The organism is Micromonospora sp. NPDC049301, assembly GCF_040678715.1.
GTDB lineage: Bacteria > Actinomycetota > Actinomycetes > Mycobacteriales > Micromonosporaceae > Micromonospora.
This window is the reverse complement of the sequence record NZ_JBFAQO010000001.1, coordinates 380,981-437,600: the sequence shown is the minus strand read 5'-3', so window position 1 is coordinate 437,600 and position 56,620 is coordinate 380,981. Positions and strand designations below refer to the sequence as shown.

The window sequence follows — 56,620 nt, the reverse complement described above, 5'->3', positions numbered from 1 at the left end:
TCCCCGGCCCACGGCAGCGGGACCCGGCAGCCGTCCCGGCCGGGGTCGATCCGGCCGGAGCGTTCCCACATCGGGTCCTGACGCAGCGCGTACGGGATGTCCTCGACCTCGTAGAGGCCCAGCTCCTCGCCCTGGTAGACGTAGGCGGCGCCGGGCAGCGACAGCGACAGCAGCGCGGCGGCACGGGCCCGGCGGGTGCCCAGTTCCAGGTCGGTGGGGATCCCCTCGCGCTTCGCGGCGAAGCTGAACGTGGTGTCCGCCCGGCCGTAGCGGGTGACGTGCCGGGTGACGTCGTGGTTCGAGAGCACCCAGGTGGCCGGCGCGTTGACCGGCGCGTGCGCGCTCAGCGTCCCGTCGATGCTCTCCCGCAGCGCCGAGGCGTCCCAGGCGCAGCCGAGGAAGTCGAAGTTGAACGCGGCGTGCAGCTCGTCCGGGCGCAGGTAGTTGGCGAACCGCTGCCGATCCGGCAGCCACACCTCACCGATCAGCGCCCGATCGGGGTACGCGTCGGCCACCCGCCGCCAGCCCCGGTAGATGTCGTGCACGCCGTCGAGGTCGTGGAACGGGTGTGGCTGGTCCGGGTCGACCTCGGGCAGCGTCCCGTCCTTGACCAGCAGCCCGGCCGAGTCGATCCGGATGCCGTCCACCCCCCGGTCGAACCAGAACCGCAGGATGTCCTCGAACTCCTCCCGCACCCGGGGGTGGTCCCAGTTGAAGTCCGGCTGTTCGGGGGCGAACAGGTGCAGGTACCAGTCGCCCGGGGTGCCGTCCGGGTTGGTGGTCCGGGTCCAGGTCGGCCCCCCGAACTCGCCGACCCAGTCGGTGGGTCGCTCGTCGCCGTTCGGGCCGCGGCCGGGACGGAACCAGAACAGGTCCCGTTCGGGCGCGCCGGGCCCGCCGGCGAGCGCGGCCTGGAACCACGGGTGCGCGTCGGAGCAGTGGTTGGGCACCACGTCGACGATGGTCCGGATGCCGAGCGTGTGTGCCTCCGAGATCAGCGCCTCCGCCTCGGCGAGCGTGCCGAAGACCGGGTCAATGTCGCGGTAGTCCGACACGTCGTAGCCGGCGTCGGCCATCGGGGAGGGATACCAGGGGCTGAACCAGATCGCGTCGACGCCGAGCGCGGACAGGTGATTCAGCCGGGACCGGATGCCCGCGATGTCGCCGATGCCGTCGCCGTTGCCGTCGGCGAAGCTCCGGGGATACACCTGGTAGATCACCGCTCCCCGCCACCACGGACTTCTGTCAGCTGTGGACACGAGCACCTGCTTTCTGCGTCAGTACGTCGGCGGGTTCGCCGGACCTGGTCATGTGTCGGGCGAACTGTCGTTGTTCGCCGCGCGGACGGATGCGGTGGTGGTCAGCCCTTGATGCTGCCCGTGGTCAGACCGGACATGATGTTCCGTTGGAAGATCAGGAAGATGATGACGGTCGGGATCGCGGCGATGACCGACGCGGCGATCACCACGTTCATCGGCGTGCCACCGGCGAAGGTGTAGATGCCGACGCTTACCGTCCGGGTCTCGGGCGAGGGCATGACCAGCTTCGGCCAGAGGAAGTCCTTCCAGACCGCCGTCACGGCGAAGATCGCGACTACGCCGAGGATGGGGCGCGACAGCGGCAGGATGATCGACCAGAGCGTACGCAGCGACGTCGCCCCGTCCATGAGGGCGGCCGCCATCAACTCCTCCGGGATCGAGTCGAAGAACCGCTTCAGCAGGAAGATGTTGAACGCGTTCGCGACCAGGGGCAACCAGATCGCGAACGGCGAGTCGAGCAGGTTGATGTGCAGGATCGGCAGGTCGAGCACGGTCACGTACTGCGGCACGATGAGGACCATCGCCGGGATCATCAGCGTCGCCAGCATCAGGCCGAGGATCGCGTTGCCGAAGATCGGTCGAAGCTTGGACAACGAGTACGCCGCCGCACTGTCGAAGACCAGTTGGAACAGCACCGCGCCGATGGCGTAGTAGAACGTGTTGAACAGCAGCTTGGCGAGGGCCAGGTTGTTCCACGCGTCGACGTAGTTCTGCGGCTGCGGATCCTTCGGGAACAGCGTGGGTGGGGTCTGCGCGATCTCCTGGCCGGACTTGAGCGCGCCGGTGACCATCCAGTAGAGCGGTCCGAGAAAGACGAGCGTGAACCCCGCCACGACGATGACCAGCAGCGTCCAGTAGATGACCCGACCGCGCCCCCGGCTGATCTGGGTCTGGGAGATGAGGGTCCGGGTTCCGGAGTCCTGTGCCATTCCTCGCCGTCCTAGTCCTGTTTCGCAGTCAGCCGCACGTACACGGCGGAGAAGCCGGCCAGCACCACGAGCATGATCACGCCCAGTGCGGCGGCGCCGTTGAGGTCGTTCTGGAAGAACCCGTGCTGGTAGATGAGGTACGCCACCGAGGTCGCGGAGTCCTCCGCGCCCGCACCGTTGGCGAGGATCAGTGGCTCGATGAAGAGCTGCATCGTGGCGACGATCTGCAACATCGCCAGGAGCGCGAGGATCAGCCGGGTCTGCGGGATCGTCACGTGCAGGATCCGCCGCCAGATCCCGGCGCCGTCGAGCTCGGCCGCCTCGTACAGCTCGCCGGGGATGTTCTGCAACGACGCCAGGTAGATGAGCACCGCGCCGCCCATGTTCATCCAGGTCGACGCGACCACCATCGCCGGCATCGTCATCTCCGGCGACTGCATCCACTGCGAGGTGGGCAGGTGCAGGGCCTTGAGGATCGCGTTGAAGAGCCCCGCCTCGCTGGGGTCGTACGCGTAGAACTTGAACAGGAACAGCGCGGAGGCCGGCGGCAGCATCACCGGCAGGTACACCAGGATCCGCAGGTAACCCTTGCCGTGGCGGAATTCGTTGAGCAGGATCGCCACGAAGAACGGCACCACGTACCCGAGGGCGAGCGCGAGCACCGTGAAGTAGAACGTGTTCTGCCAGGCCGTCCAGAAGCTCGGGTCGGCGATGATGCGGGAGTAGTTGTCCCAACCCACCCAGGTGGTCTCGCCGCGCCGGGTGCGCTGGAAGCTCATGACGATCCCGCGGATCATCGGGTACCAGGAGAAGACGACGAAGCAGAGCACCGCCCCGATCAGGAACGCGTGACCGGTGAGGTTGTCCCGTACCTTGCGGCCGAGGCTCGTGCGCTGCGGCCTCGCCGAGTACGGCGACGGCGGGCGGCCCGGTTTCCTGGGGGTCTCCGGGACGGTGGTGAGCGCCAAGGCAACTCCTGGGTGAGTCGGTGACGTCGACGATGCGGTGCGAATAGCGTGGGGGCCGGGTCGGCGTCCCGGCCCCCACACGATCTGTCAGCTCTCGGCGGCGAGGAGCTGGTTGACCTTCTCCTCAGCGGTCTTGAGCAGTGCGTCGATGTTCGAGTTCGGGTTCGTCAGCACACCGGACATCGCGGCGTCGAGCACCGCGTAGACCGCCTGCGCGTTGCGCGGCTCACCCTTGATCGGCACCGGGGTCGCCTCGAAGATCGCGAAGTTCGCGGTGTCGACGTTCGCGTTGGCCTTACGCAGTTCGAGTTCCTGCTTCTGCGCCTCGCTGCCGTTGGCGAAGAGCAGCGGCTGGGGCAGACCCACCGGGTAGTTCTGCGGCTTGGCCCGGACGTAGTCGAACTGGCCCTTGCCCGGCGTCAGCTTCTGGTACGCGATCCACTTGAGACCGGCCTTGACCTGCTCGGGGGTGAGGTCCTTCTTGAAGAAGTAACCCTCGCCACCACCGAGCGTGCCCTTCGCCAGGCCGTCCTGGCCGGGCAGCGGGGCCATCGCCCAGTCCTGGAACTTGCCCTGGAACTGGCTGACGATCGCCTGCGTGGCGTCCGGGGCGCCGATGAACATGCCGACCTTGCCCGCACCCGCGTTGGTCAGCAGGTCACCCCACTGGAGCAGCTGCCGGGCCCCCATGCTGTTGTCGCCGTACCGCATGTCCTTGAGGTTCTGCAGGACCTGCTTGCCCATCGGGTTGTTGAAGTCGGCCTTCTTGCCGTCGGCGCTCAGCACCTGGCCGCCCTGCGAGTAGAGCAGGGAGGTGAAGTGCCAGCCGCCGGTGTTGCCGGCGCTGTACTCCGAGTAGCCGGCGATGCCGTTGCCGAGCGCGGAGATCTTCTTGGCGGCGGCCCGGACCTCGCCCCAGGTCTTGGGCGGGTTGTTCACGTCGAGCCCGGCCTGCTGGAACAGGACCTTGTTGTAGACCAGGCCCATCGAGTAGTTCTTCACCGGGACGGCGTAGAGCTTGCCGCCGTCGGTGAAGACCTCCTTGAGCGCCGGGTCGACGCTGTCCCAGGTCGGGATCGTGCCCTTGTTGACGTGCTGGGAGATGTCCATCGCCTGGCCGGAGTCGAGCACCTGCTGGAGATCGGTCATGTACCCGTAGAACACGTCGGTCACGGTGCCGCCGGCGAGGCGGGCGGTGAAGTCCGGCGGGTTGTTGCACTGCTCGCCGACGCTCACGCTCTTGATGACGATGTCCGGGTTCTGCCGCTGGAACTCGGCGACATCGTCGTTCCAGTTCTTCAACAGCTCTTTCTGGGCGCCGACCGGCTGGCAGTCGACCGTGATCGTGACCTTGCCGCCTGCGTTCGTGTCCTTGTCATCGCTCTTCGTGGAGCATGCCGTGAGGCTGAACCCCAGGCCGGCCACGAGCGCTAACGCCGCAGCCTTTCGGTATTGCGGTACGGACATCTGTCCATCCCTTCGGGAACGGTGTCTGCATGACGTTCGCTAGCTGCGGTGATGCGACCTGACCGGCAGTAACTGCGCCGGAGCCAGATGTGAGTGGAGTCACTGTAACGAGGTCGACTCATTTCGGCAAGGTATCGATCCTGTTGTGAAAGGACACGACTTTCTAACGGCAAACCACGACAGGATCTTGAAATGGGGGCGGGATGTTGGCTTTCGTCCCTTGTGACCCATCGGCGGCCCCGGCCGGCGCTGCTCGATTCCGGCAACGACGAGAACGGCCGTCGACCGCTGATCGCGGTCGACGGCCGAGCGTCGTTTCAGGGGATTGGAGCGGCGGGGCGCAGGTTCTCCGTCGCCGGAGGGTCGGTCAGCGGCCCGGGGCCGGGGCGGTCGAACCGCGAACCACCAGCTCGGGCTCGAACAGCAACTCGTCGTGCAGCACGCCGGCACCCTCGATCTGGGTGACCAGCAGGTCCACCGCGGCCTGCCCCATCGTCTCGATCGGCTGGCGCACCGTGGTCAACGGCGGGTCGGTGCAGGTCATGAACGCGGAGTCGTCGAAGCCCACCACCGACACGTCCGTCGGCACCACACGACCCAGCCGGCGGGCGGCCCGGATGGTGCCCAGGGCCAGCACGTCGCTGGCGCAGATGATCCCGGTGACGCCACGCTCGACCAGCTTCGTGGCGGCGACCCGCGCCCCCTCCATGGAGAAGCTGGAGCGCTCGACACAGTCCGTGTCGTCGGCCCAGCCCGCGGCCCGGATCATCGCGTCCAGCTTGCGCCGGGACGGCACGTGCCCCTCCGGGCCGAGCACCATCCCGATCCGGTCGTGCCCCAGCGAACGCAGGTGCCCGTACGCCTGCTCCACCGCGACCGCGTCGTCGGTGGAGACCCGGGGGAAGCCCAACTCGTCCACACCCGCGTTGACCAGCACCACGGGAAGGCCCCGGTCGGTCAGCCGGCGATAGTGGTCGTGCCGGGCGTCGGCGAGCGCGTACGAGCCACCGGCGAAGATCACCCCGGAGACCTGATGATCGAGGAGCATCTCCACGTAGTCCATCTCGGAGACGCCGCCGATCGTGCGGGCGCAGAGCGCTGGCGTGTAGCCACGCTGGGCGAGCGACCCGGTGACCACCTCGGCGAGCGCCGGGAAGATCGGGTTCTGCAGCTCGGGCAGCACCAGCCCGACCAGCCGGGCCCGCTCGCCGCGCAGCTTGGTCGGTCGCTCGTAGCCGAGCACGTCCAACGCGGTCAGCACGGCCGTCCGGGTCGCCTCGGAGACCCCGTCCCGGCCGTTGAGCACCCGGCTGACGGTGGCCTCGCTGACGCCCGCCTTCTTGGCAACTTCAGTCAACCGCTTGGTCACGGCCGCAATCGTACGTCACTGAAATGAAAGAAATGAACAGCCAGATGCCCGGCGTTTGCTTCCTCCCTGCCGTGCTCTGCTCCCCGACGTCGGTGGTCGGGGACCGTCAGGACAGGTTGCGCAACGCGTCCTCGATGGCCCGGTGGAAGGTCGGATAGGCGTAGATCATGTGCCGGAGCTGACTCAGCGGCACGGCCGCGTGCACCGCCACCACCAGCGCGGAGAGCACCTCGCCACCCGCCGGGCCGACCGAGGTCGCCCCGATCAGCACCCCCTGGTCGGCGTCCGCGATCAGCTTGATGAAACCGTCGTCGCCGACCCGGTGGATCCAGCCCCGGGTCGAGCTGCCCAGCTTGGTGAAGCCGACCTGCACGTTGATGCCGCGCTCCCGGGCCTGGTGCTCGGTCAGCCCGACCGCGCCGACCTCCGGGTCGGTGAAGGTCACCCGGGGCAGCGCCCGGTAGTCGGCGCGCGGCACGCTGCCCGCCGATCCGCTCGACCCGCTGGCACCCAACGAGCTGGCCGCGCCCATCGCACCGCCGACCACGCTGGCGGTGCCGCTGGCGTCCGGCCCCGCGTTCGCCTGCCGGGCCAGGGCCAGCATGTCGGCGATCACGATCGCCGCCTGGTACATGGCGATGTGGGTGAAGGCCCCCTCGCCGGTCACGTCACCGACCGCCCAGATGCCGTCGGTGACGTGCAGCCGGTCGTCCACCGGCAGGTACCGCTGGGCGGCGTCCATGCCGACCGTGTCGAGTCCCAGCTCGTCCAGATGTGCCCGGCGGCCCGTCACGACCAGCAACTGATCGGCGGTGAACTGCGCCCCGCCGACGCCGTGCAGGGTGAACCGGCTCCCGTCGTGCTCGACCCGCTCGGCGCGTACCCCGGTGTGGATCTCCACGCCGTCGGCGCGTAGCGCCGCGGCGGCCACCTCGGACGCCTCCGGCTCCTCGATGGCCAGCACCCGGTCCAGTGCCTCCATCACCGTGACCCGCACCCCGAACCGTGCGAAGACCTGCGCCAGCTCCAACCCGATCGCGCCACCGCCGAGCACCAGCAACGACTCCGGTAGCTGCTCGACCTCGATCGCCTGGTGGTTGGTCCAGTACGGAGTGTCGGCCAGCCCCTCGATCGGCGGCACCGATGGCCGGGTGCCGGTGCCCAGCACGATCCCGTGCCGGGCCTGGAAGACCTGGTCGCCGACCCGGACCCGACCCGGGCCGTCGAGTCGGCCACTCCCTCGGACGAACCGGCCGCCCCGATCCGTGAACCGCCGCACCGCGACCGTGTCGTCCCAGGTGTCGGTGGCCTCCTCGCGGATCCGCTTCGCCACCGGCGCCCAGTCCGGCTGGACCGTCGCCGTCCCGGCCAGCCCGTCGACGCGGCGCGCCTCGGCGAGCGCGTTGGCCGCTCTGATCATCATCTTGCTCGGGATGCACCCCCAGTACGGGCATTCCCCGCCGACCAGGTCCCGTTCGATGCCGACGACGCTCAGGCCGGCCTCGGCGAGACGCCCGGCCACCTCCTCGCCGCCGACCCCGAGCCCGACCACGACCACATCCACCAGCTCCGGCTCCGCCACCCCGACAGCATCCCCCAGCAGCCCCACCCGGAACACGGAGGTGCGGGAAAAGTCGACGCGCTCACCCGGCCCGGCCGCCTACGGTGACCGGATGCACGCGCGCTTCGCCCCGGTCCGGGACTGCTTCCACGACCTGCTCGCCACCGGTCGGGAGACCGGCGCCAGCCTCACCGTCTGGTACGACGGCCATCCGATGATCGACCTGGTCGGCGGCTCCCGCACCGTCGCCGGCGCTGGGACCGGCCCGGCCGGCGGCGACGGGTGGCGGCCCGACACCCTGGTCAACGTCTACTCGGTCGGCAAGCCGGTGGCCGCGCTCTGCCTGCTGATGCTGGTCGACCGTGGGCGGGTCGACCTCGACGCGCCGGTCGCCCGGTACTGGCCGGAGTTCCGCACCCCGGCCACGGTGCGCCAGGTGTTGTCGCACACCGCCGGGCTGCCGGCATTCCCGGTGCCCCGACCGGCCACCGCGATCGCCGACTGGGCGCTGCTCACCGGCGACCTGGCCGCCGCCGACCCCGAGTGGGTGCCGGGCTCGGTCGCCGGGGAGCACGCCTGGACGTACGGGCACCTGGTGGGCGAACTGGTCCGCCGGGTGGACGGCCGGTCGGTGGGCCGGTTTTTGGCTGAGGAGATCGCCGGCCGGTGGCGGCTCGACCTCGGCTTCGGACTGGCGGCGACGGACCAGCGGCGCTGCGCGGACCTGCGCTACGGCGACCCGGAGTGGCCGACCCGGATGCTCGGCGAACCCGGCTCACTACGTGCCCGCTCGATGGACAACCCGCCCGGCGGGCGGGACCTGGCGATGGTCAACAGCTCGCTCTGGCGGGGCGCCGAGGTGCCCGCGGTCAACCTGCACGCGACCGCGTCCGGCCTGGCCCGGCTCTACGCCGGTCTGCTCGCCGGCGGCGCCCTGGACGGCGTCCGGCTGTTCAGCCCGGAGCTGGTGGCGGAGGCGACCCGGGTCCAGTACGACGGGCCGGATCTGGTGCTGGACCGTCCGACCCGGTGGACACTGGGCATGCAGTGGGAGCCGGACGGCAGCTGGGGCATGGGCGGCATCGGCGGCAGCAGCGCGTGGGCGGACCCGGAGCGCGGCTACACCTTCGCGTACGCCACCGGGCAGCTGGCCGAGCACGACCGGGTGGACGAGCTGGTCGAGGCGCTGCACTCCTGCCTCTGACCAGCCGGCACCCCGGCCAGCTCCGGGGTCGCGCGGTGCCCGCGCTCACCGGGGTTGGACCGTCGGCCCGGGGACGGTGACCGGGGTGCCGGCCGAGGTGAGCAGGGCGCGGGCGGCCACCGCCATCCGGCGTCGCTGCGGCACCAGGGCCCGCCGGGCGAAGACGTCGTAGCCCTGCGCGGCCACCTCGTCGAGGATGCCGCCGTAGAGCGCGTACGCGGTGCGCATGCAGGCCTGCGAGGCCGGCGCGAGCATGGTGATGCCGGGCGCGGCGGCGGCGTAGTGCGCCTGGGCCCGGGTCACCTCGTACTCGATCAGCTCGCGGATCCGGGGTGTGCCGCGCCCCCGGACGCGGGCCTGGGCCAGCTCGTCGTGGGTGACGCCGAACTTCGCCAGGTCCTCGTCCGGGAGGTAGGTGCGACCCCGGTCGAGGTCCTCGGCGACGTCCCGGATGAAGTTCGTGAGCTGGAAGGCGAAGCCGAGCTGCCGGGCCGGCTCCCGGGCCGCGGTCGGGTCGGAGCTGCCCAGGATCGGCAGCATCATGGTGCCGATGACCGCCGCCGAGCCCTCCATGTAGTCGAGCAGGTGGTCGTAGGTCGGGTACGCGGTGACCGTCAGGTCCATCGCCATGCTCTTCAGGAACGACGCGAAGTCGTCCCGGTCGAGGTCGAAGACGGCGATCGTGTGCAGCACGGCCGGCAGCAGCGGGTCGTCGACCGGCGCGCCGTGCAGGCCGGCAAGGAAGCGGCTGGCCCAGTCGTCCAGCCGGGCGGCCCGCTCGGCCGGCGGCAGGTCCTCGGTGCGGTCCACGATCTCGTCGGCGTAGCGGGTGAATCCGTAGAGGGCGTGCACGTGCCGCCGTTTCCAGGCGGGGAGCAGCCTGGTGGCGAGATAGTAGGTGCGACCGTGACGTCTGTGCACCTCACGACACCGGTCATAGGCAGCGGTGAGATCGGTGTCCACCGGCCCTCCTCGTTTATCGACGCACCAATCGACGCAACTCGTAAACCCTAGGGTACGCTGGGCCGCATGGCCAACGACGCAGTTGTCGGCAGCGCGATCCGCGTGGCACCGGCACGTCCGGGCGAGGGGGACGATCCCGTCCGCGCCGTACTGGCCGCGTACACCCGTGACCTGTTGACCGCGGTGGACGACACCCTGACCACCTTCCTCACGACCGAGGTCGACTCGCTCTCCGGGATCGACCCGGCGATGGGCGGCTTCGCGGCCTCCGCGCGAGAGGCCGTCCTGGTCGGTGGCAAGCGGATCCGGCCCACGTTCGCGTACTGGGGCTGGCGCGGGGCCGTGGGCGGCACCGAGCCGCTGCCACCGGTGCTGCCCGCGTTGGCCGCCCTCGAACTGCTGCACACCTTCGCGCTCGTGCACGACGACGTGATGGACTCCTCCGCCACCCGCCGCGGCCGGCCCACCGCGCACGTCGCCCTCGCCGCGCAGCACGTCGCCGCCGGCCACCGGGGCGATCCCGGCCGGTTCGGCGAGGCGGTCGCCGTGCTCATCGGCGACCTCTGCATGGTCTGGGCCGACCGGCTGCTGGCACAGGCCACCGTGGCGCCGGCCCGACTGCTCGAGGTCCGCCGCTGCTACGACCAGATGCGGGTGGAGACGATCGCCGGGCAGTATCTGGACGTGCTCGGCGAGAACGACGCGGCCAACTGGTCGGTCGACCGGGCACTGCGGGTGGCCCGCTACAAGACGGCGAGCTACACCGTCCAGCGACCGTTGCTCTTCGGCGCCTGCCTGGCCGGGGTCCCCGCCGACGCCCCGCTGGCCACCGCGTACACGCGCTACGGCCTGGCCGTCGGCGAGGCGTTCCAGCTCCGCGACGACCTGCTCGGCACCTACGGCGACCCGGCCGCCACCGGCAAGCCGGCCGGTGACGACCTGCGCACCGGCAAACCGACCACACTGCTCATGCTGGCCCGGCAGCTGGCCACGCCGGCCCAGCTCAAGGCGCTGGACCGGGCCGGCGAGCTGCCTGCCGGCCGGCTCGCCGAGCTGGTCGCCGACACCGGGGCGGTGGCCCGGGTGGAGCGGATGATCGCCGAGCGGCTGGGCGACGCGCTGGCCGCGCTCGACGCCGCGCCCGTGGACCGGACGGCGCGGACCGCGCTGACCGGGCTGGCCGCCGCCGCCACCAACCGGCGGGCCTGATGAACGACTTCTCCGAGGAGGTGGTCACGTGCGGACGGTGACGGGACGGACGGACCGGGTGGTGGTCGTCGGCGCCGGGCTGGGCGGGCTGGCCTGCGCGCTGCACCTGGCCGGCAGCGGCCGGCAGGTGACCGTGCTGGAACGCGAGCCGGTGCCCGGCGGGCGGGCCGGCCGGCTCGCCGTGGACGGCTACGAGTTCGACACCGGCCCGACCGTGCTCACCATGCCCGAGTTGATCGCCGAGGCACTCGGGGCGGTCGGCGAGGAGCTGCGTGACTGGCTCGACCTGACCCCGCTCGACCCGGCCTACCGGGCGTACTACCCGGACGGCTCGACCCTCGACGTGCTGACCGACACCACCCGGATGGCGGCCGAGATCTCCCGGGTCTGCGGGCCGCGGGAGGCCGACGGCTACCTGCGCTTCGTCGACTACGCGCGGGAGCTGTGGCGCCTGGAGCGGGCCGACTTCATCGAGCGCAACCTGGACGCGCCGACCGACCTGATCACCGGCAACCTGCTCAAGCTGCTCGCCGGCGGGGCCTTCCGCCGCCTCCAGACGAAGATCAACCAGTTCTTCCGGGACCCGCGCACCCAGCGGATCTTCTCGTTCCAGGCGATGTACGCCGGGCTCGCCCCGCACGACGCGCTGGCCATCTACGCGGTCATCGCGTACCTCGACTCGGTGGCGGGGGTCTACTTCCCGCGCGGCGGCGTCCACGCCGTCTCCCGCGCGATGGCCGGCGCCGCCGAGAAACACGGCGTCCAGATCCGGTACGACACCACGGTGACCCGGGTGGAGACCGCGAACGGCCGGGCCACCGGCGTGCTCACCGCCGACGGCGAGCTGGTGCCCGCGGACGTGGTGGTGCTCAACCCCGATCTGCCGGTCGCCTACCGGGACCTGCTCCCCGCCGCCCACCGGCGCCGGCTCAGCTACTCGCCGTCCTGCGTCGTCCTGCACGTCGGCTCCCGTCAGGAATATGCGAAGATCGCCCACCACAACATCCACTTCGGACGCGCGTGGAAGGGCACCTTCGATGAGGTCATCCGCCGGGGCGAACTGATGACCGACCCGTCGCTGCTGGTCACCAACCCGAGCCGGACCGACCCGTCGGTGGCCCCACCGGACCGGCACACCTACTACGTGCTCGCGCCGGTGCCCAACCTCGACCGCGCCCCGTTCGAGTGGCGCGGCGACCTGACCCGGCGCTACGGCGACCAGTTGATCGGCACGCTGGAGGAGCGCGGCTACGTCGGCTTCGGCGCCGGGGTGGAGGTGCTGCGGGCGATCACCCCCGCCGAGTGGGCGGAGCAGGGGATGGCCGCCGGCACCCCGTTCGCCGCCGCGCACAGCTTCTTCCAGACCGGCCCGTTCCGCCCGTCGAACCTGCACCGCGACCTGTCGAACGTGGTCTTCGTCGGCTCCGGCACCCAGCCCGGCGTCGGCGTGCCGATGGTGCTGATCTCCGGCAAGCTGGCCGCCGGCCGGATCACCGGGGAGGGCCGATGAGTAGCCGCGAGGAGCACCTCGTCGAACTGGTCGACGACGCCGGGCAGCCCCGGGGCGAGACCACCGTCGCGGCCGCACACCAGCCGCCCGGGCATCTGCACCGGGCCTTCTCGGTGCTCCTGGTCGACCCCGACGGTCAGGTGCTGCTCCAGCGGCGGGCAGCGGTCAAGACCCGGTTCCCGCTGCGCTGGGCCAACTCCTGCTGCGGCCACCCCCGACCCGGCGAAGCGCTCGCCGAGGCGGCCAACCGGCGGCTGCGCGAGGAACTGGGCACCGGCCCGGTCGAGCTGACCGAGGTCGGCGTCTACGTCTACTACGCCGAGGACCCGGCCACCGGGCGGGTCGAGTTCGAGTACGACCACGTGCTGCGGGGCGAGTTCCGCCCCGCAGCACCGCTGCAACCCGACCCGGACGAGGTGGCCGAGCTGCGCTGGGCCGACCCCGCCGCCCTGGAGGCCGAGCTCGACCGGGACCCGCGGTCGTACGCACCCTGGCTGGGTGGGGTGGTGAACCGGCTGCTGCGCCCCTCGGCGTCGACGCCCGGCGCACCCGACCCGGCCGTCACCCCGCCCGGATCGTCGGCGGATGACGCGGCGGAGCGGTCAGGTGGCCGATGAGGCGCTGAGCGCGGGCGCGGTCGCGCGTCGGCTGGGGGTCGCGGTCACCACGCTGCGCACCTGGCACCAGCGCTACGGGCTCGGGCCCAGCGAGCACGTCCCCGGACACCACCGTCGGTACACGCCCGCCGATCTGGCCCGTCTCGAAATCATGCGACGGCTCACCGCCGAGGGAGTGAGCCCCGCCGAGGCGGCCCGGTGGGCCCGCCAGGCACCCGATCCCCTGCCCGCCGACGCCGTCGCCCGGAGCCGGATCCGCCCGCCGGGTCGGGACGGCGGCGGAACCATCCCGGTGGGCCGCGCCGGCCCGGCAGCCAGAGGGCTGGCCCGGGCCGCCATGCGGCTGGACGCGGCGGCGATCAGCGAGACGATCGCGCGGGCCCTCGCCGCCGGCGGAGTGGTCGCCACCTGGGATCACCTGCTGCGCCCGGTGCTCGCCGGCATCGGTGACCGGCACGCCGCCACCGGCGGCCTGATCGAGGTGGAACACCTCGTCTCCCGCTGCGTGTCGGAGGCGTTCGCGGCGAGCAGCCGGGCGGCGGCGCCCACCGGGCCGGCCCGGATCCTGCTGTCCTGCGCTGACGAGGAGCAGCACAGCCTGCCGTTGGAGGCGTTGAGCGCCGCGCTCGCCGAAGCCGGGCTCACCTACCGGATGCTCGGCGCCCGGGTGCCGGTGGCCGCCCTCGTCGAGGCGGTGACCCGGACCGGGCCGGCCGCCGTGGTGCTCTGGTCGCACACCCGGGCCACCGCCGACCCGGCCCAGCTCAGCGCGCTGCTGGCCGCCCCCCGCCGCCCGCTGCTGGTCCTCGCCGCCGGCCCCGGCTGGCGGGCCGACACCCTGCCCGCCGGCGTGGTGCGGCCCGCCGACCTGGCCGAGGCGGTCTCGCTCGCCGTCGCGGTCCGTGACTCACTGGACCAGTCGAAGGGGGCCTGACCGGGCTTTCCGACCCCCGGCGGCTTCCACTAGCGTCGAGGCGTCCGCCTGCCCCGACCCCCCGGGAGCGAACAGATGCAAGCCCGCGCCGTCCTGGCGTCCGCCCTCGCCGTGGTGCTGGCCCTGGCCGGCTGTGCCCAGCCCGAGGGCACCCTCACACCCGCCGCCGCGCCCCAGCCGGTGGAGTCGACCACACCGCCGACCCCGAAACCGAGCCCGTCGCCGCGCCTCACCCGCACCAAACCGCCGAAGCCCACCCTCCGGCCGCTGCCGGCCAAGCTCCCCGCCGGCCTGCGGCGCAGCACCGGCGTACGCCCGGTGGCCCTGACCTTCGACGACGGGCCCAGCCCGGCATGGACGCCCAAGGTGCTCGACCAGCTGCGGGCGGCCCGGGTGACCGCCACCTTTTGCGTGGTCGGCCAGGAGGCGCAGCGCCACCCGGAACTGGTCCGGCGGATCGTCCGCGAGGGACACCAGCTCTGCAACCACAGTTGGCGGCACGACCTCGACCTGGGCCGGCGGCCGGTCGCCGAGATCCGGGCCGACCTGGCGCGGACCAACAAGGCCATCCAAACTGCCGTACCGGGCGCACCGGTGCCCTTCTACCGACAGCCGGGCGGTCGGTGGACGCCGGAGGTGCTGGCGGTGGCCAAGGATCTCGGCATGCGCCCGCTGCACTGGAACGTCGACCCGCAGGACTGGGACAAGCCGACCGCGGCCACGATCGCCAAGCGGATCCACTCCGCCGCCCGTCCCGGTGCCGTGGTGCTGCTGCACGACGGCGGCGGCAATCGGGCCGCGACGCTCTCCGCCTGCCCGCACGTGATCGCCGACCTGAAGCGCCGCTTCGGCATCACCCGACTCCGCTAGACCCGCCCTGACCTGCGGTTATGCGCCGGGATGCGGCTCCGGCCATACCGGTTTTGTCGACCGACCGGGGATCACGTATGCTTTCCAAGCCTCCGGCGGGGCCGGATGGGAGCAAGTCCGCTTGAAGTTGCGAATGTGCAATGATGGCGGGGCCGCCCTCATCGTCTAGCGGCCCAGGACGCCGCCCTTTCAAGGCGGTAGCACGGGTTCGAATCCCGTTGGGGGCACGACCGGCGCAAGCCGGAGCAACACAAGCTAGGTCCTGTGGAGCAGTTGGAGTGCTCGCCGCCCTGTCAAGGCGGAGGTCGCGGGTTCAAGTCCCGTCAGGACCGCAGCGCCGACGCCGCGCCCAGCGCGGCGTTCTGCGTATCGGAGCATGTGGCCCTGCCAGCGGTTCGTCCGGTTGGCGGGTAACATGAGCCGAGCAGCACGGCCAGGTAGCTCAGTTGGTACGAGCGTCCGACTGAAAATCGGAAGGTCGGCGGTTCGACCCCGCCCCTGGCCACATAGCCTTTCGCCGGGCTACAGAGGTCCCCATCAGCGGAAACGCCGGTGGGGATCTTGCTTTGTGCGCCCTTGCCGGCTGGATCGCCGGTGCCCGTGGTTGACCGCTCTTGGCCCTTGATCGCCGCCGCTAGTTGCACGTTCGCTGCACGCCGCTCTCCGGCAACCGGTCACATCGACCCTGGACGCAACCCGCCATCCCGAGTGCGTCTCGTGCCCCCTCATGACCGCTCAGCCCTTCGGCTACTGGCCCGTGGATGGCCCATCGGACTCAGCTTGGCGCTCGGCTTGCCAGATGGCGTGTCCCTTCAGTAGGTATCCGGTCCAGTAGATCGCGAACAGGATCAGGAAGCACGTGAAGAACACTCCCGAGACGATGCTCGCGAAGACGAGTGCTTTCCCGCCGTCGGCCCGTGCATGTACGGCGAATCCAAGGAAGCCCAAGAGAAAGAAGATGACCATGTAGATGGACAGTCTCCGACTGTCGGCTGGGTGAGGCACGCGAGGCAGCCGGGGGGCGCGAGGGTTGTTGCTGGTCACGCCGTGAGTATTAGGGACGCGCTGGGTGAAAGCTAGCGGATCTCCTCGTCGGGCAGTCGTAGACCTTCCAGCCTCCCTGGGGTGCCCGGCGAGGTGATCCGCGTCCGGCTGATCTCTGAGGAGGGTCGGGGTTCGGGGCGGAGCCCTGAGGTCTTCAGGGTCTTGTGTCTCCGTCAGCGTGGCCGGCCGGCCCGGCCGATGCCGGCCGGAGGTCGCCAGCAGGCCGGGGCCGGGCCGGCGCCGCCCGCTTGCGGGCCGCCTTGATTGGACGGGGGTGGTCGCGGCGATGCAGGTGGCGGCAGCGACTAGCGATAGGTGCCCTCTCGCTCGTGGGGAGGGTGGCTGGCGGCAAGAGACGGCGCCGCCGCCCGACGCCTAACCGGCCAAGGACTCCCCTACGCCGAGGCATCGATGGACAAGGGTCACCATGAATCGTGAGTAGTGCCAGCTCGTCGGGGCCGTACCGGCGTCCCCGAGGTAGGCCGCCTCCGATCATGACAAGGCACCACTGGTTTCCGTTCCTGGGAATGTCACCCTGTTGTGCGGGAAGGCACAGCCATGGACAGCGGGAGGATCAGCGACCACGGTTTCCTCGCCGACGGACGCAGCGCGGTACTGGTCGACCGAGCGGGCTCGGTGAACTGGTGGTGCCCGGCGCGGTTCGATTCACCGGCAGTTTTCGGCCGGCTGCTCGACGACGACGCGGGACACTGGTCGATCCAGCCAGACGAGGACTTCACGACCGAACGGGCCTACCTGGACGACACGCTCGTGCTACGCACCGTCTTCACCACCCGGCATGGCTCGGTGGCGGTGACCGACGCGCTCGCGTTGGAGCCGGGGGCGCGAGGGCATCAGATCGGCCTGCGCTCGCCCCGGATACTGGCGCGCGTCGTACAGGGTCTCTCCGGCGAGGTCCCTATGCGGGTTCACTACCGGCCGCGCTTCGAGTTCGGGATGGTAACCCCCTACCTCGTCGATCGGGACGGGGCGCTGGAGGCCAGCGCGGGAGGGGACGACCTAACACTCCACAGCAGCGTCCCGCTGCAGTGCGATGGGGGTGAGGCGAGCGCGTCGTTCACCGTCCGGGCCGGATCGACGCAGCGGTTCACCGCCGCGTACACCCCAACCTACGACGGTGGTCGGCCGCACCGGCCTGATGCTGACGAGCTGATCGCCAACGCCGTCGAGGGATGGCGGTCCTGGGCTGGCCTGCACGACTACCGCGGCCAGTACCCGGAGCAGGTGCGGCGCAGTGCCATGGTGGTGCAGGGCCTGACCTACCAGCCCAGCGGAGCCGTCGTGGCAGCGGCAACCACGTCGGTGCCCGAAAAACTGGGCGGGGACCGCAACTACGACTACCGCTTCGTCTGGGTCCGCGACTTCAGCCTCACGGTCCGGGCACTCTGGCACGCGGCCTGCCTAGATGAGGCGAACCGGCAGTTCTCCTGGGCAAGCCGGGCGATGGGCCAGATCGGCGACGAGCCGGCGCCGATCATGTACAGCGTCGAGGGCGAGCGGGACCTGACCGAACACCAACTCGACCACCTGAACGGGTACGCCGACAGCAAGCCCGTCTTCGTCGGCAACGATGCGTGGCGGCAGCGGCAGCCAGATATCTTCGGCGAAGTCCTCGACGCCGCCTGGCTGATGCGGTATTACCTGGACCCGATGGCGCCCGAGGTTCGTCAGCGGCTACGAACGCTGGCAGATCAGGCGGTGACGGCCTGGCACCGGCCGGACGCCGGGATGTGGGAGGCGCGGGACGCCGAACGGCACTACCTGTCGTCGAAGGTGCAGTGCTGGACCGCGTTGGACCGGGCCGTCAAGTTCGGATCCCGGATCGGCGACGAGGCGGACGTCTCCCGCTGGGCGACCGCCCGGGATGAGGTGCGCGAGGCCGTGCTGACCCGAGGGTGGAACGACCGGGTGGGCGCGTACACCGGGGCGTTCGAATCGGACCACCTGGATGCGTCGGTGCTGATCATGCCCCTCGTGGGCATCGTCGACGGTGGCGACCAGCGGATGCGGTCCACCATGACGGTGCTCGAGCAGCGGCTGTCCCACAACGGCCTACTGCGCCGCTGGGACGGCGATCCCGCCGGGTTTGTCATCTGTTCATTTTGGCTGGTGGGGTGCCTGGCCCTGGCCGGCGAAGAGGACCGGGCGAGCCGCCTGTTCGAACAGCTGGCCGGTCGGGCGAACGACCTGGGCCTCTTCACGGAGCAGATCGACCAGGTCACGGGAGAGCCGCTCGGCAACTTCCCGCAGGCGTTCTCGCACATCGGACTCATCAACGCTGCAGGCAACCTGACCGACGTCGCCGAACAGCGCCGCGCTGGCGCCCAGGAACGGCGGCAGCTCGTGCCGCCCGGCATGGGACGGATGGAAGGAAAACGCTGATGACTGGACGGCTTGACGGCAAGACCGCGCTGATCACCGGCTCCGATTCCGGCATCGGTCAGGCGACGGCCATCGAGTTCGGCAAGGAGGGCGCCAACGTGGTGGTGCATTACCTGCACGATCATGCTGGCGCGAACGACACCCAACGCCAGGTCGAGCAGGCCGGGCAGCGAGCCATGGTGGTGCAGGGCGACATCAGGTCCGAGGACCAGGTCGAAGCCATGTTTGACGAGGCACTGGCCGAGTTCGGCGCGCTCGACATCCTGATGAACAATGCGGGGGTGGACGCCTCCGGCACGCCGGTCGTCGACCTGGACACAGAGACCTGGGACCGGGCCATCCGCACCAACGTCTACGGCGCGTTCTTCTGCTCCCGGCGATTCGTGCGGCACCGTCGTGACCAGGGCGGGCGCGGCAAGATCATCAACATCACCTCGATCCACCAGGAAGTCGCCCGTGCCGGTGGTTCGGACTACGACGCCAGCAAGGGCGCCATGCTGGAGTTCGCCAAGAGCCTGGCCCTCGAGGTCGCCCCCATGCGCATGAACGTCAACAACATCGGGCCGGGCATGGTGCTCACCCCGTTCAACCAGCGGGCCATCGACGACCCGAAGTACCGGGAGGAGCAGGTGCAGAGCATCCCCTGGAAGCGGGCCGCCCAGCCGCAGGAAATCGCAAAAGTGGCGGTCTTCCTGGCCAGCGACGACGCCGAGTACGTCACCGGCTCGACGTACTTCATGGATGGTGGCCTGATGCAGAACCAGGGCCAGGGCGCCTGATCCAACGTTGCCGGGCCGACGTACTCTGCCGCACCCTGGCGCGGCTCAAGGCACAGGCGATGAATCCGCGCCCCTGCCCGCAAATCATCGCCAGTTCTGGCTATCATCACGTTATGGCGATTGGTTGCACCCCAGGGCTCGCTCCTGCTGTGGCCTTGTTCCGGTCCCTCGGCGACCCGACCCGCCTGGCCATCCTGCGCCGGATCGCGACCGGCGAGGTCCGAGTGGTGGACCTGACCGGCGAGTTGGGGATGGCTCAGTCGACGGTGTCGAAGCACCTGGCGTGTCTTCGTGACTGCGGCCTGATCGACTACCGGGTTGAGGGTCGCCAGTCGTTCTACGCCCTGACCCGACCTGAGCTGCTGGACCTGCTGCGCTCGGCGGAACAGGTCCTCGCTGCAACAGGCGAAGCGGTCGCCCTGTGCCCGGTCTACGGGACGCCGGCCGACTCCACGTCGGAAGTCAACGCGTGAGCACATTGCTGCTGACTCCGGAGCGTCGGGCGGCGCTGTCCCGCCGCAGCCTGTGGCTGGCCTACGCCACCGCCGGCTACAACCTGCTGGAGGGCCTGGTCGCCATCGCCGCTGGCGCGGCGGCATCCTCCACCGCGCTGATCGGCTTCGGCCTGGACTCGTTCGTCGAGGTGTCCAGCGCGGCCGTATTGATCTGGCAGTTCCGCTCCCGGGTGCCCGAGGACCGGGAACGGTTGGCACTCCGGCTCATCGGCGCGTCGTTCTTCGCCCTGGCTGCCTGGGTGACCTTCGATGCCGTTCGCTCGCTGCTGGCCGGCGGAGACGCTGACGCCAGCCCGGTTGGCATCGGTCTTGCCGTCGCGTCGCTGCTTGTGATGCCGCTGCTCGTTCGGGCCAAGCGGCGCACCGGCCGGGAGCTCAGCTCGGCCACCGTCATGGCCGACTCGACACAAACCATGCTGTGCGCCTACCTCTCCGCAGTGCTGCTCGTCGGCCTGGTCCTCAACGCCGTCTGGGGCTGGTCCTGGGCTGACCCGATCGCCGCGCTCGTCATCGCCGGGGTCGCGGTCAAGGAGGGTGTCGAAGCCTGGCGCGGTGAACACTGCGACGACTGCGCACCCCTCCCTGCCGCCGGCATCGCCGGCGACCAGTCTCAGGGCTGCGCCGATGGCTGCTGCACCGAGAAGGCGTAGTCATGGCGTCCAGGGATCAGAGAGGCTGGACGATCTGGATCGGATTGCCATCAGGGTCGGCGGTCCAGGCGATCAGCAGACGACCGAGCCATTCGTGGGGTGCCGCCAGGGCGGGAGCCCCGGTTGCGGTGATCTCCGCGTAGGCGGCAGCGGTGTCGTCGGTCCACAGAATCACGGCGGCCCGCTGACCCTCCGGCACCGGGTCGAGGCCGTGATCATCGCGGGTTGAGGCGACCGAGGCGACACCGATCTTGTAGCCGTCGAGCACCAGATCGATGTGAATCGGGTCGCCCTCGACCGGCACCCGGAATGTCTCGGTGAACCCGAGGCGCGAGTAGAACCTGACGGCGCGAGGAACGTCCGCACTGAAGAGGATGACCTGCGGAGTACGGAACATCGACACGGGGCGACGTTACCAGCGCTCCACGTCAGCGCATTGGAGGCGAGTCTTCTCCTCCGCCGGGCACGCAACCCAACCGGCCTCAGTGGTCCCGGCCTCCCTGCTGGCGGTGCTGCACGCCACCCTGGATCGCCTCCCACACGCTGCGCCCGGCCTGCCGCAGAGTCTCCCCCGCCTGCTCGGCGAGCTGAGCCGCGCTCTGCACCGCCGCCTGGGCCCCACCCGGCACACCACCGCCGCCCTGACCGCCGACACCATTCTCAGACGGACCGGGGGCCGGCGAGGGGCCCCGTTGCCGCTCCGGCTCCCGCGGCTCGGGCTCCTGCCGCTCGTGCGCCTGGCCCGTCGGCGGCTGGCCCTCGGGGCGGCGTCCCGAAGGGCCGGTGGGTTCGGCCCGGCCCTGCTCGCCCGCCCCGGGGCGGCCTGGACCCGGTCGACGCCGGTCAGCGGCGGCGCCGGCGGCGCCGACCTGCCGGCCCAGCTCGTCGAGTACGCCACCGGAGCGCTGCACCGACCCGGTGACCTCGGCCGCCCCCGCCGCCAACTGCTCGGCGCTGCGGTTGACGTCGTCGATCGCGGCGCCGGTCGTCCGGGAGAGGGCTTCGATGATCTGCGGGTTGTTGTCGATCGTCTCCAGCGCCCGACCGAGAATCGTCACCAGTTGCTCCAGCCGCACCCGCAGCTGCGCCTCGGCGTGCACCCCGTTGATGTCCAGCTCGACGCCGTGCAGGTGCACCCGTACGCCGGCATCGAGCTGGAGCAGGTTGGCCAGCCGGGCCCGCAGTGACAGGTCCGCGTCCAGCCCGTCCACGGCCAGCCGGATCGAGTCCACCGAGACGTTCGGAATGTCGAGCAGGACATCCGGATCGCCGCCACCATCGGCCCGGTCCGGCCGCTGGACGTCCCGGTCCGGCTCCCGTTGCTGCGCACTCTCGCTCATGCTCACCCGCTCCGCCGCACCTCCACCCGGTTCGTCCGGGCCGTCCGGCGCGGTTACCCGCTTTCCGGCGTGACACCCGTCCGTGACTGCCCAGCGACCCACTGTCCGGAACCAGGCACCTCGCGAAGCTGCACACCCGGGCATCAGCCGGTATGGTCCGGGCCTATGGGACAGGGGATGGCTGATCCGGCCGACATCCGGCAGGACCTGGAACGGTTCTCCTTACGGTGCACCCTCCTCGTCCCGGGCCCCGCCGAACACGCGTTCGCGGTTTTCACCGACGACCTGACCGAGTGGTGGGTCACCGAGTACACCTGGTCCGGTCCCGAGGCCCTGGCCGAGCTGGGCATGGAGCCGCGGGCCGGCGGCATGCTCTACGAGATCGGGCCGTACGGCTTCCGGGCCGACTGGGGCCGGGTGCTCACCTGGGACCCGCCACGCCGACTGGTCTTCGCCTGGCAGCTCGGCCCGGACCGGGTGCCGGTCCCGGACCCGGCCCGGGCCAGCGAGGTCGAGGTGCTGTTCCTCCCCGACGGGCCCGAGCGCACCCGGGTCGAGCTGGAGCACCGGCACTTCGACCGGCACGGCGAGGCGGCCGAGGGATACCGCAAGGCTCTCACCGCCGGCTGGCACGAGCTGCTCACCCGCTACCTCGCCACGGTGTCACGCCGCCACCCCGACGCGCCGGCCTGACGACCTCAGGGGATCAGCGACGGAGCTGTCGTCCCACGGCGGAGCCGGTGCCGAGGTCCCGGCCGCCCAGGTCGGCACGGCGCCCGGCCTCCGCCCCGGACCCGAAGCCGGTGCCGGCCAACCGGCGCGGCGGCGCGGTGCGCAGCCTCGGGTACTGCTCCGCGAGTCGCCGCTGCACCCGGTCGGAGCGGTCGGCCAGCACGAGCGCCACCGACGGCGTGCCGGCCCCGCTGGCCGCCGCCGTCTCGGCCGCCCAGAGCCGTCCCCCGATCACCTGCGCGAAGCCGGCGAGCCACGACCGGCGGAAGGCGACCGGATGCTCCCCGGCCGGCACCGGCGTGCCGGCCAGGCCGTGCGCCGCCTGCACGAGCAGCGAGGTGAAGAGCAGGTCGACCCGTTCCAGGTCACTGGCGAAGCCGAACAGGTGCAGCGCGAACCCGTTGCCCTGTCGACGGCGTACGCAGCGACAGCGCAGCGGCTCGGCCACCGCGGCGAGCAGGCCGACCTTGTCCCGGGCGTACGGAGCGACGATGTCCACCACGCGGTCGCCGACCGGGTCGGTGGCCGGGAGCCGGGCAGCGAGCAGAGCCCGGTCCACGCCGTAGCGGGCGATCAACTCGGTCGCCTTGGCGGTGAACGCGGCGGACTCCGCGGGCGTGCAGGCCGGGTCCTCGGCCTGGGCCAGCAGCTTGCGCACCTTGCTGAGCATGGCCTCGGACATGCCCCCAGAGCTATCACATCGACCGGTCCGGCACGGGGCCGCGCCGGCACCGGTCGAGAGCCGCTGGTCGCACCACGCCTTCCGAGCGGCCAGCCAGAGCGAGCGTCGCGGCGGGGTGAGACAGTCAGCCGGCTCTGCTGCGCAGGGTGGCGATCGTCGACCCGGCGAGGGTGAGCAGGCAGTCTGGAAGCAGCCCGTCCGCCTCGGCCGCACCGAACAACGCCTCCCCGGTCGGCACGTCCCGGTTGGCGTACGCGCTGACGAAGCGCGCCACCCAGCGGGTGTCGTAATCTGCCTGGTCGATGCCCGGGAACTCCAGCGCGCAGCCGCTGCCCCGTGGCGCGTCGCCGACCATCGTGGCCGCCAGGCACCAGGCGACCCCGTACGCGCCACTCAGGCCGGCGCGGTCGACGACCGCGTCGAAGGCCCCCACCACCGCGTCGCCATCCCCGGCGAGCGCCGAACGGAGCACGGCGGCCGCATCGTCGAACGTCTGCTGTGGTAGGTCCGTCACCCAGCGCACAGTAGGACGGACGGTCAAGGCCCCCGCCGGCCGTCACTCTCCGTGTTCAAGGCGGGCGACCTGCGCATTACGCCACCTCCACGGTCCCGTCGCCAGCCCCGGCACGCTAATGTGCGCAGCGGACCTTCGCCGGAGGAAGGACGACCATGCTCGTATCACGCCGCTCGCGGGTGGCCTCACTGGCCGCCTGCGCGACGATCCTGCTTGCCACAAGCGCCTGCGGGAATGACAAAGCCGAGGAGGGAAGCGCCCAACAGGTGCGCCTCTATGGCACGGACGGCAACATGCTCAACTCCTACCCCGCGGAGTTGAAGGAACGTGCCAATCTCGTCGACGGGATGAAGGGAACCACGCCGCTCACTCCGCTACCGGAGGACTTCAAGAGCCGGCTACGGTCCGTCGATCCGGCGCTGACGGACTACCTCTACGCCGCGGAGACGTACGACGCGGTGGTGATCGGGGTGCTCGCCGCCCAACTGGCCGGGAGCACCGACCCGGCGGCCATCGCCAAGCAGATCGTCGGCGTGACCAACAACGGTCAGCGCTGCGAGAATCCGGCGAGCTGTCTGGCGCTGGCCCGCGCCGGGCAGGACATCGAGTACCGCAGCGTGTCGCTGACCCGGGCGGGCTTCACCGACGAGGGTGAGCCGGCCACCGCGAGCTACGCCACGCTGACCTTCGACGGGCAGCAGATCAACGACGGCAAGACCGAGTTCGTCGGCGCGGGCAACGAGTCGGCGGCGAGCACCAAGGCGCCGCCGAAGGCGAGGAAGCAGCCCTCGGGCGACAACGACGACCAGGAGCCGCTGGTCCTGGGCGGCCTGCTCCCGAAGACCGGTGACCTCGCGATCGCCTACCCGCCGATGGCCGCCGGCGCGACGCTGGCGATCAGGGAGATCAACGCCGCGGGTGGCGCGCTGGGCAAGCCGGTGACCTGGCTTGACGGCGACGACGGCACCAGCCCCGCGGTGGCCAAGGCGACCGTGGCCAAGCACGTGACCGACGGCGTCAGCGTGATCATCGGTGCCGGCGGCTCGGGTATCTCCCGTGAGGTGCTGCCGGACGTGGTCAAGGCCGGGAAGATCCTCTTCTCGCCGTCCAACACGGACAGCGGCCTGACCCAGGTGGAGGACAAGGGCCTCTACTTCCGCACCGCCCCGCCGGACAGCCTCCAGGGCCGCGCGCTGGCTGACGTGATCCTCCGCGACGGGTCGCAGAAGATCGTCATCGTCGCCCGTAAGGACTCCTACGGTGAGGGCCTCCAGGCCACCGTCCGCGACGAGTTGCAGAAGGCGGGCATCGCCGACGACCGGCTCAAGCTGCTCACCTACGAGCCGCCCGCCGATGCCAAGGCTCCCCCGGTCGACTTCACCGACGGCGCGAAGGAGATCAAGGACTTCGGCGCGGACGCGGTACTGATCATCGGCTTCGGCGAATCCGCCCAGGTGATCCGGGCGCTCGCCGACGGCGGGGTGCAGATCCGGCACTGAGCACCGACCGCGGACCTCGACGGCCGCACCGGCATCGCGCCGGTGCGGCCGTCTCCGTCCGAGGGTCACCGGGGCTGGCGGCGCTCCAGGAACTCGGTCATCCGGCGGTGCTTCTCCTCGTCCTCGAAGAGCACCGCCTGGCTGACCAGGTCGAGCTGTGGGTGCGCGGCGGCCGGCGCGTCCACCGCCAGCTTGGTCAGCCGCAGCGCCAGCGCCGAACCCTGGGCCATCTCGTCCAGCAGCCCGTGCGCCGCCGCCAGCAGCTCACCGGGCTCGTCCACCACGCGGTTCACCAGGCCGATCCGCAGCGCCTCCGCGGCATCCACCCGCCGACCGGTGAAGAGCAGTTCCTTGGCCCGGGCCTCGCCGATCAGCGCGGGCAGCCGGTGGGTCGCGCCCGCGCCGGCCAGGATGCCCAACCGGACCTCCGGCTGACCGAAGACCGCCCGCGCCGTGCACACCCGCAGATCGCAGGCGTACGCCAGCTCCGCGCCGCCGCCCAGCGCCGGGCCGTCCACGGCCGCCACGCTCGGCATCGGCAGCGCCCTGATCCGGGCGAAGGCCGCCGAGTTGATCGCGGCCAGGGCGTCCGTGCGGCCCCGCTCACGGAGCTGACCGATGTCGGCGCCACCGGCGAAGATGCCCGCGGCGCCGCCGGTGAGCAGCAGCAGCCGGGGACGCGCCTCCAGCTCGGCACAGACCTGGTGCAGCTCGGCGATCAGGTCGGCGTCGATGGCGTTGCGTTTCTCCGGCCGGTCCAGGGTGACCACGAGGCGATCCGGCCGCTCCTCGATCCGCAGCCCGCTCACCGCTTGGCACCGCCGTCCCACCGGTAGAACCCGTGCCCGGACTTCTTGCCCAGCCGTCCGGCGGCCACCATCTCCACCAGCAACGGCGGCGGCGCGAAGCGTTCCCCGTACGCGGCCTGGAGGGTGCGGGCGATGTCCAGCCGCACATCCAGGCCGACGAGGTCGGTCAGCTCCAGCGGCCCGATCGGGTGCCGGTAGCCGAGCACCATCGCCTTGTCGATGTCGGCCGGGCTGGCCACTCCGTCGGCGACCATCCGGATCGCCTCCAGGCCGAGGGTGACCCCGAGCCGCGAGGTGGCGAAGCCGGGCATGTCGCGTACGACGACGGGGTCCTTGCCCAGCCGGGCGGCGAGCGCGACGGCCGCGGCGGTGGTCTCCTCGGCGGTCGCCGGGCCGACCACGATCTCCAGCAGCGTCATCGCCCAGACCGGGTTGAAGAAGTGCAGGCCGAGGAAGCGTTCGGGCTGCTCCAGCCCGGCGGCCAGGTCACCGATGGCGATGCTGGAGGTGTTGCTGCCCAGTAGTGCCGGTCGCAGCGCGGCGGCGTCGCGCAGCACCGCCCGTTTGAGGTCGAGTCGCTCCGGCACCGCCTCCACGATCACCTCAGGGCCGGCGGCGACCTCGGCCAGAGTCGGGCGCAGCGTCACCCGCTCGCGGTTCGCCGCGGCCTCGTCGGCGCTCAGCTTCCCGCGCTGCACCGCCCGCTCCCACAGCTCGGCGAGCCGGTTCAGCGCGGTCGCGCCCCGGTCGGGGTCCACCTCGACCAGCTCGACGGCGTGCCCGGCCCCGGCCGCCACGTACGCGATGCCGAGCCCCATCGTGCCGGCACCGACGACCACGAAACGATCGCTCATCACGCCTCCCTGTCCCGCCCGGCGGCGCGCGGGGTCTCCGCCACGCCGGCCCGGGTGATCCGCCTGGTCCGCTCGCTCATGGTGCGACCCTATTCAGCGCGGGGAGCCGGCCCATGCGTGGGGGAGCGCGCGATCGGGTACAGACGGCCCGTCAACCGAGGGAAGGACCAGTCGACATGAGCCAGGCACCGGAGAGCGTCACCGACCCGGGCAGCACCGACGGCGAGACGGTGGAGACCCGGGGAGACGAGCGGGTCGACCTGCTGCGCGCCGACACCAACAACGACGGCAAGACCGACGTGTGGGTGGTGGACACCGACGGCGACGGCAAGGCCGACCTGTTCCAGTTCGACACCGACGGTGACGGCAAGGTGGACATCACCATGGTCGACATCGACGAGGACGGCACCCCGGACGAGGTGGTCGACGGCGACGGCGGCCTCCCGCCCGAGCAGCTACCCCCCACCGTCCAGGTCTGAGTCGTGCGAAAGGGGCCCTTGTCATCGCTGGGTGCGTGACAAGGGCCCCTTCCCGACACCAGCTGGGTGGGCGGTCAGTCGGCGAGGCGCAGGGTGGCCAGGTAGTAGGGGGCGTCCCGGTCGTCCACATCGGTCAGCCGCCAGCCGCTGCCCCGCACCAGCGCCCCGAACTCGTCGGCCGAGCAGACCAGGTAGTCGAACCACTCGGTGCCCAGCTCCCGGTAACGCAGGCGGAGCCGCAGCTGGCCGCCGAGCCGGCCCAGACGGCGGTTGCGCTCGTGGTAGCCGGTGTGCAGCGGGTCGCGGGTGCCGTACGGGTCGGTGCCGTGCGCGATGATCTGCGCCCCCGGCCTGGCCAGCGCGGCGAGCGCGGCCAGGAACTCCGGCGCCCGCTCCCGTCCCTCGAACAGCCCGAGGTTGTTGCCGAGCAGCAGGAACGTGTCGTACCGCTGGCCGTCGGCGACGTGCGTGTCCACCGTGCCGTGCACCAGCCGTCGGACACCGCGGCGCCGGCTCACCGCCAGCGCGCCCGCCGAGGTGTCCAGCCCGGTGACCGGTACGCCGCGCTCCTGGAGCAGGAGCGCGATCCGGCCGGCGCCGGTGCCGATGTCCAGCGTCTCGCCCCGGACCCGGTCCACCGCCCGGTGGTCGTACGGCTGCCAGTCCGCTGGCCCGTCCAGGTAGTGCGCGGCCGGCGCACCGTTGATCAACCCGTCGTCCCGCTCGATGATCTCGATGACCGGCCGGGGCAGCCGCCCGCCGACCAGTGGTCGGGGACCCACCCCGGTGGCGACGGCGAGCGTGTCGCGCAGCAGTTCGCCGATCACGTCACCGATTTGAGGCTCCCCCGTCATGACGTCACGCTATCCGGCCACTCAGCGGCCCGCAGCGGCCGTATCCTGACGGCGTGACCACGTTGGACCGGCTGTCGGCCGAGAAGTACATCCTGCTCACGACCTTCCGCAAGGACGGTCGGGCGGTGCCGACCCCCGTCTGGTCGGTACGCGACGGCGAGGCGTTGGCGGTCTGGACGCGGGCCGACTCGGGCAAGGTGAAGCGGATCCGCCGCAACGGGGACGTGACCGTGGCGCCGTGCGACGTGCGGGGCCGGCCGCACGGGGCGGAGGTGCCCGCCCACGCGACGATCTACGGCAACGGCGACACCGGCCGGGTACGCGACCTGCTCAAGCACAAGTACCGGCTGATCGGCCGACTGAGCCTGCTCGGCAGCCGGTTGCGCCGGGGCGAGGGCGGCACGGTCGGCATCCGGGTGACGCTGGCCGAGGGGCAGGGCTGAGGGCCGCCGGGCATGGAAAGGGGCGGCGGATCGAGATCCACCGCCCCTGACCGGAAAACTCGTGCCGCTCAGTCGCCCTGCCGCTGCTGCGGGATCTGCCCCTGCAACAGCGCCCTGACCTCCGACTCGCGGTATCGACGGTGACCACCCAACGTGCGGATGGCGCTGAGCTTGCCAGCCTTGGCCCACCGGGTCACCGTTTTCGGGTCGACACGGAACATCGACGCCACCTCGGCCGGTGTGAGTAGCGGCTCTGGTTCGTGCGTTCGCGATGCCATCGGTCACTCCTCCACATGTATAGACATCGGCCGGGGTCCCGCCGGCCGACGCGTCTCCCATGGTCCGGCTAGTCCCCGATGTCCGACATGGGCCGAACGGATGAAGGTCCCTAGACGGACGGATGAACCATGCCCGATTTTTACGACTTTTACATAGCAGAAACTACCTTATTCGGACTCATGATCACGGTTCGTGATGCGTCAACTACGAGCACACCTCACCTTGAGAGCGCTCTGCGGGCGATTTGCCTCAGTTGCACCGCTCGAGCAGCTGCACCGCGCGCCACCGTGCCACCAGCTTGTCGTACGCGGCGGACGCCTCCTCGGCCTCGCCGCGCGACAGCCCGGCGAGACCGCCGGCCACCAGCTCAGGCGAGTCGTCCGCGGCCAGCGTCTCGTCGGAGAGCAGGTCGACCAGGCCGCCGTAGTCCAGTTCCACCACCGAACGCGGGTGGAACTCCTCCAGCCAGCGGGCCGCCTCCTCCACCGCCTCCGTGATCGGCGCCTCGCCCACGGACTTGCGCAGCACGGAGAGCGCCCGCGACGAGCGACGCCGGGCCTTGGAGATCTCGGTGCGGTAGCGCAGTGCCCGGCGGCCGGGCTGGGCGACCAGGTCCCGCTCCGCCGGGTCGAAGAGCACGAACCAGCGCAGCGGCACACCCCAGGTGGCGATCTGCTCGTGCACCCGGGGCACCCCGTGCTCCAGCACCCGGGCGCCGCTGCGCCAGTCGTCCACGACCGCTCTGGCCTGCCCGGCGAGCACCGGCGGCACGAAGGCGTCGGCGAGCACCGAGGGCACCCCGTCCCGGGCGCTGAGCGCCGCCTCGGCGACCCGGATCCGCAGGTTCCATGGGCAGACCAGCAGGCTGTCGTCCGTCTCCAGGACGTACGCCTCCTCCGGCAGATCCGGTAGCCGGGTCCAGCCCGCGCCCAGCGCCTCGATCACCGCCGTCCGCTGCCGGCCGGGCCCCTCCACGGGAGCCACCGCCCGCCCCTCGGAGACGTAGCGGCGCCAGTAGCTCTGGCGGTCCCGGTCGAAGGCGGTCAGCGGTTCGTACACGCGCAGGTAAGAAGCGAAGAGCGACGGCACGGCGCGATCCTCCCACGAACCGCACCCGGACGCGGTCAGCGGCCGGACCACGCGCGCCGCAACGTGAGACGGCGGCGGCGCGTCGGGCGACACCGCGGCGGCCGATACTAGGCTCGATCACACCGGCAGCATCCCCGCCGGCGTCCACCAGGTCCGCGTCCCACAAGGACGCACACCACTCCAGGAGCAAGCCATGGGCGTATTCGCGAGCACCGACGACCCGGTATCGACCGGTCACGAACAGATCGTGTTCTGCCAGGACAAGCAGAGCGGCCTGAAGGCGATCATCGGGATCTACTCCACCGCGCTGGGGCCGGCGCTGGGCGGCACCCGCTTCTACCCGTACGCCAACGAGGACGCGGCGCTCGCCGACGTGCTCGACCTGTCCCGCGGGATGGCGTACAAGAACGCTCTCGCCGGTCTTGACCTGGGTGGCGGCAAGGCGGTCATCTGGGGCGACCCGGAGCAGATCAAGAGCGAGGCGCTGCTGCGGGCGTACGGCCGCTTCGTGGAGTCGCTGGCCGGCCGCTACTACACGGCCTGCGACGTCGGCACGTACGTGGCGGACATGGACGTCGTGGCCCGGGAGACCCGCTACGTGACCGGCCGCAGCGTGGAGCACGGCGGCGCCGGGGACTCCTCGATCCTGACCGCCTGGGGCGTCTTCCAGGGCATGCGGGCCGCCGCCGAGCACGTCTGGGGCACTCCGAGCCTGCGCGGCCGCCGGGTCGGCGTGGCCGGCCTGGGCAAGGTCGGCAAGTACCTGACCGGGCACCTGCTGGAGGACGGCGCCGAGGTGGTCGCCACCGACGTCAACCCGAAGGCCCTGGAGTGGGCACGCACCAACCACCCGCAGGTCACCCTGGTGGACGACGCCGCCGCGCTGGTCGCAGCGGACATCGACGTGTACGCCCCGTGCGCCCTCGGTGGCGCGCTGAACGACGACACCGTCCCGGCACTGCGGGCCAAGGTGGTCGCCGGGGCGGCGAACAACCAGCTCGCCCACCCGGGCATCGAGAAGCTGCTCGCCGACCGGGGCATCCTGTACGCCCCGGACTACGTGGTCAACGCTGGCGGCGTGATCCAGGTCGCGGACGAGATCGAGGGCTTCAACTTCGACCGGGCGAAGCTGCGGGCCACCCGGATCTACGACACCACCCGCCAGATCCTGCACCTGGCCGACGCCGAGGGCGTGCCGCCGGCGGTGGCCGCGGACCGGCTGGCCGAGCGGCGGATGGCCGAGGTCGGCCGCCTGCGCACGATCCACCTGCGCTGAGTGTCCCCCGGAGGCGGACTCTTCGGATCCGCCTCCGGGCCCCGCGCCGGCCCGCTCTCGGTAAGCTGAGGGCCGGGTCAATTTTAGGCCCTTTTGTCCGGTGTCACGGGTGCTCTCCGTTCCGCTCCTTACCGGGTACACTGGGTGACGGCCGGATCGCCACGACTCGCAGAGCCGGCCGACGGTAACCCGAGGTGCCGAACGATGGCATCCCCATGTACCGTAAGAGCCACGAGAGATGCCTGACGTCATCGGGGCCCGCCTTCGGGCTGCCCCGCATTCTGTGCGAGGGGGTCGAGCCATGGGGCGCGGCCGTGCTAAGGCCAAGCAGACGAAGGTGGCCCGGGAGTTGAAGTACCACTCCCCGAACACCGACCTCACCGCCTTGCAGCGTGAACTGGCGGGTGCTGGTAAGTCTGAGCACCACTTCGACGACGACTCTAAAGAGTTCGTCGACGACGATGATGAGGATCACGCGGACGAGGACCCGGATCCCTGGATCCGTCCGACCCGCTGACCTCTCGACGTAGCTGAGCACGCGGTGACCCCCGCGTGCTCACGCATGTGCCCGTCGGGAGCGACACCGGTGCCGACGATTCAGGGGCCTGCCCTGGCCGGAGACAACTCCGGCCGGCCGACAGGCCCCTGATCGCGGTCGCCGTCAGCGCGGTCGGTTGTTCCAGTTGTAGAAGGTCGGGATGTTCTCGAAGTGGTTCCAGGCGCAGACCGCGCTGGCGCCGCCTCCGCCCGGCACCTCCGCCCGCAGCCGCCGCGCGTCCTCGGCTTCCTGGAGGAGCGCGACGAGCCCCGGGGCCACGTCCCGCACCCGATCGGCGACTGCGTCCGGAGCGTCCTTCGCTCCCCGTTCAGCCCGCCGGTGACTGGTGGTCTCGGGCATGCTCCAACACTCCCTCCAATAGGCGGATCTTGCTGTTGCGGCAGTGCTCGGTCTCCGTACCGTCAAAACGCCCCAACTCGAAGTACCGGTTGGCGGCATGACCACCGCCACAGAAGCCGAAGTACGGGCAGGAGGCCCGACAGGCCTCCACCCCGGTCAGGAACTCGCCCACCCACGGCGTCGCCCCGGCGCCGGCGAGGATCTCGGCCAGCGGGGTGGTCAGCACGTTGCCGCTGCTGAAGTCGCCGTAGCGGGGATCGGTGAAGCCCGCGAGTTCCGGGGAGAGCACCGTCACCGAGCCGTCGTGGCCGATGGTCGGAATCGGGTCCAGCTGGCGGGGCAGAACCGCGTCCGCCGAGTCGTCGAGCACCGCCGCCGCGTAGCGCAGCGACCACTCGATCTCGCGCAGATGGATCCGGGGATTCCGGCGCCAGACCGCCACCAGCTCCGCCCAGAACGCGGACACCACCGCCGGGTCGTGGCGGTTGGCCCGGGTGTTGACCCCCTCGGTCTCCTCGATGTTGATGCCGAGCACGTCGCAGCCCAGCCCGAGGAAGTATTCGTACAGCTCGGCGGCGAGCCCCGGCTCCGGCCGGGACACCACGGCCAGCGCGGAGAAGGGCACGTTGTGCCGGCGTAGCGCGTCCACGCCGCGCATGATGCGCTCGTACGCGGGCTGGCCACCCCGGTTGACCCGGTCGCTGTTGCGCTCCCGCGGCCCGTCCACGCTCACGCTCACCCGCACGTCGTGCTGGGCAAAGAAGGCGCACCAGTCGTCGTCGATCAGCGTGGCGTTGGTCTGCACGTGGTGCTCGACCTCGGGCCCGAACGGCGCGATCAGGTCGGCCAGGCACTCCCGGCCGGCCGCCAGCGGCTCGCCGCCGTGCCACACCACGGAGAACCGGCCGGCCGCCGCCCACGGGTTGACCGCCGCCGCCACCGCCTCGGCCACCGGCACCGGCATCCGCCGGTCGGCGGCCCGGAACGGCAGGTAGCAGTACGCGCAGTCGAGGTTGCAGAGCGTGGTGGGCTGCATGACGACGTACGACGGGATCGTGGCCAGGCCACGCATCCCGCTGAACGACTGTCCCCGAGCAGCCATCGCCCTCCTCCGCCTAGCCTGAGGGTGCCCTTCAGGCTAGGCGGCATTGGCCACTCGGGTGAAGCCCTGATCAGGTGCCCGTACGATCACCAGAGCGTGATCATCCGCGGGTGTGCTGGCCGACCATCTGCACGTTGCCGGTGCCCTCGATGATCTCGCCGGCCTGCCACGCCTCGACTCCACGGCCGGTCAGCGTGGCCAGCGCCCGGTCGGCGTCCTCGGCCGAGACGATCGCGAACATGCCGACACCCATGTTGAAGGTCGACTCCATCTCCGGGTCGTCGATCCGGCCCTTCGACTGGATCAGGTCGAAGACCGGCTGCGGCTTCCAGGTGGACCGGTTGACCACCGCGTCGACGTGCTCCGGCAGCACCCGGACCAGGTTGCCGGGGATGCCACCGCCGGTGACGTGGGCGAACGCCCGCACCTCGGCCTCGGCGATCAGCTTGAGGCAGTCCTTGGCGTAGATCTTGGTCGGGGTGAGCAGCTCCTCACCCAGGGTCCGCTGCCGGCCGAAGTCGTCGATCACGATGTCGAGCCGCATCCGGGCCGCGCCGAGCAGCACGTGCCGGACCAGCGAGTAGCCGTTGGAGTGCAGGCCGGAGGAGCGCATGGCGATCACCACATCGCCCACCTCGACCCGGTCCGGGCTGAGGATGTCGCTCTCCTCGACCACGCCCACGCCGGTCGCCGAGATGTCGTACTCGTCCGGGCGCAGCACGCCGGGGTGCTCGGCGGTCTCCCCGCCCAGCAGCGCGCAGCCGGCATACCGGCAGCCGTCGGCGATGCCCGCGCCGATCTCGGCGACCTTGTCCGGAACGACCTCGCCGGTGGCGATGTAGTCCAGCAGGAAGAGCGGCTCGGCACCGCAGGCCACCAGGTCGTCGACGACCATCGCGACCAGGTCGATGCCGACCGTGTCGTGGATGTCCATCTGCTGGGCGATCACCAGCTTGGTGCCCACACCGTCGGTGGAGGAGGCCAGGATCGGGTTCTTGTACTTCGTCGTGTCCAGCCGGAACAGGCCCGCGAAGCCGCCGAGGTCACCCAGCACCTCGGGACGACGGGTCTGGCGCACCTTCGACTTGAGCAGCTCCACCGCGCGGTCGCCCGCGTCGATCGAGACCCCCGCGTCGGCGTACGAGACCGAGCGTTTGCGCGCCTGGCGGCCGGCGCCGGCCGTCCAGAGCTGGCGGTCGCCGCCGGCGCCGGTCGGGCTGCTTCCTGCGCCGCTGCGCTCGGACACGTGCGTCACGGTTCTCCCCTTTGTGGTTCTCGGTGCCGCGCCGGCCGTGGCCGGGCCGCGCCGGTTGGTGCTACGGGCGGTTTGCGGTCACGCCACGCGGCGTGGCGACGAGCGGGCCGTTGGTGTGCGGGGCCTCCGGTGCCGAGTTGGCGACCCGTCGGCCCACCCCTTCGAGCACGTGCTTGCCGATCAGGTTGCCGGCCGGCAGCTCGATCGGGTACTCCCCATCGAAACACGCCCGACACAGCCGGGTCTTCGGCTGCTCGGTCGCGGCGATCAAACCAGAGAGCGAAACGTAACCGAGCGTGTCGGCACCGATGGAACGCCGGATGCCGTCGTTGTCCAACCCGTTGGCCAGCAGCTCCGCCCGCGTGGCGAAGTCGATGCCGTAGAAGCACGGCCAGCTCACCGGCGGGGAGGAGATCCGGACGTGCACCTCCAGCGCCCCCGCCTCGCGCAGCATCCGCACGATGGCCCGCTGGGTGTTGCCGCGGACGATCGAGTCGTCCACCACCACCAGTCGCTTGCCCCGGACGTTCTCCCGCAGCGGGTTGAGCTTCAGCCGGATGCCGAGCTGGCGCAGCGTCTGCGACGGCTGGATGAAGGTGCGACCCACGTACGGGTTCTTCATCAGGCCGGCGCCGTAGGTGATGCCGGACGCCTCGGCGTAGCCGATCGCGGCCGGGGTGCCGGACTCGGGCACCGGGATCACCAGGTCGGCCTCGACCGGGTGCTCCTTGGCCAGTTGACGGCCGATCTGCACCCGCGCCGCGTGCACGTTGCGCCCGGCGATCGTGGCGTCCGGGCGGGCGATGTAGACGTACTCGAAGAGGCAGCCCTTCGGCTCCGGCGCCGCGAACCGGGTCGAGCGCAGCCCGGCCTCGTCGATCGCGATCAGCTCGCCCGGCTCGACCTCGCGCACCACACTGGCGCCGACGATGTCCAGCGCGGCGGTCTCGCTGGCCACCACCCAGCCGCGCTCCAGCCGGCCGAGCACCAGCGGGCGTACGCCGTGCGGGTCACGGGCCGCGTAGAGCGTCGACTCGTCCATGAAGACGAAACTGAACGCGCCCCGCAGCTGGGGCAGCACCTCCAGCGCGGCCGCCTCGACCGACAGGTCGGGACGGCTGGCCAGCAGCATGGTCACCAGCGACGTGTCGTTGGTCGAGCCGTCCGTGACGAGGCCGCGCTCGGCGACCTCCTTCTCGAGCTCGGTGGTGTTGACCAGGTTGCCGTTGTGGGCCAGCGCGATCGTCGTGCCGGAACTCGTCGACCGGATCGTCGGCTGGGCGTTCTCCCAGTTCGAGGCGCCGGTGGTGGAGTAGCGGGCGTGCCCGATCGCGAGGTGGCCGCGCAGGCTCGCCAGGGTGGGCTCGTCGAAGACCTGGGCCACCAGGCCGAGGTCCTTGTAGACCACCACCCCGGAGCCGTCGCTCACCGCGATGCCCGCCGCCTCCTGGCCGCGGTGCTGGAGGGCGTAGAGGCCGAAGTAGGTCAGGTTGGCGACCTCTTCACCGGGGGCCCAGACGCCGAAGACGCCGCAGGCATCCTGGGGGCCGGGTCGTTGGGGATCAAGGTCGTGGCTCAGCCGGCCGTCGCCTCGGGGCACTACCGCTCCCTCATGCTGGTCTGGACCGGCCTGGCGGGGATCACGGGCGGATCCACACTCCTCTGCCGGGACCACTGTCGTCGCCTGACAGTGTACGCGAATCGTCGTCAATACAGAAAGTCACGGTTTCCCTGCCCAGCGTCACGAGGGGCAGGGCATCCGGGCAGCTAGAGCGGCAGATATGCCGAGAGGTCCGCACGGACCCCGCTCACCTGGACGCGACCCTCGGTGACCGCCTCGGCCCAACCAATTCGCCCGGTGGCCAGCGCGAGCCAGGTGTCCGGGGCCATCTCGACAACGTTTGGCGGGTTTCCCCTGGTGTGTCGAGGGCCGGGAACACACTGGATCGCACCGTATGGTGGGACACGCACCTCCACCGATCGGCCGGGGGCGCGCTCCGCGAGGCCGGCCAACAACGACCGGACCGCCTCCCGGAGTACCGGCCGTTCGGGCGTACGCCCCTCGTCGAGCGCCGACAATGCCGCCTCAACGGCGGCGGACTTACTGTACGGAGAGGACACGACGGGACGATACGACCCGCAGGCAGAGCACCCGACGCTGGCCCTGGGTCGCGCCGATCCAGTAAGACAAGGCATAGTTGCCGACGGCGTATTCGTACCGTGATGATCCCCGGCCCGGCGCCCCGCCGGTAGAGGGAAGTCAGTCCGGAAGGCGGTGGACGTGTCAACACACCGACGTGCCTGGAAGCAGCGGGCCGGTGTGGTCGTAGCGCTGGTTGCCGGCGCTCTGCTCGCCGTCCCCGCCACACCAGCCCTGGCCGCAAATGTCGACGTATCACCTGGCTCGGTCACCGTGAACGCCGGCAGCGACGCCACGATCACCGTGCGCGTGACGGGTGACAACGGCGACGACAAGGCGAAGATCAGCCTCTCGGGGCTGCCGTCGGGTGTCAGCTGCGCCAGCGGCTGCGGCGATGTCGATCTCCCCCAGGGAGGCTTGGGCAACCCCACCAGGTCGGTGCTGGTCAGGATCGCGGCCAACGACAACGCCGGTGACGCCACCGCCACCATCACCGTGGCCGTCGAGGCCGCTTCGGGCCCGGACACCGCCACCGTCTCGCTGACCGTCAAGGGCAAGGCCGCGCCACCGCCGCCGCCGCAGGCGCAGACCGTACGGTCGATCTCCGGCAAGGTGGTCTCCAAGGCCGACAGCAAGTCGGTGCCCAACGCCGTGGTCATGCTGCAGGACAGCACGGGCCGGCGCTACGACACCACCAGCAACGGCAGCGGCGAATTCCGCTTCACCGGCACCACCGACCGGCCGATCGCGCCGGGCCGGATCGACCTGGGCGCCAGCTTCGACAACGTGGTGGCCACCAAGACCCTCAACGCCAGCGCCGGTCAGGCCATCACCGGGCAACGGATCAGCCTGGAGCTCAAGGTCGAGGTGACGCCGAGCCCCACCCCGTCCGCCAGCGCCGAGGCCACCCCCACCGAGGAGCCGCTCGAGGAGGGCACCGAGGAGGAGGCCAGCGAGGAGGCCACCCCGGGCGCTCCGGCGAACGCCTCCAACGAGGACGAGGGTGGCGGCTTCGGCTCGTACCTGATCATCCTGCTCGGCGGTCTGCTCGTCGCCGCGGGTGTCGGCACGATCGTGCTGCTGTGGATGCGGCGCAAGGAGAACGGCGACGAGGACGACATGGCGGGCGCCGGCGCGGCTGGCGCGGTGCCGGCCGCCCGGGGCGGGTTCCGGGGCGGCGACGACCAGACCCGGGTGGTCAACCGACCCCTCGGCACACCGGACCCGACGATGGTCGGCGGTGCGGCGCTGAGCGAGGCGCCGACGATGATGCACCGTCCGGTCGTCGACGACGTCCCACCGGACCCGTACGGCGCGCCGGCGCAGCCGTACGGTGCGGCGGGCCAGCAGGGCTGGGGTGGCACCGGCTACGGCGACGAGCCGGCACCCGGCGGATACGGTGCCGGCGGCTACGGCAACGCCCCCGCCTCGGGCGGTGGCTACGGCACGTCGGCGGCCCCCGAGGGTGGCTACGGTGCCGGCGCGGCCGGTGACGGCTACGGCGCGGCACCCGGGTCCGGGGCGGGCTACGGCGGCGCTCCCTCCTCCGGCGGCGGCTACGGCAGCCGCGACTACACGGCCCCGGCCGGGGCGGCCGGCTACCCGCCGGCTCCCGCTGGCGGCGCGGGCTACGGCGAGCGCTTCGACGAGCCGACCGGCCGGTACACCGGCGACAGCACGCAGTACCCGGCTCCGGCCGACCCGTACGCCACCGGCGTCTACCAGCCGGAGCAGGCCCAGGGCTACGGTCAGCCTGACACCGCCCCGTACGGCGGCCGGGCGGCGGAGCCGACCGGCGGCTACGGCCAGCAGGCCGGTGGCTACGACCAGGGCGGCTACGGCCAGCAGGCCGGCGGGTACGACCAGGGCGGCTACGGGCAGGAGCCGCCGCAGCAACGCGGCGGCTACGACGACCGGGGCTACGACCAGCAGGGCGGCTACGACCAGCAGGGCGGCTACGGCCAGCAGGGCGGCGGGTACGACCAGGGCGGCTACGGCCAGGAGGCCCCGCAGCAACGCGGCGGCTACGACGACCGGGGCTACGACCAGCAGGGCGGCTACGGCCAGCCGCAGACCGGCCGGGCTGCCCGCCCGGCGGACGGCCCGCCGCCGACCGAGCGGAGCGGTCGACGCCTCGACTGGCTGGACGACTGACCCAGCACGCACGCCAAAAGGCCGCCCGGATCTCTCCGGGCGGCCTTTTCGCTGCCGCAAGGTCCACTCGTTCGCTTACTTCGGGGTGTCCTCCGGACCTGGACACACAGGCTCCACCGAAGCCGAGTTGATTGAGGCGGCGGCCCGGGACCCTGGCGTTGGTGGAGACGGGGCCGGCGACCCGCGTCGGTCAGGCGGCGGAGAACACACCCTGGCGGAGCACCGGCACGACGTCCGACACGCCGACCCGGACGGCGATGTCGACGTCCTCGGCGAAGCCGCCCTCGGTCAGCTCCCGGCCAGAGACGCTGCCCCGCACCGCGGCGGGCACGTCGGGGGTGCTGGCCAGCGCGGCGAGCGCCATGGCCGCCTCCACGGAGAGCCCGCCCGGCACACCGGAGAGGGCGTCGAGCACGCTGGCCGCGCCGAGCTGGTCCTCCACGGACGGGCGCAGCGAACCGTCCGGCCACCGCTCTCCCGAGGCGATGACGCCGATCGGGGCGTCCGTCGTTCCGTACCCCTGGCGGCGCAGCCAGCACCCGACGGCGCGCGCGTTGCGCAGGCACGCCGCGACCACCGGTAGCCCGGTGGCGCTGGCGGCGGCGCTGATCGCGGAGCCGTTCGGCGAGGGCAGCACCAGATCGGCAACCATCGGCGCGGTGCTCAGCGCGGCGGGTGAGAGCGACCACGGATGCTCCGTTGTCACCCGCCGACGGCCCACCGCGGCCACCGCGCCGACCCGCAACGCGTACTCGGCGGCCTGCTCACCCCACGGAAACGGGTGCACCCGCATGCCGCGGCCGACCGCCACCTCCACGGAGGTGGTGAACGAGAGCACGTCCACCACCACCAGCGCCGCGCAGACCCGACCCAGCTCGGCCGCCCCGGTCAGTCCCCAGTCGAACCGGGCACCCGAGCCGGGCTGGCCGTAGACAGCGGCCGCCAACGCCTCAGCGCTCGTCAGGCGACGGGTCGGTGACACCGGAGTCAGACTCGGACGATCCACCGGGCCCGGCCGGCTCGGTGGTGAACGGCTGCTCCGGCTCGGTGTGCTCGACCTGGCCGGCCGACGCCTCGGCGACCGGCTCGACGGCACCGGCCTGCGGGACCGGGCCGGCCGACGCGATCGGCTCGGAGACCACCTCGGCCACGTCAACCGGCTCGGCCTGCGCGACCGGCAGCGGCACGGCCTCGACCGCCCCCGCCACACCAGCCGCCGGTGCGGGCACCTCGACGGCGGCGTCACCGAAGAGACGCGGCAACGTCTCGGTGTGCGCGGCGCGCAGCTCGTCCAGGCCGATCCGGAACTGGCCGTGCACCTCCAGCGCGCCTCCGGCCGGGTCGGTGACGCCGATCAGCTCGAACGGCACCCCCCGCTCGGCACAGAGCGCCGCGAACGCCTTGTCGTGGCCCCGCGGCACGGACACCAGCGCCCGTGCGGCCGACTCGCTGAACAGGTAGACGAACGGCATCGAGCCGCCGGCGAAGTGCTCCGGCACCGCGATCCGGGCGCCGACGCCCCGACGCAGGCAGGACTCGACCAGGCTCTGGGCGAGGCCACCGTCGGAGAGGTCGTGCGCCGAGCTGAGGTGACCGACCCGGGCGGCCTCGGCCAGCAGGTCGGCCAGCGCCTTCTCCCGGGCGAGGTCGACCTGCGGCGGGATGCCGCCGAGGTGCTCGTGCGTCACCCAGGCCCACTCGGAGCCGGACAGCTCCACGTTGGTCTCACCGAGCAGGTAGAGCTGGTCGTGGTCGCCACCGGCGCGCGGGACGAAGCCCATCGGGACCCGGTCGGCGACGTTGTCCAGCACACCCAGCACGCCGACCACCGGGGTCGGGTGGATGGCCGCCGCGCCGGTCTGGTTGTAGAAGCTGACGTTGCCGCCGGTGACCGGGATGCCCAGCTCCAGGCAGCCGTCCGCCAGGCCGCGCACGGCCTCGGCGAACTGCCACATCACGCCCGGGTCCTCCGGGGAGCCGAAGTTGAGGCAGTTGGTCACGGCGATCGGCTTCGCACCGGTCACCGCCACGTTCCGGTACGCCTCGGCCAGTGCCAGCTTGGTGCCGTTGTACGGGTCGAGCCGGGTGTACCGGCCGTTGCCGTCCACGGACAGCGCCACGCCGAGCCCGGTCCGCTCGTCGATCCGGATCACGCCGCCGTCCTCCGGCTGGGCGAGCACGGTGTTGCCCAGCACGTAGCGGTCGTACTGCTCGGTGACCCAGGTCTTGTCGGCCAGGTTCGGCGACGCGATCATGCGCAGCACGGTCTCCCGCAGCGCCTCCGGGTCGGCCGGGCGGGGAAGCGTCTCGGCCCGGTCGGCCTGGAGCAGGATCAGGTCGGCCGGCTCACGCATCGGGCGGGCGTAGACCGGGCCGTCGTCGACCAGTGAGCCCGGCGGCACGTCGACCACGAGGTGGTCCCGCCAGGTGATCAGCAACCGGCCCGGGCTGCCGTCCGGCTCCGGCGCGGTCACCTCGCCGATGGCGGTGGCCAGCACGCCCCACTTCTCGGCGGTCTTGAACACCGCGTCGAGCTTGTCCGGCTCGACGACCAGCAGCATGCGCTCCTGGGACTCGCTGGCGAGGATCTCGTGCGGGTCCATCGACGGCTCACGCAGCGGCACCCGCTCCAGCCAGACCCGCATGCCGGTGCCGGCCGCGGCCGCAGTCTCGGTGAGCGCACAGGTCAGCCCGGCGCCGCCGAGGTCCTGGATGCCGACCACCAGCTGGCCGTCGTACAGCTCCAGGCACGCCTCGATCAGCAGCTTCTCGGTGAACGGGTCGCCGACCTGCACGGCGGGGCGGCGCTGCTCGCTGCCCTCGTCGAAGGTGGCGCTGGCCAGCACCGAGACACCGCCGATGCCGTCCCGGCCGGTCTTGGCACCCATCAGCACGACCACGTTGCCGGGGCCGGCGGCGGCCTTGTTCTGCAGACGGTCGACGGGCAGCACGCCCAGGCAGAGCGCGTTGAGCAGCGGGTTGCCCTGGTACGAAGGGTCGAAGACCAGCTCGCCACCGATGTTGGGCAGGCCGAGGCAGTTGCCGTAGCCACCCACGCCGGCGACCACGCCGGTGAGGACCCGGGCGGTGTCCGGGTGGTCCGCGGCACCGAAGCGCAGCGGGTCCATCACCGCGATCGGGCGGGCGCCCATGGCGAGGATGTCCCGGACGATGCCGCCGACGCCGGTCGCCGCACCCTGGTACGGCTCGACGAAGCTCGGGTGGTTGTGCGACTCGACCTTGAAGGTCACCGCCAGCTCGTCGGAGACCTGCACCACGCCGGCGTTCTCGCCGATGCCGGCGAGCAGCCGGTCGCTGCGCGGGGCCTTCTCGCCGAACTGGCGCAGGTGCACCTTGCTCGACTTGTAGGAGCAGTGCTCGCTCCACATGATCGAGTACATCGCGAGCTCGGACTGCGTGGGCCGGCGACCGAGGATCTGCCGGATGCGGTCGTACTCGTCGTCGCGGAGCCCCAGCTCGGTGTACGGCTGAAGCTCGCCCGGGGTGCCACCGGCGCGCGGGACGGTGTCCACGCCGTCGGTCCAGTCGGCGGTCGCCGGCTGGGCGGGAGCGGCCGCCGGGGCGGCGGGCTGCGCCGGGAGCGGCTCGGCCGGCTGCGCCGGGGCCGAGTACGCCTCCGGTGTGTCGCGTACCGGGTCCGGATGGGTGGTCATGACCTCTCCTCGCTGCGCTCGTGCCCGCCAGACCGGCGGTTGAGCTGACCGATGATCGTGCCGCCGGTCACGCCGGCGTCCCCACCAGGTGCTTGAGGACCGAGGTGAAGAAGCCGAGGCCGTCCAGCGAGGGGCCGGTGAGCGCCTCCACCGCGTGCTCGGGGTGCGGCATGATGCCGACAACGTTGCCGGCGGGGTTGGTGATCGCGGCGATGTCGCGCAGCGACCCGTTGGGGTTGCCGCCGACGTAGCGGGCGACCACGCGGCCCTCGGCTTCGAGCTGGTCCAGCGTCGCGGTGTCGGCGACGTAGCAGCCCTCGCCGTTCTTCACCGGGACGAGCACCTCCTGGCCGGGCTGGAACACGTTGGTCCACGCGGTGCCGGCCGACTCGATGCGCAGGATCTGGTCCCGGTTGCGGAAGTGCAGGTGCTGGTTGCGGGTGAGCGCGCCGGGCAGCAGGTGCGCCTCGCAGAGGATCTGGAAGCCGTTGCAGATGCCGAGGACCGGCAGACCGCCCTGGGCGGCGTCCACGATCGTCTCCATCACCGGAGCGAACCGGGCGATGGCGCCGCAGCGGAGGTAGTCACCGTAGGAGAAGCCACCGGGCAGCACGACGGCGTCCACCCCGTGCAGCTCCGGGTCACCGTGCCAGAGCCGGACCGGCTCGGCGCCGGCGATCCGGACGGCCCGGGCGGCGTCCCCGTCGTCGAGCGAGCCGGGGAAGGTGACCACACCGACCCGGGCGGTCACGAGCGGGCGTCCGCGGTCTCGTCGGCCTCGACCAGGCGGACGGTGAAGTCCTCGATGACCGGGTTGGCGAGCAGTTTGTCGGCGATCTCCCGGGCCCGGTCCAGGTCCGGTTCACCGGTGAACTCGATCTCGATCCGCCTGCCGATCCGAACCGAGGCGACGTCGCTGACGCCGAGCCGGGGCAGCGCGTTTGCGACGGCCTGGCCCTGCGGATCGAGGATCTCGGGCTTGAGCATGACGTCGACGACGACGCGAGGCACTGGGCACTCCTGACTGTGTACGCAGTTGGGTGCCGACCCACAACGGGCGAGCGCAGCCAGCGTACCTGGCAGATACCGTCGCGGACGCACCGGCCGGGCGCAGTTCAGGCAGTGATCAACATAACCGGCGGCCGGGACGGGTCGACACGCGGGACACGCGGTCTCACCAGGGCATATACGGCGCTAGAGGTGGCCGAATCGTTACATTGGCCAACCTCGATCAAATTCTTGAAATCAGCCGCCGTGGGCCCTACTGTACATCGACACAACTCGATGTAGGCGACGGCGGGGACCCCCGCTGTCGCATCCCCGCACCCGGCGACCCCGGGCCTGCCCCGTCCAAGGAGTCCACCCGATGCGCATCCGTCCCCTGCTCGCCCTGCTCGGCGCCGCGCTCGTCGGCGTCCTCGGCGCCGCCTCCGGCGCGTCCGCCGCCCCGGCCGGCCCGCAACCGATCATCGGCGGCGGCACCGTCTCGTCCGCCCCCTGGGCCGCCGCGGTGATGAGTAACGGCTCGTTCACCTGTTCCGGCAGCGTGATCGCCCCGCAGTGGGTGCTCACCGCCCGGCACTGCATCAGCGGCACCATGTCCGTCCGGGTCGGCAGCGTCTACCGCTCCTCGGGCGGCGTCACCCGTACCGTCAGCGCCACCTACACCCGCAACGACCTGGCCCTCATGCGGCTCTCCAGCACCGTCAGCACCTCGGCGGTGAGCCTGGCCAGCAGCAACCCGCCCATCAACTCGACCAACTCGATCTACGGCTGGGGCATGACCTGCTACAGCGGCTGCTCCGCGTCCAGCCAGCTCAAGACCGCCACGGTCCGGGTGACCAGCAACAGCGCCACCGACGCGTACGGCGGGCAGGCGATCCGCTCCACCAGGATCAACGGCAACGCCTGGCGGGGCGACTCGGGCGGCCCGCAGTTCTACAACGGGCAGCAGGTCGGGGTGGCCTCGACCGCCGACGGCTCCAGCATCCAGAACTACGGCAGTGTCGCGTACAACCGGGCCTGGATCACCTCGACGGCCGGTGTCTGACGGTTAGCGCCCCGGGCGGCGCGGATGGCCGGCAGCGTGCCGGCCGTCCGCGCCGCGTCGTTTTGCAGCATCCGATCAGGTGAACAGTGCGCCCGAGCCGGTCGCGCCGCTCCTGACAGCATCGGAACCGTGCTGGTCGTGACGACGGAGCAACTGCCCGGCTACGAGATCCGCCAGATTCTCGGTGAGGTGGTGTCATCGATGGCCAGGACGCGCAACCCGTACCGCGAGGGGGTCAAGAACCTGCGCGGTGGCGCGTACGACCCGATGGCCCCGGACAACCTGACCCGCTGGCGCACCGACTCGGTGGCCCGGCTCGGCGAGGAGGCCCTCCGGCTGGGTGCGAACGCGGTGATCGGCATGCGGTTCGACAGTCGGGACTGCGGCGAGATGTGGATGGAGATCTGCGCGTACGGCACCGCCGTGATCGTGGCGCCCAAGGTGCCCGACGTCATGCCGTCCGACCAGCCGGCGATCGCCGCGGAGACCGCGCAGGAACCGGGCATCACGGAATCCCCCGGCGGCATCGCCGAGCCGGCGAGCGCCCCCAACCTCCGCACCGCCGCCGAAACCCCCACCCGCGAGTAACCCGCCGCGCCCGACCCCCGACTCCACCCCGTCGATCATGAAGTTGTTGCCGTCCGCCTCGGCGTGTCGCGGCAACAACTTCATGATCAACGCAGACGAGGGCCCCGCCGGGGTCAGAGGATGGGGGGTGGGGAGTAGGTGGCGGCGTCGGGGTGGGCGGTCACCACGGCGGTGATGCGGCGGGTTACCGCCGCGACCTGGGCCGGGGCGGCGCCGACGAACGCGGTGCGGTCGGCGACCAGCGTGTCGATGTCGGCGCGGGACAGGCCGAGCCGGCCGTCCGCCGCCAGACGGTCGAACAGGTCGTTCTCCGGCGAGCCCTTCTCCCGCATGGCCAGCGCCACCGCGACAGCGTGCTCCTTGATCACCTCGTGCGCGACCTCCCGGCCGACACCGCGCCGGACCGCCGCCACCAGGATCTTCGTGGTGGCGAGGAAGGGCAGGAACCGCTCCAGCTCCCGGTTGATCACCGCCGGGTACGCGCCGAACTCGTCGAGCACGGTGAGGAAGGTCTGGAACAGCCCGTCGGCGGCGAAGAAGGCGTCCGGCAGGGCCACCCGGCGGACCACCGAGCAGGACACGTCCCCCTCGTTCCACTGGTCACCGGCCAGCTCGCCGACCATCGACAGGTAACCCCGGATGATCACCGCGAAGCCGTTGACCCGCTCGGAGGAGCGCGTGTTCATCTTGTGCGGCATCGCGCTGGAGCCGACCTGCCCCGGCTTGAAGCCCTCGGTGACCAGCTCCTGGCCGACCATCAGGCGGATCGTGGTGGCCAGCGACGACGGCGCGGCGGCGGTCTGCGCGAGCGCGGCCAGCACGTCGAAGTCCAGCGAGCGCGGGTAGACCTGCCCGACGCTGTCCAGCACCCGGGAGAAGCCCAGGTGCTCGGCGACCCGGCGCTCCAGCTCGGCCACATTGTCGGCGTCGCCGTCGAACAGGTCGAGCTGGTCGGCGGCCGTGCCGACCGGCCCCTTGATCCCGCGCAGCGGGTACCGGGCGATCAACTCCTCCAGCCGCTCGTACGCGATGAGCAGCTCCTCCGCCGCCGAGGCGAAGCGCTTACCCAGTGTGGTGGCCTGCGCCGCCACGTTGTGCGAACGGCCGGTCATCACCAGCTCGGAGTGCTCGTGAGCGAGCCAGGCGAGCCGGGCCAGGGTGGCCACCACCCGATCACGGATCAGCTCCAGTGAGGCACGCACCTGGAGTTGCTCGACGTTCTCGGTGAGGTCCCGGGAGGTCATCCCCTTGTGCACGTGCTCGAACCCGGCGAGCGCGCTGAACTCCTCGATCCGTGCCTTCACGTCGTGCCGGGTGACCCGCTCCCGCTCCGCGATCGAGGCGAGGTCGACCTGGTCGAGCACCCGCTCGTACGCCTCGACCACGCCGTCCGGCACGGGTACGCCGAGGTCACGCTGAGCGCGGAGCACGGCGAGCCAGAGCCGCCGCTCCATCCGGACCTTCTCCTCCGGTGACCAGAGGGCGACCAGTTCGGGCGAGGCGTACCGGTTGGCGAGCACGTTCGGGATCGTCGTCACGTACCTCATTGTCTCCTACCCGGCGGTCGCCTCGGCACGAGGCCACAACGGCCTCCGCCGGGAGCGTTTGACCTTTTTGTCGCACGGGGCTGGCGCGCCTACCGGCCGGTACCGGATCATGGCCTCCATCTGACTTCCGGCGGCAGCCGGATCCTCCTCTTCCACCGAGGGCATCCATGCGTAGAACGTCCCTCGCCGGCCTCACCGCGATCGCGGTGACCGGCGGCACCCTCTTGGCCACCGGTGGGTCCGCCCAGGCGGCCGACCCGGAGAACCTGTACGTCAAACCGGGCATCACCACCTGCTCCGACCAGGGGCCCGGCAGCAAGACACAGCCGTTCTGCACGATCGGCGCGGCCGCCGCGGTGGTCACCGCCGGCCAGACCGTCTACGTGGACGGCGGCGTCTACTCCGAGCGCGTCACGCTCACCCGCTCCGGCACCCCCGAGGCGCCGATCGCGTTCATCGCCAACAGCTCCAGCCCGCCTGTCACGCTCCGCGGTCCGACCGCGGGCCTGGTCGTCGACGGCCAGCACGACATCGGAATCCAGGACTTCAACGTCGACGGGCCGGTCGACGTGCCCGCCCTCGACCTCCGCAACTCCTCGAACATCGAGATCGCGGGCGGCAGGTTCACGATGGCCGATGTCTCGACGGCACCCGCCGTGCGGCTCGTCGGGGTGACGGTGGCGAGCCTGAGAGACGTCGCCGGCAGCGGACTGGCGTACGTCGACGGGCTGACCGTGGACGCGACGTCCAGCGATGTGACGGTCGATCGCGCGGTCCTGGTGGGCGGCGGCGCCACGAACGGCACCGCCGACCCCAGCGCCGGCATCCGCACCGACGGAGCCCGCACCACCATCCTCAACAGTGTCATCGGTGGCTACACCGGCGCGGCCATCGCGGTCGGTCCGAGTGCCTTCGGCACAGTGGTGGCCAACAACCAGATCAACCCCGGGGCCGGCTACGGCATCCACAACCGCGGGGCCGACGACACCGCGATCGTCAACAACGCCGTCCAGGGCCGCTGCCTCGACGGTGTCCGGGTCGACGGAGCCTCCACCGGCGTCTCCGTACAGAACAACAAGGTGTCCGGCAACGGTCGCACCTCACAGAGCTACTGCGACCCGCAGGGCGTGGGCGGAGTCCAGGTCGGGATCTACGACCAGGCGCTGAGCGGAACGGTGATCGACTACAACAACACGCACAACGGTGTGTCGTCCCCGTCCGCGAACACCTACTCCTGGAACGGGACGGTGATGGGCCTGGCCCAGTTCCGCGCCGTCTCCGGCCAGGCCGCCCACGATCGGGACACCGCACAATCCTCCGACGGGATCGACTCGGCGAACTCTGCCGCCCCCGGCTACCAGATCTACGACAGCCGAGGCTGGTCACGCCGTGACGACCCGGCCGTGCCGAACACCGGCGCCGGCCCGGTCGCCTACGCCGACCGCGGCACGGTGGAGTTCGTGCGGACACCGATTGCGTCCTTCGACGCCACCCTGGACCTAGGTGCCAGCGCGGTCACCGTGGACGCCTCCGCCTCCCGGCCCGGCTTCGTCCCCATCAAGGAGTACGTGTTCAACTTCGGCGACGGCACCGCCGTCACCCAGTCCGCCCCGCGCGCCACGCACAGGTACGCGATTCCGGGCACCTATGACGTCACCGTCACCGCCCGGGGGACCGACGACCTGCAGGGCAGCAGCACCGAGCAGGTGAGTGTGCTGCGGCGCACCGCGACGGTGGGCTTCCTCGCCCTGTCGAACCTCCGCTACGTGGGCACCTCCGCACCGGTTCTCCTGCCGAACCAGGTCGGGTTGACCGCGGCCGCGCAGTACGACGTGGCGGACGCCGGCAACGGCCGGGTCGCCCTCGTATCCCGGGCCAACGGTCTCTACGTCACCCAGGTCGCCACCCCGGACGCGCCGCTGGACGCGTCCCGCCAAACCGTCGGCACGGCGGAGGAGTTCACCGTCGTCCGCAACAGCGACGGCACCGTCAGTCTCAAGGGAAGCAACAACCTGTACGTCACCGCCGAGCCCAGCGGAGCCGTCACTCTGTCGGCCAGCCGGCCCACCATCAGCTCCTGGGAGAAGTTCCACCAGGTGCCGGTCGCCGACGCGAACAGGTCGCTGAAGGCCAGCGTGAACGGTCGCTTCGTGATGGCCGACGGCGCCGGCGTGAAGCCGCTGATCGCGAGCCAGGCAACCGTCAGCACCTGGGAGCGGTTCGACGTCGTCGACCTCGGCGGTGGGCAGGTCGCCCTGTTCGCCCGCGCCAACAACCGCTTCGTCACCGCCGATGGTGCTGGCGCGAAGCCGCTGATCGCGACCCGACCCACGGTCAGCCTCTGGGAGAAGTTCACCCTGACCCGCAACAGCGACGGCACGGTGAGCTTCAAGGCCGTCGTCAACGGTCGCTACGCCAGCGCCGACGGCGCGGGCAGCAAGCCGTTGATCGCCAACGGCCCCGCGATCAGCCTGTGGGAAAAGTTCACCCTCGGCTGAGCCGATCCGCTCGTTCGACGCCCGCCGGGCCCTCGGGTCCGGCGGGCTTCGTCGTCCGGGCTCGCCGATGACGGCTCAGAGCAGCTCGTAGATCGTGACAGTGCCGGAGACCAAGCGGACCCGAGCCAGCCCGGCCAGCGCGGGCGACACCCAGCCCGCCCGGGTGTCGGCGAACAACCAGCGGACCCGGTACTCGGCACGCAGCCGGTCCAGGTCGGCCACGGTCGGCGCCCGGAACACCCGCTCGTTCAACGCGAACCGAGCCGGGTCCGGCGGGTCCTGCCGCACGTAGCCGAGGCCCCGCCGGCCATGCGCGGCGAGCGCCGCGTCGGTGTAGCCCCAGCTCTCCACCACCGTCCGGTGCCCGCCCAGCCCGGTCACCCAGTAGGCGCGGGCGTCGCAGTGCGCGGTGGTCCGCACCGGCTGACAGTGCACGTTCGTGGCCACCACGTCGTCGTCCGCAGCGTGCGCATCGAGCCAGAGCGCGGCCCGCATCTCCGCGGCGGTCACGGTGGACGGCTGCGCCGCCGACACCGGGCTGACCGGCGGGACCTGGACGTACCGGATCGCCCCGTCGACCCCTCGGGCGACACTCGCGCTCAGCAGCGCGGCCGTCACACCGGCCAGCGCCACCGCCACGACGCGACGCCGCCCACCACCGTCCGGACGGCGGCGGCGCAGCAGGGCCTGCACACCGACCGCGACCAGCACGGCCAGCAGGAGGAAGACGGCGAGCCGCAGGTACGACCGGCCGAGGACACCCATCCAGCCGGCCATGGTCGCGGCCGGTCGGGGCATCACGGGCACGGCGAGGTACGCCACGACCCCGAGCAGTCCGGCGAGCACCGGCACCGGCCAGGGCGGGCGAACGGTCGTGAGCAGCCACACGGCCAGCACGGCACCGAACGGGAGCACGTCCAGCCAGAAGTAGACCTGGCTGAGCGACGGGTGGTGCAGAGTCCAGATCCCTCCCGCGCCGGCGACCACCGCGCCGGAGAGCAGCCAGGTGGCGGGATCGGCGCGGCGCGGCCCGGCGAGGATCAGCATGCCGATCAGCCGGGGCAGTTGCACCAGCAGCCACCAGCCGAGCAGGGTGAACGCCAGCACCCATCCACCGGCACCCGCCTGCGCGAGACCGAGCGGCAGCAGCCCGCCGCCGCGTACCCCGTCGCCGGCCCCGATCGTCTCCCGGTACTGCGGCATGGCGTGCAGGAACGCGAACGCCTGTGGGGTCAGGGTGCTCGCCCCACCACCGGCGAAGAGGAGGTAGCCGGCACCCATCGGCACCAGCAGGCAGAGCAGTGCGGTGAGCGCCGGCCACGGCACCCGCCGCCGCTGCCACCAGGTGGCGACGGCGGCCAGCCCGACGCCGGCGATCAGTGGCGGGAGTGCGCTGGACTTCGCGCCGGCGCAGGCCAGCCCGAGGGTCGGCAGCAGGGCCCAGCCCACGCCCAGCGGTCGTCCGCGAACCACGTCGAGACAGAGCCCGGCGAGCAGCACCAGCAGCGGCAGCACGTACGTCTGCGACGGGCTGGCGAACGAGAACGCGAAGGCGCCGTCCGCGATGGCCGAGTTGACCGCCACCGGCATGCCGAGGCCGGCGACCGCGCCCGCCAGCGGGCCGGCCCACCAGCGGTCCGACAGGTCCCGGGCCAGCCCGGCGGTGACCAGCACGGTGGTGACCACGATCGGTGCCAGCCACAGCCGCAGCAGCACCACCGCGGGCGACACACCGGTGATCATGCTTCCGGCGGCCATGTGGGCGTCGGACAGGTAGTGGTACCGCAACGGCTCGCCGGCCACCTGCGGTAGCTGGAAGGGCAGATCCCGGGTCAGCTCCTGCACCAGCGACAGGTGGTAGAGCAGATCCTGGTAGTAGGTGTGGTTCACCGGCGGCAGTGGCACCAGGCGCCACTGCGCGACGGCCCAGAGCAGGACCAGCAGCAGCGTCGCGCAGACCGTCCAGTGCCAGGCCAGCGGAAGGGGTCGCCGGGGTCCGACCCGCCAGTGCCGGCGCAGCCGGGGAACCGCGGCGAAGGCCAGCACCAGCGGCACCGGCCACCACCGCAGGAGGTGTTGCTGGCCGGTGGTCGCGGCGGCGGCCCAGGCACCGAGTTCGAGCAGCAGGCCGGTGGCCGCGCCGTAGCCCAGATCCTCCGGCAGGTTGCCGCGGGCGCCTCGCACCGCCCGGTGCACCAACGTGCCGGGCAGTAGCAGGGCCAGCGACCAGTAGGCCAGGTAGCGGAGTACGTCGGCGGCCGGTACTCCGGTCTGCCACCAGGCGACCGCCAGCACGGCCAGGAGGACAGACCACGGCAGGGCGGCGGCCGCCGCGACAGCGACCGACCGGGCACGCCGGCGGTCGGCCGGCGGGTCGGGTGTCGTGGACCGTTCCGCGAGGGCGAGCGGCTCAGCCACGTCCGCTACCCGTGGGCGCGTCCGCGAAGGAAGCAGACAGCTCGGTCTCCGCCGAGTCGGCGCCGACGTGGTACGTCGGCCGTCCCTGCACGGTCGCGTAGATCCGCCCGACGTACTCGCCGAGCAGGCCGAGGCAGACCAGTTGCACCCCGCCCAGGAGCAGCACGGCCACGAACATCGACGTCCAACCTGGAATGGTCACCCCGCGCAGGTGCGCGACGATGCCGAACCCGATGAGCCCGACGCAGGCGAGGAAGCTGATCGCGCCCAGCCAGGTCGCCAGCCGCAGCGGCGCGGCCGAGAAGTTGGCCACGCTGTCCCAGGCGAGGGCGACCATCCGGTGCAGCGGGTACTTCGTCTCGCCTGCCGCCCGAGCTTCCCGGACGTAGCGCACCTCGGCACTGGCGAAGCCGAGGGCCGGGATCAGCAGCCGGTAGACCGGGGTGCGTTCCGGCAGTCGGCGCAGCGTCTCGATGACGTCCCGGCTGACCAGCCGGAAGTCGCCGGCCTGAGCGGGTACGTCGGTGCCGACGAGCCGGCGCATCAGGCGGTAGTAGGTGTGCGCGGTCCGCCGCTTGAAGAAGGTGTCGGTGCTGCGGTCGGCGCGTACGCCGTAGACCACGTCCACACCGTCCTCGCGAGCCACCCGGAGCATCTCCGCGATGGTCTCCGGCGGGTCCTGGAGATCCGCGTCCAGGCTCACCACCCACCGGCCGTGGGCCCGGTGCAGCCCAGCGGTCAGCGCCGCCTGGTGCCCGCTGTTGCGGCGCAGCCGGATCACCCGGAGCTGCGGCCAGTTCCGTCCGTGGTCGAACAGCACCGCCACGGTCGCGTCCCGGCTGCCGTCGTCGACGGCGACCACCTCGTAGTCGGCGCCGAGCGCGTCGAGCACCGGCCGCAACCGGGTGACCAGGGCCGGGATGACAGCGGCCTCGTTGTACATCGGAATGACGACCGACAGGATCGTCCCGTCGGTCGTCTCTGGCACCAACATGAACCGGCCCCGTTCCGGACGCAGGTGGCATCGCCGCACCTCAGTGGGGGTGCGAACGGCCACGGTCACAGGGCAACCTCGCCGGCAGCCGGCCACCCGTTGAACAGGTGGTGAACGTCAGCCTGCACTCCGCGCTTCCGGGGCGATCACGCACCCCGTTTCCTCTTTGTCGCCCGGGTCAACGTCGGGTCAGGCGTTCAGGAAGGATGTCTCCGGCTAACTTCCGGCGGGCCGCCGGATCCTCCTCTCCTGAGGACACTCATGCGCACAACATCCCTCGCCGGCCTGCTCGCCGCCGTCCTGACGGGCGGGGCCCTGCTGGGCACGACCGCTCCCGTCCGGGCGGCCGAGCCCGGCACCCTCTACGTCCGGCAGAACCCGCCGACCGGCTGCTCCGACCAGAACCCCGGCACCCTGGCGCTGCCGTTCTGCTCGATCAGCGCCGCGGCGGCGATCGTCACCAGCGGGCAGACCGTCGACATCGGCGGCGGCAACTACCGCGAGCGCGTCACCATCACCACGTCCGGCACCCCGGAGCAGCCGGTCGTGTTCGTGAGCCGCTCCACCTCCGGCAACCTGGTGGGGGCGACCGCCGGTTTCGTCATCGACGGTCAGCACGACGTCGTGCTTCAGAACCTCCGGGTCGTCGGGTCGGGTGACGCTGATGCCCTGCCTGCTCTCGACGTCCGCAATTCCTCGGGCATCACCATCCGGGGCGGCGGCTACTCGTTGTCCAACTCCTCGACCGCACCGGTGATCCGGTTCGCCGGGGTCACCGGTTCGAGCGTGTCGCAGACGACCGTCGGCGGACCGAGCGCCGCCGCCGGCATCACGCTGGACGCCGCGAGCAGCGACGTGGACATCTGGGCCACGACCGTGAGCGGCTACACCAACCAGAGCCTCGCCGACCACACCGTGGGCGTCCGGATCGACGGTCCCGGCAACACGTACGTGGGCGGCCGCATCGAGGGCTTCACCAGCGCGGCGGTCGCGCTCGGGCCGGGTGCGGCCGGCACGGTGGTGGCCAACAACCTGATCAACGGTGGCGCCGGGTACGGCGTGCACAACAACGGTGCCGCCAACACGGCGATCACCAACAACACCGTCAAGGATCGCTGCCTCGACGGCGTCCGCGTCGACGGGGCGTCGTCCGGGGTCTCCGTCCAGAACAACAGCGTCAAGCTGAACGGCCACTTCGGCCAGGGCTACTGCGGCTCGGCCGTTGACGGCGTCGAGATCGGGGTCTACGGCGGCGCCGTCGGAAAGACGGTTGTCGACTACAACAACGCGTATCACTACTACGCCGACTCGCCGGTGATCTACGCCTGGAACACCCGGATGAGCCTCGCCCAGTTCCGGGCCGCGTCCGGGCAGGCCGCCCACGACCGGGAGACGGGCAATCCGCGGGACGACATCGACTCGGCGAACTCCGCGGCCCCCGGTTTCCAGGCACTGGACCGCAGCGGCACCCCGCGCATGGACGACCCGGCCGTCTCGAACACCGGTGCCGGCCCGATCACCTACGCCGACCGTGGCGCGGTGGAGACCATCCGACCCCCGGTGGCGTCGTTCGGCGTCAGCATGGATCTCGGAGCGCGCTCGGTGAAGCTGGACGCCTCCGCCTCCACGCCGGGCCTCCATCCGATCGAGTCCTACCGGTTCGAGTTCGGGGACGGGTCCGGCGTCACCCAGAGCACAGCGGTGGCCTCGCACACGTACGCCAACCCGGGCACCTACAGCGTCAGCGTCAAGGTGACCGGGACCGACGGTCGGACGGACACCAGCTCTCAGCAGGTCAGCGTCCTACGGCGGACCGCGACGGTAGGTCTGCTCGCCCTCTCCAACCGCCGCTATGTCGACGCGGTCGGCGTCCCGACGGGTCTCGTGCCGAGCAGGCCCGAGTTGGGCCTCGCCGCGCAGTTCGACCTGGCGGACGCGGGCGCTGGCCAGGTCGCGCTCTTCTCCCACCTCAACGGGCGGTACGTCAGCCGGACCTCCGACGGCGGCCCGGGCTGGCTGCACGCCATGAGCCAGGTCGTGGCCGCTCCGGAGCGGTTCAGCCTCAACCGGAACAGCGACGGCAGCGTCAGCCTCAAGGCCGACAACGGCCAGTACGTCACCGCCGATCCCAGCGGCGCCGTTCCCCTGTCCGCCAGCCGACCGACGATCAGCACCTGGGAGAAGTTCCACCAGGTGGCGGTCGCCGACGCGAACCGGTCGCTGAAGGCGCGGGTCAACGGCCGCTACGTCAGCGCCGACGGCGCCGGGGCGAAGCCGCTGATCGCATCCGCCCCGGCGGCCAACCTCTGGGAGCGGTTCGACGTGGTGGATCTCGGCAGCGGGCAGGTCGCACTCCTCGCCCGCGTCAACAACCGCTTCGTGTCCGCCGACGGCGCGGGAGCGAAGCCGCTGATCGCGTCCGCTCCGGCGGCGAGCCTCTGGGAGCGGTTCACGCTGGTGCGCAACAGCGACGGCACGGTCAGCTTCAAGGCCGCCGTCAACGGTCGCTACGTCAGCGCCGGCGGCGCCGGGGCGAAGCCACTGATCGCCAACGGGCCCGCGATCAGCACCTGGGAGAAGTTCACCCTGGGCTGAGCCGGCCCAGCGCGCCGACGCCCGCCGGGCCAACTGGTCCGGCGGGCGTCGCCATTTCCGAACGGCGGCGTCAGGTGACGGCCGAGCGCGCTCAGCGCTCCAGGATCGCCGTCACGCCCTGACCACCGGCCGCGCAGATCGAGATCAGCCCGCGCCCGCCGCCCTTCTCCGCCAGCAGCTTGGCCAGCGTTGCCACGATCCGCCCGCCGGTGGCGGCGAACGGGTGCCCCGCGGCCAGTGACGAGCCGTTCACGTTGACCCGGTCCCGGTCGATCGCGCCCAGCGGGGCGTCCAGACCCAGGCGGTCCTTGCAGAACTCCGGTGACTCCCAGGCGGCGAGGGTGGCCAGCACCTGCGAGGCGAACGCCTCGTGGATCTCGTAGTAGTCGAAGTCCTGAAGCGTCAGCCCGGCCCGGGCCAGCATCCGGGGCACCGCGTACGCGGGGGCCATCAACAGCCCATCGTCACCGTGCACGAAGTCCACCGCTGCCGTTTCCGACCAGCTGAACCAGGCCAGCACCGGCAGGTTGTGCGCGCTCGCCCATTCCTCGCTGGCCAGCAGCACGGTCGAGGCGCCGTCGGTGAGTGGCGACGAGTTCCCGGCGGTCATGGTGGCGTGCTCGGCGTCCGGGCCACGGGTGCCGAAGACCGGCTTGAGCGAGCCGAGCTTCTCCAGGCTGGTGTCCGGGCGCAGGTTCGCATCACGGGTGAGGCCCAGGTACGGCGTCATGAGGTCGTCGAAGAAGCCCCGGTCGTACGCGGCGGCGAGCCGCTGGTGGGAGCGCAGCGCCAACTCGTCCTGGGAGCGCCGGTCGATCTGCCAGCGCAGCGCGGTGCGGGCGGCGTGGTCCCCCATGGACAGCCCGGTACGCGGCTCGGCGTTGCGCGGGATCTCCGGCTTGAACGGCTGGAGCGGACGGAGCTTCGCCGCGATCCTGAGTCGCTCGCCGAGCGTGCGGGCGGAGTTGAGCTTGAGCAGCGTCCGGCGCATCTCCTCGTTGACCGCCAGCGGCGCGTCGGAGGTCGTGTCGACGCCACCGGCGATGCCCACGTCGAGCTGCCCGAGGGCGATCTTGTTGGCGACGAGGATGGCCGCCTCCAGGCCGGTGCCGCAGGCCTGCTGGATGTCGTACGCCGGGGTGTGCGGATCGAGTCGGGAGCCGAGCACGACCTCGCGGGTGAGGTTGAAGTCGCGGGAGTGCTTGAGCACCGCGCCGGTCACCACCTCGCCGACCCGCTGCCCGGCCAGCCCGTACCGGGCGATCAGACCGTCCAGCGCCGCGCCGAGCAGGTCGGCGTTGGACGCGTCCGCGTAGCGGGAGTTGGAACGGGCGAAGGGGATCCTGTTGCCCCCGATGACCGCGACCCGCCGGATGCTCTGCACGATCCGCCTCCTCGACATGTGTTGCTCGAACCCTACTCGCCAGTAGGCTACGCCCATGACCGACAGGTACGCGAGCTTCGTCCAATCGGCCTCCGGCCGCGCGCTGGTCAAGCGCCTGGGGCTGCCCGACCCGCCGCGACTGCGCCGACACCGCCCCGGCGA

The 56,620-nt window shown here is 71.5% G+C and carries 52 protein-coding genes and 3 tRNA genes (2 of these 55 cut by a window edge); 25 read left to right on the top strand and 30 right to left on the bottom strand.

Annotation, left to right across the window (positions count from 1 at the left end; genetic code table 11):
* The 6 genes from AB0K07_RS02095 to AB0K07_RS02070 all read right to left on the bottom strand — a co-directional run.
* Window positions 1-1,259: the 5' portion of a glycoside hydrolase family 13 protein gene (locus AB0K07_RS02095; RefSeq protein ID WP_363750276.1), read on the bottom strand. Its footprint begins 406 nt before the window's first position; 1,259 of the gene's 1,665 nt are visible here — the first part of the coding sequence; it begins with the start codon at window positions 1,257-1,259; its stop codon lies beyond the left edge, outside the window.
* Between the two features lie 101 nt (window positions 1,260-1,360).
* Window positions 1,361-2,248: a carbohydrate ABC transporter permease gene (locus tag AB0K07_RS02090; protein WP_363750275.1), complete on the bottom strand. Its 888-nt coding sequence runs from the start codon at window positions 2,246-2,248 to the stop codon at window positions 1,361-1,363.
* 11 nt (window positions 2,249-2,259) lie between these two features.
* Window positions 2,260-3,216: a sugar ABC transporter permease gene (locus tag AB0K07_RS02085; RefSeq protein ID WP_363750274.1), complete on the bottom strand. Its 957-nt coding sequence runs from the start codon at window positions 3,214-3,216 to the stop codon at window positions 2,260-2,262.
* 87 nt (window positions 3,217-3,303) lie between these two features.
* Window positions 3,304-4,683 (bottom strand): extracellular solute-binding protein, encoded by a 1,380-nt coding sequence (locus tag AB0K07_RS02080; protein ID WP_363750272.1) that lies wholly within the window; start codon window positions 4,681-4,683, stop codon window positions 3,304-3,306.
* Window positions 4,684-5,050: 367 nt separating this feature from the next.
* Window positions 5,051-6,052 carry a LacI family DNA-binding transcriptional regulator gene (locus AB0K07_RS02075; RefSeq protein WP_363750270.1) on the bottom strand — a complete coding sequence of 334 codons (1,002 nt, stop codon included), beginning with the start codon at window positions 6,050-6,052 and terminating at the stop codon, window positions 5,051-5,053.
* A gap of 106 nt (window positions 6,053-6,158) precedes the next feature.
* A complete protein-coding gene (locus tag AB0K07_RS02070) occupies window positions 6,159-7,634 on the bottom strand; it encodes an FAD-dependent oxidoreductase (protein ID WP_363750269.1) in 1,476 nt (491 codons plus the stop codon).
* A gap of 91 nt (window positions 7,635-7,725) precedes the next feature.
* Between AB0K07_RS02070 and AB0K07_RS02065 the strand changes: the two genes are divergently transcribed.
* Window positions 7,726-8,817 carry a serine hydrolase domain-containing protein gene (locus AB0K07_RS02065; protein ID WP_363750267.1) on the top strand — a complete coding sequence of 364 codons (1,092 nt, stop codon included), beginning with the start codon at window positions 7,726-7,728 and terminating at the stop codon, window positions 8,815-8,817.
* A 45-nt stretch (window positions 8,818-8,862) separates the two neighbouring features.
* On the opposite strand, the gene AB0K07_RS02060 is transcribed toward AB0K07_RS02065, so the two are convergent.
* Entirely contained in the window at window positions 8,863-9,780 is a 918-nt protein-coding gene (locus tag AB0K07_RS02060) for a phytoene/squalene synthase family protein (protein ID WP_363750265.1), read from the bottom strand.
* A gap of 66 nt (window positions 9,781-9,846) precedes the next feature.
* On the opposite strand from AB0K07_RS02060, the gene AB0K07_RS02055 reads away from it, so the two are divergent.
* From AB0K07_RS02055 to AB0K07_RS02020, 8 genes are all read left to right on the top strand, one after another.
* Window positions 9,847-10,989 carry a polyprenyl synthetase family protein gene (locus AB0K07_RS02055; protein ID WP_363750263.1) on the top strand — a complete coding sequence of 381 codons (1,143 nt, stop codon included), beginning with the start codon at window positions 9,847-9,849 and terminating at the stop codon, window positions 10,987-10,989.
* 28 nt (window positions 10,990-11,017) lie between these two features.
* Window positions 11,018-12,499 (top strand): phytoene desaturase family protein, encoded by a 1,482-nt coding sequence (crtI, locus tag AB0K07_RS02050; RefSeq protein WP_363750261.1) that lies wholly within the window; start codon window positions 11,018-11,020, stop codon window positions 12,497-12,499.
* Window positions 12,496-13,116 carry an isopentenyl-diphosphate Delta-isomerase gene (gene idi, locus AB0K07_RS02045; RefSeq protein WP_363750259.1) on the top strand — a complete coding sequence of 207 codons (621 nt, stop codon included), beginning with the start codon at window positions 12,496-12,498 and terminating at the stop codon, window positions 13,114-13,116. The genes crtI and idi overlap by 4 nt, the downstream gene beginning before the upstream one ends.
* Complete coding sequence (locus AB0K07_RS02040) at window positions 13,106-14,050, top strand: MerR family transcriptional regulator (protein ID WP_363751385.1); 945 nt, start codon at window positions 13,106-13,108, stop codon at window positions 14,048-14,050. Before idi ends, AB0K07_RS02040 begins: the two co-directional genes overlap by 11 nt.
* Before the next feature lie 75 nt (window positions 14,051-14,125).
* Window positions 14,126-14,920, top strand: a complete 795-nt coding sequence (locus AB0K07_RS02035) for a polysaccharide deacetylase family protein (RefSeq protein WP_363750258.1) — start codon at window positions 14,126-14,128, stop codon at window positions 14,918-14,920.
* A 154-nt stretch (window positions 14,921-15,074) separates the two neighbouring features.
* A tRNA-Glu gene (locus AB0K07_RS02030) sits at window positions 15,075-15,147 on the top strand.
* A gap of 31 nt (window positions 15,148-15,178) precedes the next feature.
* A tRNA-Asp gene (locus AB0K07_RS02025) sits at window positions 15,179-15,252 on the top strand.
* 99 nt (window positions 15,253-15,351) lie between these two features.
* A tRNA-Phe gene (locus tag AB0K07_RS02020) sits at window positions 15,352-15,425 on the top strand.
* 242 nt (window positions 15,426-15,667) lie between these two features.
* Here the strand turns inward: AB0K07_RS02020 and AB0K07_RS02015 are convergent.
* Window positions 15,668-15,886, bottom strand: a complete 219-nt coding sequence (locus AB0K07_RS02015) for a hypothetical protein (protein WP_363750256.1) — start codon at window positions 15,884-15,886, stop codon at window positions 15,668-15,670.
* Between the two features lie 636 nt (window positions 15,887-16,522).
* Here AB0K07_RS02015 and AB0K07_RS02010 point away from each other — a divergent pair.
* The 4 genes from AB0K07_RS02010 to AB0K07_RS01995 all read left to right on the top strand — a co-directional run bounded on the left by AB0K07_RS02010 (window position 16,523) and on the right by AB0K07_RS01995 (window position 20,311).
* Complete coding sequence (locus AB0K07_RS02010; protein ID WP_363750254.1) at window positions 16,523-18,367, top strand: glycoside hydrolase family 15 protein; 1,845 nt, start codon at window positions 16,523-16,525, stop codon at window positions 18,365-18,367.
* Entirely contained in the window at window positions 18,367-19,146 is a 780-nt protein-coding gene (locus AB0K07_RS02005; protein ID WP_363750252.1) for a glucose 1-dehydrogenase, read from the top strand. The genes AB0K07_RS02010 and AB0K07_RS02005 overlap by 1 nt, the downstream gene beginning before the upstream one ends.
* A 113-nt stretch (window positions 19,147-19,259) precedes the next feature.
* On the top strand, window positions 19,260-19,619 hold the full coding sequence (locus AB0K07_RS02000; RefSeq protein ID WP_363751384.1) for a metalloregulator ArsR/SmtB family transcription factor: 360 nt from the start codon (window positions 19,260-19,262) through the stop codon (window positions 19,617-19,619).
* A complete protein-coding gene (locus AB0K07_RS01995) occupies window positions 19,616-20,311 on the top strand; it encodes a cation transporter (protein ID WP_363750251.1) in 696 nt (231 codons plus the stop codon). The genes AB0K07_RS02000 and AB0K07_RS01995 overlap by 4 nt, the downstream gene beginning before the upstream one ends.
* A gap of 16 nt (window positions 20,312-20,327) precedes the next feature.
* On the opposite strand, the gene AB0K07_RS01990 is transcribed toward AB0K07_RS01995, so the two are convergent.
* Both AB0K07_RS01990 and AB0K07_RS01985 read right to left on the bottom strand, forming a co-directional pair.
* Window positions 20,328-20,708 carry a VOC family protein gene (locus tag AB0K07_RS01990; protein WP_363751383.1) on the bottom strand — a complete coding sequence of 127 codons (381 nt, stop codon included), beginning with the start codon at window positions 20,706-20,708 and terminating at the stop codon, window positions 20,328-20,330.
* Between the two features lie 85 nt (window positions 20,709-20,793).
* Window positions 20,794-21,651 (bottom strand): hypothetical protein, encoded by an 858-nt coding sequence (locus AB0K07_RS01985; RefSeq protein ID WP_363750249.1) that lies wholly within the window; start codon window positions 21,649-21,651, stop codon window positions 20,794-20,796.
* Window positions 21,652-21,816: 165 nt separating this feature from the next.
* On the opposite strand from AB0K07_RS01985, the gene AB0K07_RS01980 reads away from it, so the two are divergent.
* Window positions 21,817-22,344 (top strand): SRPBCC family protein, encoded by a 528-nt coding sequence (locus AB0K07_RS01980; RefSeq protein ID WP_363750247.1) that lies wholly within the window; start codon window positions 21,817-21,819, stop codon window positions 22,342-22,344.
* Between the two features lie 13 nt (window positions 22,345-22,357).
* On the opposite strand, the gene AB0K07_RS01975 is transcribed toward AB0K07_RS01980, so the two are convergent.
* Window positions 22,358-23,065, bottom strand: a complete 708-nt coding sequence (locus AB0K07_RS01975) for a DUF2786 domain-containing protein (protein WP_363750246.1) — start codon at window positions 23,063-23,065, stop codon at window positions 22,358-22,360.
* Between the two features lie 124 nt (window positions 23,066-23,189).
* Window positions 23,190-23,579 carry a hypothetical protein gene (locus AB0K07_RS01970; protein WP_363750244.1) on the bottom strand — a complete coding sequence of 130 codons (390 nt, stop codon included), beginning with the start codon at window positions 23,577-23,579 and terminating at the stop codon, window positions 23,190-23,192.
* A gap of 155 nt (window positions 23,580-23,734) precedes the next feature.
* Between AB0K07_RS01970 and AB0K07_RS01965 the strand changes: the two genes are divergently transcribed.
* On the top strand, window positions 23,735-25,078 hold the full coding sequence (locus AB0K07_RS01965; protein ID WP_363750243.1) for an ABC transporter substrate-binding protein: 1,344 nt from the start codon (window positions 23,735-23,737) through the stop codon (window positions 25,076-25,078).
* A 65-nt stretch (window positions 25,079-25,143) separates the two neighbouring features.
* On the opposite strand, the gene AB0K07_RS01960 is transcribed toward AB0K07_RS01965, so the two are convergent.
* Entirely contained in the window at window positions 25,144-25,887 is a 744-nt protein-coding gene (locus tag AB0K07_RS01960; RefSeq protein WP_363750242.1) for an enoyl-CoA hydratase/isomerase family protein, read from the bottom strand.
* A complete protein-coding gene (locus AB0K07_RS01955) occupies window positions 25,884-26,741 on the bottom strand; it encodes a 3-hydroxyacyl-CoA dehydrogenase family protein (RefSeq protein WP_363750241.1) in 858 nt (285 codons plus the stop codon). The genes AB0K07_RS01960 and AB0K07_RS01955 overlap by 4 nt, the downstream gene beginning before the upstream one ends.
* 176 nt (window positions 26,742-26,917) lie before the next feature.
* Between AB0K07_RS01955 and AB0K07_RS01950 the strand changes: the two genes are divergently transcribed.
* Window positions 26,918-27,220: a hypothetical protein gene (locus AB0K07_RS01950; protein ID WP_363750240.1), complete on the top strand. Its 303-nt coding sequence runs from the start codon at window positions 26,918-26,920 to the stop codon at window positions 27,218-27,220.
* 74 nt (window positions 27,221-27,294) lie between these two features.
* Here AB0K07_RS01950 and AB0K07_RS01945 read toward each other — a convergent pair whose 3' ends face one another.
* Window positions 27,295-28,074, bottom strand: coding sequence for a class I SAM-dependent methyltransferase (locus AB0K07_RS01945; protein WP_363750239.1), 780 nt, complete (start codon window positions 28,072-28,074; stop codon window positions 27,295-27,297).
* A gap of 53 nt (window positions 28,075-28,127) precedes the next feature.
* Between AB0K07_RS01945 and AB0K07_RS01940 the strand changes: the two genes are divergently transcribed.
* Window positions 28,128-28,517, top strand: coding sequence for a PPOX class F420-dependent oxidoreductase (locus tag AB0K07_RS01940; protein WP_363750237.1), 390 nt, complete (start codon window positions 28,128-28,130; stop codon window positions 28,515-28,517).
* Between the two features lie 68 nt (window positions 28,518-28,585).
* On the opposite strand, the gene AB0K07_RS01935 is transcribed toward AB0K07_RS01940, so the two are convergent.
* Together AB0K07_RS01935 and AB0K07_RS01930 are read right to left on the bottom strand one after the other, a co-directional pair.
* Window positions 28,586-28,795 carry a BldC family transcriptional regulator gene (locus AB0K07_RS01935; protein WP_007073996.1) on the bottom strand — a complete coding sequence of 70 codons (210 nt, stop codon included), beginning with the start codon at window positions 28,793-28,795 and terminating at the stop codon, window positions 28,586-28,588.
* A gap of 250 nt (window positions 28,796-29,045) precedes the next feature.
* Window positions 29,046-29,885, bottom strand: coding sequence for a hypothetical protein (locus AB0K07_RS01930; protein WP_363750235.1), 840 nt, complete (start codon window positions 29,883-29,885; stop codon window positions 29,046-29,048).
* A 193-nt stretch (window positions 29,886-30,078) separates the two neighbouring features.
* Here AB0K07_RS01930 and AB0K07_RS01925 point away from each other — a divergent pair, with 193 nt between their 5' ends.
* Together AB0K07_RS01925 and AB0K07_RS01920 are read left to right on the top strand one after the other, a co-directional pair.
* Window positions 30,079-31,161, top strand: coding sequence for a Glu/Leu/Phe/Val dehydrogenase dimerization domain-containing protein (locus AB0K07_RS01925; RefSeq protein WP_363750233.1), 1,083 nt, complete (start codon window positions 30,079-30,081; stop codon window positions 31,159-31,161).
* A gap of 301 nt (window positions 31,162-31,462) precedes the next feature.
* Entirely contained in the window at window positions 31,463-31,678 is a 216-nt protein-coding gene (locus AB0K07_RS01920) for a DUF3073 domain-containing protein (protein WP_363750231.1), read from the top strand.
* Between the two features lie 144 nt (window positions 31,679-31,822).
* Here AB0K07_RS01920 and amcA read toward each other — a convergent pair whose 3' ends face one another.
* The 5 genes from amcA to AB0K07_RS01895 all read right to left on the bottom strand — a co-directional run bounded on the left by amcA (window position 31,823) and on the right by AB0K07_RS01895 (window position 36,537).
* Window positions 31,823-32,059: a multiple cyclophane-containing RiPP AmcA gene (amcA, locus tag AB0K07_RS01915; protein ID WP_363750230.1), complete on the bottom strand. Its 237-nt coding sequence runs from the start codon at window positions 32,057-32,059 to the stop codon at window positions 31,823-31,825.
* A complete protein-coding gene (amcB, locus tag AB0K07_RS01910) occupies window positions 32,028-33,131 on the bottom strand; it encodes a cyclophane-forming radical SAM peptide maturase AmcB (protein WP_363751382.1) in 1,104 nt (367 codons plus the stop codon). Before amcB ends, amcA begins: the two co-directional genes overlap by 32 nt.
* Window positions 33,132-33,261: 130 nt before the next feature.
* Complete coding sequence (purM, locus tag AB0K07_RS01905; RefSeq protein ID WP_363750228.1) at window positions 33,262-34,416, bottom strand: phosphoribosylformylglycinamidine cyclo-ligase; 1,155 nt, start codon at window positions 34,414-34,416, stop codon at window positions 33,262-33,264.
* Window positions 34,417-34,477: 61 nt separating this feature from the next.
* Window positions 34,478-36,016 (bottom strand): amidophosphoribosyltransferase, encoded by a 1,539-nt coding sequence (gene purF, locus AB0K07_RS01900; RefSeq protein ID WP_363750226.1) that lies wholly within the window; start codon window positions 36,014-36,016, stop codon window positions 34,478-34,480.
* 167 nt (window positions 36,017-36,183) lie between these two features.
* The gene (locus AB0K07_RS01895; protein WP_363750224.1) at window positions 36,184-36,537 is read right to left on the bottom strand and encodes a sterol carrier family protein; all 354 of its coding nucleotides are present in this window, start codon (window positions 36,535-36,537) and stop codon (window positions 36,184-36,186) included.
* A gap of 160 nt (window positions 36,538-36,697) precedes the next feature.
* Here AB0K07_RS01895 and AB0K07_RS01890 point away from each other — a divergent pair, with 160 nt between their 5' ends.
* Window positions 36,698-38,710, top strand: a complete 2,013-nt coding sequence (locus AB0K07_RS01890) for a carboxypeptidase-like regulatory domain-containing protein (RefSeq protein ID WP_363750223.1) — start codon at window positions 36,698-36,700, stop codon at window positions 38,708-38,710.
* 190 nt (window positions 38,711-38,900) lie between these two features.
* Here AB0K07_RS01890 and AB0K07_RS01885 read toward each other — a convergent pair whose 3' ends face one another.
* The 4 genes from AB0K07_RS01885 to purS all read right to left on the bottom strand — a co-directional run bounded on the left by AB0K07_RS01885 (window position 38,901) and on the right by purS (window position 43,395).
* Entirely contained in the window at window positions 38,901-39,656 is a 756-nt protein-coding gene (locus AB0K07_RS01885) for a 2-phosphosulfolactate phosphatase (protein WP_363751380.1), read from the bottom strand.
* A gap of 4 nt (window positions 39,657-39,660) precedes the next feature.
* Window positions 39,661-42,384, bottom strand: coding sequence for a phosphoribosylformylglycinamidine synthase subunit PurL (gene purL, locus AB0K07_RS01880; protein WP_363750222.1), 2,724 nt, complete (start codon window positions 42,382-42,384; stop codon window positions 39,661-39,663).
* 67 nt (window positions 42,385-42,451) lie between these two features.
* Window positions 42,452-43,135, bottom strand: a complete 684-nt coding sequence (gene purQ, locus AB0K07_RS01875; protein ID WP_363750221.1) for a phosphoribosylformylglycinamidine synthase subunit PurQ — start codon at window positions 43,133-43,135, stop codon at window positions 42,452-42,454.
* Entirely contained in the window at window positions 43,132-43,395 is a 264-nt protein-coding gene (gene purS, locus AB0K07_RS01870) for a phosphoribosylformylglycinamidine synthase subunit PurS (RefSeq protein WP_030332194.1), read from the bottom strand. Before purS ends, purQ begins: the two co-directional genes overlap by 4 nt.
* A 355-nt stretch (window positions 43,396-43,750) precedes the next feature.
* Here purS and AB0K07_RS01865 point away from each other — a divergent pair, with 355 nt between their 5' ends.
* The gene (locus AB0K07_RS01865; protein ID WP_363750220.1) at window positions 43,751-44,434 is read left to right on the top strand and encodes a trypsin-like serine protease; all 684 of its coding nucleotides are present in this window, start codon (window positions 43,751-43,753) and stop codon (window positions 44,432-44,434) included.
* 24 nt (window positions 44,435-44,458) lie between these two features.
* Window positions 44,459-45,022, top strand: a complete 564-nt coding sequence (locus AB0K07_RS01860) for a YbjQ family protein (protein WP_363750219.1) — start codon at window positions 44,459-44,461, stop codon at window positions 45,020-45,022.
* Window positions 45,023-45,135: 113 nt separating this feature from the next.
* On the opposite strand, the gene purB is transcribed toward AB0K07_RS01860, so the two are convergent.
* On the bottom strand, window positions 45,136-46,560 hold the full coding sequence (gene purB / locus AB0K07_RS01855; protein ID WP_363750218.1) for an adenylosuccinate lyase: 1,425 nt from the start codon (window positions 46,558-46,560) through the stop codon (window positions 45,136-45,138).
* Between the two features lie 176 nt (window positions 46,561-46,736).
* Between purB and AB0K07_RS01850 the strand changes: the two genes are divergently transcribed.
* Window positions 46,737-49,067, top strand: coding sequence for a PKD domain-containing protein (locus tag AB0K07_RS01850; protein WP_363750217.1), 2,331 nt, complete (start codon window positions 46,737-46,739; stop codon window positions 49,065-49,067).
* 75 nt (window positions 49,068-49,142) lie between these two features.
* Here AB0K07_RS01850 and AB0K07_RS01845 read toward each other — a convergent pair whose 3' ends face one another.
* Both AB0K07_RS01845 and AB0K07_RS01840 read right to left on the bottom strand, forming a co-directional pair.
* A complete protein-coding gene (locus AB0K07_RS01845; RefSeq protein ID WP_363750216.1) occupies window positions 49,143-51,485 on the bottom strand; it encodes a hypothetical protein in 2,343 nt (780 codons plus the stop codon).
* Window positions 51,478-52,479 (bottom strand): glycosyltransferase family 2 protein, encoded by a 1,002-nt coding sequence (locus tag AB0K07_RS01840; RefSeq protein WP_363750214.1) that lies wholly within the window; start codon window positions 52,477-52,479, stop codon window positions 51,478-51,480. Before AB0K07_RS01840 ends, AB0K07_RS01845 begins: the two co-directional genes overlap by 8 nt.
* Before the next feature lie 261 nt (window positions 52,480-52,740).
* Here AB0K07_RS01840 and AB0K07_RS01835 point away from each other — a divergent pair, with 261 nt between their 5' ends.
* Window positions 52,741-55,074, top strand: a complete 2,334-nt coding sequence (locus AB0K07_RS01835; RefSeq protein ID WP_363750212.1) for a PKD domain-containing protein — start codon at window positions 52,741-52,743, stop codon at window positions 55,072-55,074.
* A gap of 91 nt (window positions 55,075-55,165) precedes the next feature.
* Here AB0K07_RS01835 and AB0K07_RS01830 read toward each other — a convergent pair whose 3' ends face one another.
* Entirely contained in the window at window positions 55,166-56,458 is a 1,293-nt protein-coding gene (locus tag AB0K07_RS01830; protein WP_363750211.1) for an acetyl-CoA C-acetyltransferase, read from the bottom strand.
* Between the two features lie 55 nt (window positions 56,459-56,513).
* On the opposite strand from AB0K07_RS01830, the gene AB0K07_RS01825 reads away from it, so the two are divergent.
* Window positions 56,514-56,620 carry the 5' end (the start) of a 3-oxoacyl-ACP reductase gene (locus tag AB0K07_RS01825; protein ID WP_363750210.1) on the top strand. 1,303 nt of this gene lie beyond the right edge of the window, so 107 of the gene's 1,410 nt are visible here — the first part of the coding sequence; the start codon lies at window positions 56,514-56,516; its stop codon lies beyond the right edge, outside the window.

What these genes read in the sequence shown, in the direction of transcription:
- AB0K07_RS01975 (WP_363750246.1), bottom strand. Translation starts at nt 23,065, where the DNA reads ATGTCCGAGGCCATGCTCAGCAAGGTGCGCAAGCTGCTGGCCCAGGCC.
- AB0K07_RS01860 (WP_363750219.1), top strand. Translation starts at nt 44,459, where the DNA reads ATGGCCGGCAGCGTGCCGGCCGTCCGCGCCGCGTCGTTTTGCAGCATC.
- AB0K07_RS01965 (WP_363750243.1), top strand. Translation starts at nt 23,735, where the DNA reads ATGCTCGTATCACGCCGCTCGCGGGTGGCCTCACTGGCCGCCTGCGCG.
- AB0K07_RS01945 (WP_363750239.1), bottom strand. Translation starts at nt 28,074, where the DNA reads ATGACGGGGGAGCCTCAAATCGGTGACGTGATCGGCGAACTGCTGCGC.
- AB0K07_RS02055 (WP_363750263.1), top strand. Translation starts at nt 9,847, where the DNA reads ATGGCCAACGACGCAGTTGTCGGCAGCGCGATCCGCGTGGCACCGGCA.
- AB0K07_RS01950 (WP_363750240.1), top strand. Translation starts at nt 26,918, where the DNA reads ATGAGCCAGGCACCGGAGAGCGTCACCGACCCGGGCAGCACCGACGGC.
- AB0K07_RS01925 (WP_363750233.1), top strand. Translation starts at nt 30,079, where the DNA reads ATGGGCGTATTCGCGAGCACCGACGACCCGGTATCGACCGGTCACGAA.
- AB0K07_RS01835 (WP_363750212.1), top strand. Translation starts at nt 52,741, where the DNA reads ATGCGCACAACATCCCTCGCCGGCCTGCTCGCCGCCGTCCTGACGGGC.
- AB0K07_RS01990 (WP_363751383.1), bottom strand. Translation starts at nt 20,708, where the DNA reads ATGTTCCGTACTCCGCAGGTCATCCTCTTCAGTGCGGACGTTCCTCGC.
- AB0K07_RS02005 (WP_363750252.1), top strand. Translation starts at nt 18,367, where the DNA reads ATGACTGGACGGCTTGACGGCAAGACCGCGCTGATCACCGGCTCCGAT.
- AB0K07_RS02080 (WP_363750272.1), bottom strand. Translation starts at nt 4,683, where the DNA reads ATGTCCGTACCGCAATACCGAAAGGCTGCGGCGTTAGCGCTCGTGGCC.
- idi (WP_363750259.1), top strand. Translation starts at nt 12,496, where the DNA reads ATGAGTAGCCGCGAGGAGCACCTCGTCGAACTGGTCGACGACGCCGGG.
- AB0K07_RS01850 (WP_363750217.1), top strand. Translation starts at nt 46,737, where the DNA reads ATGCGTAGAACGTCCCTCGCCGGCCTCACCGCGATCGCGGTGACCGGC.
- AB0K07_RS02015 (WP_363750256.1), bottom strand. Translation starts at nt 15,886, where the DNA reads ATGGTCATCTTCTTTCTCTTGGGCTTCCTTGGATTCGCCGTACATGCA.
- AB0K07_RS01935 (WP_007073996.1), bottom strand. Translation starts at nt 28,795, where the DNA reads ATGGCATCGCGAACGCACGAACCAGAGCCGCTACTCACACCGGCCGAG.
- AB0K07_RS02010 (WP_363750254.1), top strand. Translation starts at nt 16,523, where the DNA reads ATGGACAGCGGGAGGATCAGCGACCACGGTTTCCTCGCCGACGGACGC.
- amcB (WP_363751382.1), bottom strand. Translation starts at nt 33,131, where the DNA reads ATGCGTGGCCTGGCCACGATCCCGTCGTACGTCGTCATGCAGCCCACC.
- amcA (WP_363750230.1), bottom strand. Translation starts at nt 32,059, where the DNA reads ATGCCCGAGACCACCAGTCACCGGCGGGCTGAACGGGGAGCGAAGGAC.
- AB0K07_RS01865 (WP_363750220.1), top strand. Translation starts at nt 43,751, where the DNA reads ATGCGCATCCGTCCCCTGCTCGCCCTGCTCGGCGCCGCGCTCGTCGGC.
- AB0K07_RS01985 (WP_363750249.1), bottom strand. Translation starts at nt 21,651, where the DNA reads ATGAGCGAGAGTGCGCAGCAACGGGAGCCGGACCGGGACGTCCAGCGG.
- AB0K07_RS02090 (WP_363750275.1), bottom strand. Translation starts at nt 2,248, where the DNA reads ATGGCACAGGACTCCGGAACCCGGACCCTCATCTCCCAGACCCAGATC.
- AB0K07_RS01840 (WP_363750214.1), bottom strand. Translation starts at nt 52,479, where the DNA reads ATGTTGGTGCCAGAGACGACCGACGGGACGATCCTGTCGGTCGTCATT.
- AB0K07_RS02065 (WP_363750267.1), top strand. Translation starts at nt 7,726, where the DNA reads ATGCACGCGCGCTTCGCCCCGGTCCGGGACTGCTTCCACGACCTGCTC.
- purL (WP_363750222.1), bottom strand. Translation starts at nt 42,384, where the DNA reads ATGACCACCCATCCGGACCCGGTACGCGACACACCGGAGGCGTACTCG.
- AB0K07_RS01920 (WP_363750231.1), top strand. Translation starts at nt 31,463, where the DNA reads ATGGGGCGCGGCCGTGCTAAGGCCAAGCAGACGAAGGTGGCCCGGGAG.
- AB0K07_RS02035 (WP_363750258.1), top strand. Translation starts at nt 14,126, where the DNA reads ATGCAAGCCCGCGCCGTCCTGGCGTCCGCCCTCGCCGTGGTGCTGGCC.
- AB0K07_RS02000 (WP_363751384.1), top strand. Translation starts at nt 19,260, where the DNA reads ATGGCGATTGGTTGCACCCCAGGGCTCGCTCCTGCTGTGGCCTTGTTC.
- AB0K07_RS01980 (WP_363750247.1), top strand. Translation starts at nt 21,817, where the DNA reads ATGGGACAGGGGATGGCTGATCCGGCCGACATCCGGCAGGACCTGGAA.
- AB0K07_RS01955 (WP_363750241.1), bottom strand. Translation starts at nt 26,741, where the DNA reads ATGAGCGATCGTTTCGTGGTCGTCGGTGCCGGCACGATGGGGCTCGGC.